At 60.5% G+C, this 57,298-nt stretch carries 51 protein-coding genes and 4 pseudogenes (2 of these 55 running past the window's edge); 33 read left to right on the plus strand and 22 right to left on the minus strand.

Annotation, left to right across the window (positions count from 1 at the left end):
• Together FJ428_RS22125 and FJ428_RS30355 are read right to left on the minus strand one after the other, a co-directional pair.
• Nucleotides 1-116, minus strand: the beginning of a protein-coding gene (locus FJ428_RS22125; protein ID WP_140880180.1) for a GNAT family N-acetyltransferase. It extends 724 nt beyond the left edge of the window; 116 of the gene's 840 nt are visible here — the first part of the coding sequence; the start codon lies at nt 114-116; the stop codon falls past the left edge of the window.
• Between the two features lie 180 nt (nt 117-296).
• Complete coding sequence (locus FJ428_RS30355) at nt 297-437, minus strand: hypothetical protein (RefSeq protein WP_181167374.1); 141 nt, start codon at nt 435-437, stop codon at nt 297-299.
• Here FJ428_RS30355 and FJ428_RS22130 point away from each other — a divergent pair.
• Together FJ428_RS22130 and FJ428_RS22135 are read left to right on the plus strand one after the other, a co-directional pair.
• The gene (locus FJ428_RS22130; RefSeq protein ID WP_140880181.1) at nt 436-1,104 is read left to right on the plus strand and encodes a haloacid dehalogenase type II; all 669 of its coding nucleotides are present in this window, start codon (nt 436-438) and stop codon (nt 1,102-1,104) included. The genes FJ428_RS30355 and FJ428_RS22130 overlap by 2 nt on opposite strands.
• A gap of 16 nt (nt 1,105-1,120) precedes the next feature.
• The gene (locus FJ428_RS22135) at nt 1,121-2,395 is read left to right on the plus strand and encodes an FAD-binding oxidoreductase (RefSeq protein WP_140880182.1); all 1,275 of its coding nucleotides are present in this window, start codon (nt 1,121-1,123) and stop codon (nt 2,393-2,395) included.
• Nucleotides 2,396-2,435: 40 nt separating this feature from the next.
• On the opposite strand, the gene FJ428_RS22140 is transcribed toward FJ428_RS22135, so the two are convergent.
• From FJ428_RS22140 to argE, 6 genes are all read right to left on the minus strand, one after another.
• Entirely contained in the window at nt 2,436-3,893 is a 1,458-nt protein-coding gene (locus FJ428_RS22140; RefSeq protein ID WP_140880183.1) for an NAD-dependent succinate-semialdehyde dehydrogenase, read from the minus strand.
• Between the two features lie 17 nt (nt 3,894-3,910).
• Complete coding sequence (locus FJ428_RS22145; protein WP_140880184.1) at nt 3,911-4,954, minus strand: tartrate dehydrogenase; 1,044 nt, start codon at nt 4,952-4,954, stop codon at nt 3,911-3,913.
• Nucleotides 4,955-4,964: 10 nt separating this feature from the next.
• Entirely contained in the window at nt 4,965-6,428 is a 1,464-nt protein-coding gene (locus FJ428_RS22150) for an aldehyde dehydrogenase family protein (protein WP_140880185.1), read from the minus strand.
• Nucleotides 6,429-6,575: 147 nt separating this feature from the next.
• Nucleotides 6,576-6,929: a cupin domain-containing protein gene (locus FJ428_RS22155; protein WP_140880300.1), complete on the minus strand. Its 354-nt coding sequence runs from the start codon at nt 6,927-6,929 to the stop codon at nt 6,576-6,578.
• 23 nt (nt 6,930-6,952) lie between these two features.
• Nucleotides 6,953-7,876 carry a glyoxylate/hydroxypyruvate reductase A gene (locus tag FJ428_RS22160; protein WP_140880186.1) on the minus strand — a complete coding sequence of 308 codons (924 nt, stop codon included), beginning with the start codon at nt 7,874-7,876 and terminating at the stop codon, nt 6,953-6,955.
• A 10-nt stretch (nt 7,877-7,886) separates the two neighbouring features.
• Complete coding sequence (gene argE, locus FJ428_RS22165; RefSeq protein WP_140880187.1) at nt 7,887-9,011, minus strand: acetylornithine deacetylase; 1,125 nt, start codon at nt 9,009-9,011, stop codon at nt 7,887-7,889.
• Nucleotides 9,012-9,287: 276 nt separating this feature from the next.
• Between argE and FJ428_RS22170 the strand changes: the two genes are divergently transcribed.
• A complete protein-coding gene (locus FJ428_RS22170) occupies nt 9,288-10,145 on the plus strand; it encodes a GNAT family N-acetyltransferase (RefSeq protein ID WP_181167372.1) in 858 nt (285 codons plus the stop codon).
• A gap of 94 nt (nt 10,146-10,239) precedes the next feature.
• Here FJ428_RS22170 and FJ428_RS30760 read toward each other — a convergent pair.
• Nucleotides 10,240-10,464 (minus strand): annotated as a pseudogene (locus tag FJ428_RS30760) (D-amino-acid oxidase); the annotation flags it as partial.
• Nucleotides 10,465-10,605: 141 nt separating this feature from the next.
• Between FJ428_RS30760 and FJ428_RS22180 the strand changes: the two are divergent.
• Nucleotides 10,606-10,825: pseudogene (locus tag FJ428_RS22180) on the plus strand (transposase); the annotation flags it as partial.
• 218 nt (nt 10,826-11,043) lie between these two features.
• Nucleotides 11,044-11,310: pseudogene (locus FJ428_RS22185) on the plus strand (FCD domain-containing protein); the annotation flags it as partial.
• An 84-nt stretch (nt 11,311-11,394) separates the two neighbouring features.
• Here FJ428_RS22185 and FJ428_RS22190 read toward each other — a convergent pair.
• Complete coding sequence (locus FJ428_RS22190; protein WP_140880190.1) at nt 11,395-11,622, minus strand: hypothetical protein; 228 nt, start codon at nt 11,620-11,622, stop codon at nt 11,395-11,397.
• A 134-nt stretch (nt 11,623-11,756) separates the two neighbouring features.
• Between FJ428_RS22190 and FJ428_RS22195 the strand changes: the two genes are divergently transcribed.
• On the plus strand, nt 11,757-12,884 hold the full coding sequence (locus FJ428_RS22195) for a GSU2403 family nucleotidyltransferase fold protein (RefSeq protein WP_140880191.1): 1,128 nt from the start codon (nt 11,757-11,759) through the stop codon (nt 12,882-12,884).
• 132 nt (nt 12,885-13,016) lie between these two features.
• Here the strand turns inward: FJ428_RS22195 and FJ428_RS22200 are convergent, their stop codons facing one another.
• Complete coding sequence (locus tag FJ428_RS22200) at nt 13,017-13,700, minus strand: GntR family transcriptional regulator (protein WP_140880192.1); 684 nt, start codon at nt 13,698-13,700, stop codon at nt 13,017-13,019.
• 175 nt (nt 13,701-13,875) lie between these two features.
• On the opposite strand from FJ428_RS22200, the gene FJ428_RS22205 reads away from it, so the two are divergent.
• The 6 genes from FJ428_RS22205 to FJ428_RS22230 all read left to right on the plus strand — a co-directional run bounded on the left by FJ428_RS22205 (nt 13,876) and on the right by FJ428_RS22230 (nt 20,830).
• On the plus strand, nt 13,876-14,913 hold the full coding sequence (locus FJ428_RS22205; RefSeq protein ID WP_140880301.1) for a 4-hydroxythreonine-4-phosphate dehydrogenase PdxA: 1,038 nt from the start codon (nt 13,876-13,878) through the stop codon (nt 14,911-14,913).
• 66 nt (nt 14,914-14,979) lie between these two features.
• Complete coding sequence (locus FJ428_RS22210; RefSeq protein ID WP_140880193.1) at nt 14,980-15,972, plus strand: tripartite tricarboxylate transporter substrate binding protein; 993 nt, start codon at nt 14,980-14,982, stop codon at nt 15,970-15,972.
• 61 nt (nt 15,973-16,033) lie between these two features.
• Nucleotides 16,034-16,534 (plus strand): tripartite tricarboxylate transporter TctB family protein, encoded by a 501-nt coding sequence (locus FJ428_RS22215; protein WP_140880194.1) that lies wholly within the window; start codon nt 16,034-16,036, stop codon nt 16,532-16,534.
• A 36-nt stretch (nt 16,535-16,570) separates the two neighbouring features.
• Nucleotides 16,571-18,109 (plus strand): tripartite tricarboxylate transporter permease, encoded by a 1,539-nt coding sequence (locus FJ428_RS22220; protein ID WP_140880195.1) that lies wholly within the window; start codon nt 16,571-16,573, stop codon nt 18,107-18,109.
• A gap of 52 nt (nt 18,110-18,161) precedes the next feature.
• A complete protein-coding gene (locus FJ428_RS22225; RefSeq protein WP_140880302.1) occupies nt 18,162-19,121 on the plus strand; it encodes a sugar phosphate isomerase/epimerase family protein in 960 nt (319 codons plus the stop codon).
• The gene (locus FJ428_RS22230) at nt 19,118-20,830 is read left to right on the plus strand and encodes a dihydroxyacetone kinase family protein (protein ID WP_140880196.1); all 1,713 of its coding nucleotides are present in this window, start codon (nt 19,118-19,120) and stop codon (nt 20,828-20,830) included. The genes FJ428_RS22225 and FJ428_RS22230 overlap by 4 nt, the downstream gene beginning before the upstream one ends.
• Before the next feature lie 659 nt (nt 20,831-21,489).
• Here the strand turns inward: FJ428_RS22230 and FJ428_RS22235 are convergent.
• Nucleotides 21,490-22,488 (minus strand): LacI family DNA-binding transcriptional regulator, encoded by a 999-nt coding sequence (locus FJ428_RS22235; protein ID WP_140880197.1) that lies wholly within the window; start codon nt 22,486-22,488, stop codon nt 21,490-21,492.
• Between the two features lie 198 nt (nt 22,489-22,686).
• Here FJ428_RS22235 and FJ428_RS22240 point away from each other — a divergent pair, with 198 nt between their 5' ends.
• From FJ428_RS22240 to FJ428_RS22265, 6 genes are all read left to right on the plus strand, one after another.
• Nucleotides 22,687-23,727 carry an ABC transporter substrate-binding protein gene (locus FJ428_RS22240; RefSeq protein ID WP_140880198.1) on the plus strand — a complete coding sequence of 347 codons (1,041 nt, stop codon included), beginning with the start codon at nt 22,687-22,689 and terminating at the stop codon, nt 23,725-23,727.
• 36 nt (nt 23,728-23,763) lie between these two features.
• Nucleotides 23,764-24,801, plus strand: coding sequence for an ABC transporter ATP-binding protein (locus tag FJ428_RS22245; RefSeq protein WP_140880199.1), 1,038 nt, complete (start codon nt 23,764-23,766; stop codon nt 24,799-24,801).
• Nucleotides 24,798-25,679: an ABC transporter permease gene (locus FJ428_RS22250; RefSeq protein WP_140880200.1), complete on the plus strand. Its 882-nt coding sequence runs from the start codon at nt 24,798-24,800 to the stop codon at nt 25,677-25,679. Before FJ428_RS22245 ends, FJ428_RS22250 begins: the two co-directional genes overlap by 4 nt.
• Complete coding sequence (locus FJ428_RS22255; protein WP_140880201.1) at nt 25,672-26,463, plus strand: ABC transporter permease; 792 nt, start codon at nt 25,672-25,674, stop codon at nt 26,461-26,463. The genes FJ428_RS22250 and FJ428_RS22255 overlap by 8 nt, the downstream gene beginning before the upstream one ends.
• 13 nt (nt 26,464-26,476) lie before the next feature.
• A complete protein-coding gene (locus FJ428_RS22260; RefSeq protein ID WP_140880202.1) occupies nt 26,477-27,394 on the plus strand; it encodes a 5'-methylthioadenosine phosphorylase in 918 nt (305 codons plus the stop codon).
• Nucleotides 27,395-27,955: 561 nt separating this feature from the next.
• Nucleotides 27,956-28,516 carry a sigma-70 family RNA polymerase sigma factor gene (locus FJ428_RS22265; protein ID WP_140880203.1) on the plus strand — a complete coding sequence of 187 codons (561 nt, stop codon included), beginning with the start codon at nt 27,956-27,958 and terminating at the stop codon, nt 28,514-28,516.
• Nucleotides 28,517-28,879: 363 nt separating this feature from the next.
• Here FJ428_RS22265 and FJ428_RS22270 read toward each other — a convergent pair whose 3' ends face one another.
• A complete protein-coding gene (locus tag FJ428_RS22270) occupies nt 28,880-31,438 on the minus strand; it encodes a membrane-bound PQQ-dependent dehydrogenase, glucose/quinate/shikimate family (RefSeq protein WP_140880204.1) in 2,559 nt (852 codons plus the stop codon).
• A gap of 319 nt (nt 31,439-31,757) precedes the next feature.
• Nucleotides 31,758-31,868 (minus strand): annotated as a pseudogene (locus FJ428_RS22275) (BA14K family protein); the annotation flags it as partial.
• 662 nt (nt 31,869-32,530) lie between these two features.
• Here FJ428_RS22275 and FJ428_RS22280 point away from each other — a divergent pair.
• The gene (locus FJ428_RS22280) at nt 32,531-33,718 is read left to right on the plus strand and encodes a cation:proton antiporter (RefSeq protein ID WP_140880205.1); all 1,188 of its coding nucleotides are present in this window, start codon (nt 32,531-32,533) and stop codon (nt 33,716-33,718) included.
• Nucleotides 33,719-34,012: 294 nt separating this feature from the next.
• Here FJ428_RS22280 and FJ428_RS22290 read toward each other — a convergent pair whose 3' ends face one another.
• The gene (locus FJ428_RS22290) at nt 34,013-34,600 is read right to left on the minus strand and encodes an EF-hand domain-containing protein (RefSeq protein WP_140825315.1); all 588 of its coding nucleotides are present in this window, start codon (nt 34,598-34,600) and stop codon (nt 34,013-34,015) included.
• Nucleotides 34,601-35,174: 574 nt separating this feature from the next.
• Between FJ428_RS22290 and FJ428_RS22295 the strand changes: the two genes are divergently transcribed.
• From FJ428_RS22295 to FJ428_RS22330, 8 genes are all read left to right on the plus strand, one after another.
• Nucleotides 35,175-35,786 carry a cupin domain-containing protein gene (locus FJ428_RS22295; protein WP_140880206.1) on the plus strand — a complete coding sequence of 204 codons (612 nt, stop codon included), beginning with the start codon at nt 35,175-35,177 and terminating at the stop codon, nt 35,784-35,786.
• Between the two features lie 123 nt (nt 35,787-35,909).
• Nucleotides 35,910-36,848, plus strand: coding sequence for a substrate-binding domain-containing protein (locus tag FJ428_RS22300; RefSeq protein ID WP_140880207.1), 939 nt, complete (start codon nt 35,910-35,912; stop codon nt 36,846-36,848).
• A gap of 77 nt (nt 36,849-36,925) precedes the next feature.
• Nucleotides 36,926-37,723, plus strand: a complete 798-nt coding sequence (locus FJ428_RS22305) for an ATP-binding cassette domain-containing protein (protein WP_140880208.1) — start codon at nt 36,926-36,928, stop codon at nt 37,721-37,723.
• Nucleotides 37,720-38,724: an ABC transporter permease gene (locus FJ428_RS22310; RefSeq protein ID WP_140880209.1), complete on the plus strand. Its 1,005-nt coding sequence runs from the start codon at nt 37,720-37,722 to the stop codon at nt 38,722-38,724. Before FJ428_RS22305 ends, FJ428_RS22310 begins: the two co-directional genes overlap by 4 nt.
• 4 nt (nt 38,725-38,728) lie before the next feature.
• Nucleotides 38,729-39,820 (plus strand): phosphotriesterase, encoded by a 1,092-nt coding sequence (locus FJ428_RS22315; protein ID WP_140880210.1) that lies wholly within the window; start codon nt 38,729-38,731, stop codon nt 39,818-39,820.
• A gap of 59 nt (nt 39,821-39,879) precedes the next feature.
• Complete coding sequence (locus tag FJ428_RS22320) at nt 39,880-40,650, plus strand: glutamine amidotransferase (RefSeq protein ID WP_140880211.1); 771 nt, start codon at nt 39,880-39,882, stop codon at nt 40,648-40,650.
• Nucleotides 40,651-40,653: 3 nt separating this feature from the next.
• Nucleotides 40,654-41,562 carry a PfkB family carbohydrate kinase gene (locus tag FJ428_RS22325; RefSeq protein ID WP_140880212.1) on the plus strand — a complete coding sequence of 303 codons (909 nt, stop codon included), beginning with the start codon at nt 40,654-40,656 and terminating at the stop codon, nt 41,560-41,562.
• Entirely contained in the window at nt 41,559-42,401 is an 843-nt protein-coding gene (locus tag FJ428_RS22330) for a BtpA/SgcQ family protein (RefSeq protein ID WP_140880213.1), read from the plus strand. The genes FJ428_RS22325 and FJ428_RS22330 overlap by 4 nt, the downstream gene beginning before the upstream one ends.
• Before the next feature lie 827 nt (nt 42,402-43,228).
• Here the strand turns inward: FJ428_RS22330 and FJ428_RS30515 are convergent.
• Genes FJ428_RS30515 through FJ428_RS22345 form a run of 4 tightly spaced genes read right to left on the minus strand, consistent with a single transcriptional unit; the run spans nt 43,229 to nt 44,862 of the window.
• Complete coding sequence (locus FJ428_RS30515) at nt 43,229-43,471, minus strand: hypothetical protein (protein WP_210242252.1); 243 nt, start codon at nt 43,469-43,471, stop codon at nt 43,229-43,231.
• Nucleotides 43,468-43,713 carry a patatin-like phospholipase family protein gene (locus FJ428_RS30520; RefSeq protein WP_210242253.1) on the minus strand — a complete coding sequence of 82 codons (246 nt, stop codon included), beginning with the start codon at nt 43,711-43,713 and terminating at the stop codon, nt 43,468-43,470. The genes FJ428_RS30515 and FJ428_RS30520 overlap by 4 nt, the downstream gene beginning before the upstream one ends.
• Before the next feature lie 22 nt (nt 43,714-43,735).
• The gene (locus tag FJ428_RS22340) at nt 43,736-43,999 is read right to left on the minus strand and encodes a hypothetical protein (protein WP_140880214.1); all 264 of its coding nucleotides are present in this window, start codon (nt 43,997-43,999) and stop codon (nt 43,736-43,738) included.
• Between the two features lie 47 nt (nt 44,000-44,046).
• A complete protein-coding gene (locus tag FJ428_RS22345) occupies nt 44,047-44,862 on the minus strand; it encodes a hypothetical protein (protein WP_140880215.1) in 816 nt (271 codons plus the stop codon).
• A gap of 497 nt (nt 44,863-45,359) precedes the next feature.
• Between FJ428_RS22345 and FJ428_RS22350 the strand changes: the two genes are divergently transcribed.
• Complete coding sequence (locus FJ428_RS22350) at nt 45,360-46,061, plus strand: hypothetical protein (protein ID WP_140825305.1); 702 nt, start codon at nt 45,360-45,362, stop codon at nt 46,059-46,061.
• 765 nt (nt 46,062-46,826) lie between these two features.
• Here the strand turns inward: FJ428_RS22350 and FJ428_RS22360 are convergent.
• On the minus strand, nt 46,827-47,753 hold the full coding sequence (locus tag FJ428_RS22360; RefSeq protein ID WP_140880303.1) for a nucleotidyltransferase and HEPN domain-containing protein: 927 nt from the start codon (nt 47,751-47,753) through the stop codon (nt 46,827-46,829).
• A 405-nt stretch (nt 47,754-48,158) separates the two neighbouring features.
• Between FJ428_RS22360 and FJ428_RS22365 the strand changes: the two genes are divergently transcribed.
• The 3 genes from FJ428_RS22365 (at nt 48,159) to FJ428_RS22380 (ending at nt 53,746) form a co-directional block, all read left to right on the plus strand.
• Entirely contained in the window at nt 48,159-49,418 is a 1,260-nt protein-coding gene (locus FJ428_RS22365) for a DNA repair exonuclease (protein ID WP_140880216.1), read from the plus strand.
• Nucleotides 49,415-49,804, plus strand: coding sequence for an AAA family ATPase (locus FJ428_RS22370; RefSeq protein WP_224519024.1), 390 nt, complete (start codon nt 49,415-49,417; stop codon nt 49,802-49,804). The genes FJ428_RS22365 and FJ428_RS22370 overlap by 4 nt, the downstream gene beginning before the upstream one ends.
• Before the next feature lie 612 nt (nt 49,805-50,416).
• Entirely contained in the window at nt 50,417-53,746 is a 3,330-nt protein-coding gene (locus FJ428_RS22380; RefSeq protein ID WP_140880217.1) for an adenylate/guanylate cyclase domain-containing protein, read from the plus strand.
• A gap of 294 nt (nt 53,747-54,040) precedes the next feature.
• Here FJ428_RS22380 and FJ428_RS22385 read toward each other — a convergent pair whose 3' ends face one another.
• Together FJ428_RS22385 and FJ428_RS22390 are read right to left on the minus strand one after the other, a co-directional pair.
• On the minus strand, nt 54,041-54,754 hold the full coding sequence (locus FJ428_RS22385) for a class I SAM-dependent methyltransferase (RefSeq protein WP_224519029.1): 714 nt from the start codon (nt 54,752-54,754) through the stop codon (nt 54,041-54,043).
• Nucleotides 54,755-54,759: 5 nt separating this feature from the next.
• Complete coding sequence (locus tag FJ428_RS22390) at nt 54,760-55,866, minus strand: hypothetical protein (protein WP_140880219.1); 1,107 nt, start codon at nt 55,864-55,866, stop codon at nt 54,760-54,762.
• 257 nt (nt 55,867-56,123) lie between these two features.
• On the opposite strand from FJ428_RS22390, the gene FJ428_RS22395 reads away from it, so the two are divergent.
• Both FJ428_RS22395 and FJ428_RS22400 read left to right on the plus strand, forming a co-directional pair.
• Entirely contained in the window at nt 56,124-56,561 is a 438-nt protein-coding gene (locus FJ428_RS22395) for a hypothetical protein (protein WP_140880220.1), read from the plus strand.
• Nucleotides 56,558-57,298: the 5' portion of a helix-turn-helix transcriptional regulator gene (locus tag FJ428_RS22400; RefSeq protein WP_224519023.1), read on the plus strand. It continues 708 nt past the right edge of the window; only the first 741 of its 1,449 coding nucleotides appear in the window; its start codon is at nt 56,558-56,560; the stop codon falls past the right edge of the window. Before FJ428_RS22395 ends, FJ428_RS22400 begins: the two co-directional genes overlap by 4 nt.

Genomic DNA, 57,298 nt, shown 5'->3' on the forward strand with positions numbered 1-57,298 from the left:
AGCGCCATCTGCCAGTCCTGCGGGCGATGCGGCCAATTCTCCTGGCGAGAAAGCGCCACGGCTCCCTCGATATGGTCCGGCCCGAAGTCCTGAATCTCGATCTCGCCCTGCTGCATGAGGCATCCTTCCGTCTGCCCTCAAGTCTCGACCATTGTCGCGTCGCAAATCGTCTGAAGGCTTCGGCCTCGGCGGTATCTTTCGCCGTAGCGCAAGCGGTGCGCCGCATCTTGTGCTGGCGCCCGCCACGGCGGAGGCGCTTCACGTCACGCGCGGCGCCGCGTTCGACACACCAGATGCTACACCGTGCCAAACCGGATGGTGGATACGGAACTTTCTGCTTTCGGGAGGGCGATTTCGGTCAGTTGGGTCGCCACCACCCGTCCTATGATGAAATGCTTCCCAACGCGAATGTGCTTCCACTGGAGATCGACGGTCATGGCTTCTTTCAGGCCCAAATATATCACCTTCGACTGCTACGGCACGTTGACCAATTTCCAGATGGCGGAAGCGGCGCGAGACCTTTACGGCAGCCGGCTCGACGAACCGCGTATGCAGGAGTTCATCAAGAACTTCGCCGCCTATCGGCTCGACGAGATCATGGGTGACTGGAAGCCTTATGCCGACGTTGTCCACAACGCGCTCGAGCGGGCCTGCAAGCGCAATGGTGTTGCCTTCAGCCCTGACGACGCCAGGATGGTCTATGAACGTGTCCCGACCTGGGGGCCCCATGCAGATGTCCCAGCCGGCCTGGCTAAGGTCGCCAAGGAAATTCCGCTGGTCATCCTGTCCAACGCCATGAACGTGCAGATCATGTCCAATGTCGAGAAGCTCGGCGCGCCGTTCCATGCCGTCTACACGGCCGAGCAGGCGCAGGCTTACAAGCCACGCTTCAAGGCCTTCGAATATATGTTCGACAGGTTGGGTTGCGGCCCGGAAGATATTCTTCACTGCTCGTCCTCGTTCCGCTACGACCTGATGTCGGCACATGATCTCGGCATTACGAACAAGGTCTGGGTCAATCGCGGCCACGAACCGGCAAACCCTTACTATGGCTATGTCGAGATATCAGACATTTCGGGTCTCCCGGGAGTGGTCGGGCTTTGAAACAGGCGGATCGTCGATGAAATTGATCTCCTACTGGCACGATACCGGCCCTGTTTTTTCCGGCGGAGCGCAAGGCCCGGTCGAGGGGCACTATGATGCCGTCATCGTCGGTGGCGGCTTCACCGGTCTCGCCGCGGCGCGCCAACTGGCGAAGGCCGGCGCGAAGGTGGCGGTGCTGGAGGCGCAGCGCGTGGGCTGGGGCGCATCCGGCCGCAATGGCGGGCACCTGAACAACGGCCTCGCTCACAGCTACCTCTCTGCCAAGGCGGAACTCGGCAAAGAACGCGCGATCGCGCTCTACCGCACGCTGGACGACTCCGTCGACACCATTGAGGCGCTGGTTGCCGAAGAGGGCATCGACTGCAATTTCCGCCGCGCCGGCAAGCTGAAGCTCGCCTCCAAGCCGCAGCATTTCGAAGCGATCGCCCGCAATTTCGAAGCCCTCCATGCGGAAGTGGATCCGGATACGGCGCTGCTGTCGGCGGCCGACCTCAAATCCGAGATCGGCTCGCCCTTCCACGGCGCGATGCTGTCGAAGAAGAGCGCCATGATGCATATGGGCCGCTATGTGGCAGGCCTTGCGACAGCCGCCGTCCGCCACGGCGCGATCATCCACGAGAATGCGGCGGTGACCGACCGCAAGCAGGTCGGTGGCAGGCATGAGCTGACGACCTCCCGCGGCCGCATCAGCGCCGACAATGTGCTGGTAGCGACAGGCGCCTACACCACGCCGAATTTCGGCTATTTTCGCCGCAGGATCATCTCCGTCGGCAGCTTCATCATCGCCACGCGGCCGTTGAGCGACGCCGAGATCACTGCCACGATGCCAGGCAATAGGACATGCGTGACCTCGATGAATATCGGCAACTACTTCCGGCTTTCACCGGACAGGCGCCTGATCTTCGGCGGTCGCGCGCGCTTCTCGGCGACTTCGGACCAGCGCTCCGACGCCAGGAGCGGACAGATATTACGGGCAGGCCTCGCGGCGATCTTCCCGCAACTCGCCAAGGTCGAGATCGATTATTGCTGGGGCGGGCTGGTCGACATGACCAAGGACCGTTTTCCGCGGGCCGGCTATCATGACGGGGTCTGGTACGCGATGGGCTATTCCGGCCACGGTGCCCAGCTTTCCACCCATCTCGGCATGATCCTGGCCGATGCCATCCTCGGCCGCGAGGACCGCAATCCGATGAAGGGGCTCAAGTGGCCTGCCATTCCCGGCTATTCCGGCAAGCCCTGGTTCCTGCCGATGGTCGGCCTCTATTACAAGGCGCTCGACCGGATCCAGTGAGCTTCGATACGGTCCGCTTTGGGCTCTCAGCCAAATTGCCTCAGCTGAGCCCGCCCATGTGGAAGCTCTTCATCTCGAGATATTCCTCGATGCCGACCTGCGCCCCCTCACGGCCGAGGCCGGACTGCTTGACCCCGCCGAACGGGGCGACTTCCATCGAGACCGAGCCGGTGTTGAGCCCCACCATGCCGAACTCCAGCGCCTCGCCGACGCGCCAGGCGCGTTTCAAATTCTCGGTGTAGAAGTAGGAAGCAAGCCCGTAGGGCGTGCTGTTGGCGAGCGTGATCGCCTCCTCTTCCGTCTCGAACCGGAAAAGCGGCGCGACCGGGCCGAACGTTTCCTCGGCGGCGAGCTGCATGTCCTTTGTTGCGCCAGTCAGCACCAGCGGCGCGACATACTGGGGACCGTCGGGCAATGCCGGCCTCGTTGTGATGATCGAAGCACCCTTGGCGAGCGCGTCCTGGACATGGCGGTTGATCTTCTCGACCGCCGCCATGTTGATCATCGGCCCTATGGCGACACCGGCTTGAGTGCCCGGTCCGACCGTCATGGCGTTGACGCGAGCGGAAAGCTTGGCGGCGAAGGCTTCGTAGACACCGGCCTGGACGAGGATGCGGTTGGCGCAGACGCAGGTCTGTCCGCCATTGCGGAATTTCGAGACAAGCGCGCCCTCGACGGCGAGATCGAGATCGGCGTCGTCGAAGACGATGAGGGGCGCGTTGCCGCCGAGTTCGAGGCTGAGCCGTTTGACAGTATCGGCCGCGCCGCGCATCAGCAGCGAACCGACCCGCGTCGAGCCGGTGAAGGAGATCTTGCGAACGGTCTCGTTGGCCATGATCTCGTTGCCGATCTCGGCCGGCATGCCGGTGACGATGTTGATGACGCCGGCGGGGATGCCCGCGCGTTCGGCAAGCACGCCGAGCGCCAGCGCCGAATAGGGCGTGAACTCGGATGGCTTGATCACAACCGTGCAGCCGGCGGCCAGCGCCGGCGCGACCTTGCGGGTGATCATCGCGTTGGGGAAGTTCCACGGCGTGATGATGCCGCACACACCGACCGGCTCCTTGAGCACGATGATACGCCGGTCCGGCGTCGGCGAGGGGATGGTGTGGCCGTTGATGCGGCGTGCCTCCTCGGCAAACCATTTGACGAAGGAAGCCCCGTAGCGGATCTCGCCTTTGGCCTCGTCCAGCGGCTTGCCCTGTTCCGTCGTCAGGATCATCGCGAGATCGTCCAGATGCGCCAGCATCAGGCCATGCCAGGCCTCCAGGAGGCCAGCGCGCTCGGCGTTGGTCTTCTTCTTCCAGCCAGCATAAGCGGATGCCGCGGCCTCGATGGCCGCCTGGGTCTCATGACCGGCCATGTCGGGCACCGTGCCGATCGCGCATTGAGCAGCCGGATCGACAACATCGACCGTCTTTCCGGATCCGGCAGCGACCCATTTGCCGTCGATCAGGCCGGCTTCGCGGAAGAGACTTTTGTCTTTGAGGTTTTTCATCGAAAACGACCTTGCAATCAGGAGAGCGCTGCGACGACGGCGGCCGTGATGGCCTGCGTTCTGTCTTTGCCCGGAATGGTTCCAATGCCGCGCGCGGTTGTCGCTTCGACCGCTTGCATGACCCGCCCGGCTGCGGCCGCTTCGCCGAGATGGTCGAGCATCATGGCGCCGGACCATATAGTGGCGATGGGATTAGCGATGCCCAGATGCGCGATGTCGGGCGCGGAACCGTGCACAGGCTCGAACATGGATGGTGCCGAGCGGTCGGGATTAATGTTGGCGGAGGCGGCGTAGCCGAGCCCACCCTGGACCGCTGCGCCGATGTCGGTCAGGATATCGCCGAACAGGTTGGAGGCGACGACTACGTCGAGGCTCTCCGGCGCCATGATCATGCGCGCGGCGAGCGCATCGACATGATAGCTGGTGACATCGACGTCAGAGTACTCCGCAGCCAGCTTTCGCGTGATCTCGTCCCAGAACACCATCGAATATTTCTGCGCGTTGGATTTGGTGACGGAGGCGAGCTTGCCGCGCCGTGTCCGCGCCTGCTCGAAGCCGAAGCGCAGGATGCGCTCGACGCCGGCGCGGGTGAAGATCGAGGTTTCCACCGCGACCTCGTCCAGAGTGCCTTGATGCACGCGCCCGCCGGCGCCCGAATATTCGCCCTCGGTGTTCTCGCGGATGCACAATATGTCGAAGCTCTCGGCACGCAGTGGGCCCTTGACGCCCGGCAGCAGGCGGTGCGGCCTGATGTTGGCGTATTGCACGAATGCCTTGCGGATCGGCAGCAGCAGGCCGTGCAACGAAACGGAATCCGATACCTCCGCCGGCCAGCCGACGGCGCCCAGAAGAATGGCGTCGAAGCCGCGCAAGCTCTCGACGCCGTCTTCGGGCATCATGCGGCCGGTATCCTTGTAGAATTTGCAGGACCAGGGGAACTCGGTTCCCGTCAAGGCAAAGCCCGCGTGTTTGGCTGCGGTCTCCAGCACCGTCCAGGCGGCGGCGGTCACATCGCGGCCGATGCCGTCACCGGGGATCAAAGCGATCGAGTAGGGCTTCATGGGCATCTCTCTAGAGGCTGATCAGGACGCTCTTGGTCCTGCGGTTGGCGAGATAGGCCTCGCGGCCGAGATCCTTGCCGATGCCGGAGCGCTTGTACCCGCCGGTCGGCAGGATATGGTCGCGCGAGCGGCTGTAGCGGTTGATCCAGACGGTGCCCGCTTCGAGCTTGCGCGCGAAGCGGATGGTGCGGGAGAGGTCGGCGGTGAACAGGCCGGAAGCCAGCCCGTAGGTTGGATGGCTGGACAGCGCCAGCGCCTCTTCCTCGGTCTCGAAGGTCTGGATGGTGAGGACCGGGCCGAAGATTTCCTCGACGATCGCCGGATTGGCCTGGTCGACATCAGAGATCAGCGTCGGCTGGTAGAAATAGCCGGGGCTGTCCATGACGCCGCCACCGGTCAGGCATTCGCCGCCGGCCTCGATCGCGGCCCGCACGATGCTGTCGACACGGGCCCGCTGCCGTTCCGAGATAACAGGCGAATACTGCGTCGCCTCGTTCCAGGTCGGGCCGGGCCGCACCGCCTTCATCCTCTCCAGGATGGCAGCCGTCAAACTGTCGGCCACGCTCCTCTCGACGATCAGGCGCGTGCCGGCGACGCAGGCCTGGCCGGCATTGAAGGTGACGCTGCCGGCGATGGCCGTCGCGGCCTTCTCCATATCGGCATCGGCAAAGACGATCTGCGGGCTCTTGCCGCCGAGTTCCAGCGTCATCGGCTTGACGCCGGTGCGTGCGACATTCTCCATGATGGCCGAGCCTGCGCGGGTCGAGCCGGTGAAGCTGACCTTGGCGATCTCGGGATGGCCGGTCAGTGCCGTGCCGGTCGTCGGGCCGTCTCCCAGCACGACGTTTATGAGCCCTGCCGGCAGGCCCGCCCTCACGGCGAGTTGCGCCATGTAGACTGCCGAGAAGGGTGTCATTTCCGACGGCTTCAGAACGACCGCATTGCCCGCGGCCAGTGCCGGACCAAGTTTCCAGCCGGCCATCGAGATCGGAAAATTCCAGGGCGTGATCGCGCCCACCACGCCATAGGGTTCGCTCATGATCATGCCAAGGGTGGCATCGTCCGTGGGCACCAGCTCGCTGCCTTCCTTGTCGGCGAACTCGGCAAAGAAGCGGATCTGCTCGGCGGTCACGGCGATGTCGCCGGCAACGAGCTGGCCGACAGGCCGCGTCGAGCACAGCGCCTCGATTTTTGCCAACGTTTCGGCTTCCGCCTCGATCAGGTCGGCCCAGGCCTGGAGTGCCCTTGTGCGCTCGCGTGGCCGGACGCCGCCCCAGTTGCTGGCCTTCAGCGCCGCCTTGGCGCTTTCCACGGCACGGCCGACCATCTCGACGCCGGCCACCTGGCAGGCGGCGTATACCTTGCCGTCCGACGGGCGGCGCATCTCGATCGCGCCCTCGGCCGCGATCAGCTCGCCCCCGATGAAATGGCCGACGGGAAGCGAGACGGTATCCGGATCGAAGCTCAAGCCCATGGCATCCACTCTGGAATATTCTGCAGAAGCCTAGCGCGGGCTCTGGCGCAGCATGCGCCGTTCGACGATCGGTCGCGGATGATTGTTGTGTGCCGGCGATGACAGACGGCAAAATCTGTTGCGGAGGCCGGCGCCTCCGCGCTCCCGTTACCCTACGGTCACGTAGATCTTGCGGACCGTCTCGATGGTCTTCCAAACCCCGGTGAAGCCAGGTTTCATCACAAAGCTGTCGCCCGCGCGGTAGATCACCGGCTCGCCGTCGTCAGGCGTGATTTCAATCACGCCGGTGAGGATGTGGCAGAACTCGAAAGTCTCGCCCTTGATCGAGCGCGTTTCGCCAGGCGTCGCCTCCCAGACGCCGGTATGGACGAGATCGTCCTTGGCGACATCCTGCGCCCAGGTCTTGAAGGCGGGGTTGCCGGAAATCAGCCGTTCGGGCAGCGCCCCGGATTCGCGCGGCTGGAAGGTAGGGCTGGTGTCGACGGTCTTGAGCAGGGACAAAGGATAGCCTTTCATGTTGAACTTCAATAGCCGCGCGAACGGTCGACGAGCCCGATGGGGTCGAGACCGGCGCGATGGCGTCGGATGTTTTCGATGACGGCGCGCGCAGCGGTCGCCGGCTGGGTGACGCTGGCGACATGCGGGGTCAGGATGATCTTTGGATGCGACCAGAAAGGATGGCCGGCCGGCAGCGGTTCGGGATCGGTGACGTCGATCATCGCCGCCGAAAGTTGGCCGCCGTCGAGCGCGGCGACAAGGGCCTGGTGATCGAGCTGCGGCCCCCGGCCGGTGTGGACGAGCGCCGCGCCCTTGGGCAGTTTTGCAAACAGGCCAGCATCGAGGAAACCGCGCGTCTCTTCGGTTAGCGGCAGCAGGCAGATCAAAATGTCGCTGGCCGCGAGCATCTCGTTCAGCCCGGATTGGCCATGGTGACAGGTCACGCCTTCGATCCGCCGCGGCGAGCGGCTCCACCCAGCAAGCGGGAAGCCGAAGGGCTTCAGCTGGTCAAGGGCGGCCTGGCCAAGCTGCCCGAGGCCGAGCACGCAAACCCGGCGCGACGCGGCCTGAAGCTGTGCGATATCTGCCCATTCACGGCCGCGCTGCTGCGCCAGATATCCAGGCAGGTTGCGGTGGAGCGCGAGCACGGCAAGCGTCACATATTCCTGCATCATGCGCACGATGCCTTCCTCGATCATGCGCACGACCTTCACCGTCGCGGGCACCGCATCGAAGCGGAACTGATCGACGCCTGCGCCGATGGAAAACAGGATTTCCAGATTGCGGTAGCGGGCGAGGTTTTCCGGCACGGTCCAGGTGATCAGATAGCGCACCGCGTCGGGATCAACCGTCGCGGCATCCGTGGCGAAGGGAAGGTCCGGCAATTCCTTCGCGAAGGCCTCGGCGAAGATCGCGCCGCGCCGCGCGTCGGAGTTGAACAGGAAAGCCATCACATTCCTCTCAAACCATGCAGCGGGCGCCCAGTGCCTCGATCAATCGTTGGCAGGCGGCGAGTTCGTCGGCGAGAATGTATTCGTCCGGCTTGTGGGCGCGGTCGATATCGCCGGGCCCGCAGATGATGGCATTCAGCGCCGCGGCCTGGTAAAGCCCTGCCTCCGTGCCGTAGCTGACGGCGGCGAGCGGCACTTGGCCGGTCAGCTCTTGCAACAACGCCGCCAGCGGCGCGTCCTGTGGCAACGACATCGCCGGATAGGCGCTGAGCGGCGTCCACTCGACGCGAAGGCCGTCGACTGCGCAGGCCTCCGCACCGGCCTTGACCGGCGCCAGCAGGCTGGCCGGGTCTGTGCCGGGGATGGCACGCGCTTCCAGGTCCAGCGTGCAGATGTCGGGGATGATGTTGACCGACTGTCCACCCTTGATCACTCCCGCCTGAAGCGAGGAATAGGGCGGCTCGAAAGTCGGATCGAACGGCCCGTGTGTCAGGCGCTCGGCTTCGCTCACGACGACGCGCAGCGTTTCGGCCATGGCGTGGATTGCGTTGCGCCCGAGGTCGGGGCGGGAAGAATGGCCGGACCGCCCATGGATGGTGACACGGGCGGCTGCTTTGCCCTTGTGGCCGCGCACGGCCCGCATGCCGCTCGGCTCGCCGACGATGACGCCGAGCGGTTTCGCGCAAAGTTCGGGAAGCCGGGCGATCAGATGCGGCACGCCGCGGCAGCCAATTTCCTCGTCGTAGGATAAAGCGACATGGATCGGCCTGGCGAGACGCCGTTTCGCCAGCACGGGAACGGCCGCCAGCACCGCCGCAAGAAACCCTTTCATGTCGGTGGCGCCGCGCCCGTAGAGCCGCTCGCCCTCCCGGCGCAATGTGAACGGGTCCGAGCTCCATTGCGGCTCGCCGGCGGGGACGACATCCATGTGGCCGGACAGGACATAGCCCGGGGCATCGGCGGGGCCGATCGTCGCGAAAAGATTGGAACGATCGCCTTCCGGCCCCGGAAGCACGGTGACCTGAACTCGGTGTTCAGCAAGATGGGTCTTGATCCATCCGACGATGTCGCCGTTCGGCCTGCCGGCGACCGATGGAAAGGCGACGAGACGGTCGAGGATGTCGAAGACGTCCATTCCAGCCCTCAGAGAATTTCGGTTCGCCGGGATCCATGCCGTCGGCCGACCGATTTCGGCAGAGGATGTGCGCGTTCTTTCGCGATTGCGTGCCGAAAGCGGAAGTGTTTCAGTTGAATCTAGCGTTGCCGCATGGCTTTCGAGCAAATCGTACCGGTCTGCTCGTTTAGCGTTGGCAGGCAGAGGGTAGCCACCAGCCGTGGCGCTCTGGAGCGGAAATCTTGCAGGGGCACGGAATTGAAGCCGTCCGGAAGTTTGAAAATCGATACTTTCTCGATGCGGATTGGCGACATCGAAGGCGTTGAACTGGACCGTTTGCACGCACTCTCGCTTTCCGTGGGATGGCCGCATCGCGCTGAAGACTGGCAATTCCTGCGCCAGTCGGGACATGGCTTCGTGGCGCTCGATGAGATCGGCCGGGTCCTCGGTTCGGCCATGTGGTTCGCGCATGGTACCGATTTCGCAACCGTAGGCATGGTCATCACCTCGCCGCGCCTGCAGACGCTCGGCGCCGGGCAATGGCTGATGAAGCGGGTCTTCGAGAAGGTCGCCGGGCGCGATCTGCGCCTCAATGCGACGCGGGCGGCAAGGCGACTCTATCTCTCGCTCGACTTCGAGCCGGAAAAGACCGTCTATCAATGCCAGGGAATCGTCCGTGCGCATACGATCGTTGGGCTGGCAAATATCCGAGGCGATGTCCGAAGTTTGGTGGCAGATGATATTCCCGCCGTGGTCGCGCTCGATGCGGCAGCGTTTGGCGTGAGGCGGGCGGCGCTCATCGAGAAGCTTTTTGCACACTCGGCCGGTTATGGTCTTTTCAGGGGTGACGCGCTGAATGCGTTCGCGCTCTGTCGGCCGTTCGGGCGAGGCCATGTCGTGGGCCCGGTCGTGGCGGACAGCGATGCCGATGCCGTGGCGATCGTTCGGCCACACGTCGCCGACCATTCGGGGTCTTTCCTGCGGATCGACACCCACATGGACAATGGCGAGTTCGCCGCGTTTCTGTCGCACGCTGGAATGCCGGTCTTTGACACGGTGCTGACCATGTCGCTGGGCAAGCGCATCGCCGATTTTGCCGTCGACGGCGCCGTTGCACCGGTGACCTATGCCCTCGCCAGTCAAACTCTCGGGTAATTCAGTCCACGCGCATTTCACCTCGAACAAGAGTGCGCTCATCCCGGCGCGGCGCAGGATGTCATAGCATTGGCTTCGACGTCGTACCTCGGCCTCAAAGTGACGAGATCTTTGTCTCAAAACCATCGCTCAGCGCGCAAGCCGGAAGGAGGTCAGATCGACGCTTGGCGTCTCATTAGTCATCAATTCCGCGGCGAGATGACCGACCCCTGCGCCAAGGCCGAAAGCCGTGACCGGAGCAGCCCGCTGCCAGAAAAAGCCCTCCCAATGCATCCATCCCGGATACCACCGGCACCGCGTCAGGCGTGCAATCGACGTAAGCGTCCGGTCGTGTCCCCACAGGTGGTGTAGCTCGCCAGTAGTGAAGCCGTTCGCGGGCGCCCTCGATCGCGCGGTGGTCATCGACAGGTCGCCGATAAGGTCGGGTTGCTGACACCAACCTCATTCGAAGGAACCATCGATGACCGACGATATGATGAACCTCGCGGGTTCGTGGAGAAGACTCCAGATTCCGATCTCTTGCGCGAGATGATTGGCTTTGCCGCCGAGCGACTGATGGGCTGGAGGTCGGCGCGGCCACCGGTGCCGCCTATGGCGAGGAGAACCCGTTGCGCACGACCCAGCGCAACGGCTATCGCGAGCGCGACTGGGAGACGCGCGCTGGTACTCTTGACACCCGCCCCGATCGCCGAACGCGCTGCGTTGCTTGCGAGCGGTTGGCGGAGGCACGCCATCGGCACGCGGCGCTAGGCCGTGGGCTGAGCTCGACTGCGATGAAACGCGCGATCCCGATCCACGCCTGCGCCGCAGGAGCACGACGACCGATGGCGTGTGGTCGTGCGTCGCACGCCGGAGGTGGACGAAATGAACCCAGCTCGTCGGCGCAGAAGTCTACGAGGCACGGCGCCTCGTGGAATTGCCGACAGTTCGTCTCGCCGTCGAGCGCATGGACGATGCCGGAATTCAACGCCTGAGACGACTGGTCGAGGCGCAGCGCCAAATGACGCATGATCCCATCCGGATCCAGATTTCCGACGCCGAATTCCACGACGCCATCTATCGGGCCGGCGGCAATCCGCTTCTGGCCGATTTTCGCACGAGATGTATTCGTTCGGCCTGGAATTCCGCCGCCGGGTGCTTTTGGCGGACGGCGCCGTGTCACTGAGCGTCCGCGATCACACCCGAATTACCGACGGCTTTGAAAAGCGCGATGCCGCCGCAGCCGTTGGAGTAATGGAGAAGCACCTTGTCAGAATCCGCCGCACGATGCGGGATGCGATGAACTCCTGATCGGATTACGGACATTTTCCTGGCGCGCTGGATCGGCACCAAATCCGAGGCCAGGATACTGCGCGTCGACGCGCTTCATATCGGTGGTGAATTCGGCATCCATCCAATCGCAGATCTCGGAGACTACAGGGGTCTCCTGCTTGCGGCCGATGACCAGTTCGCACGTCCGGCCGGTCATGTACGGCATGACGGGTCTGCGTGAACCCTGGGTGATCCGGCGTTGTTATAAGACCTCTGCAATTTTCTTATAACCACCGCTTGCGCCGCTTGAGTTCATCCCGTTATAAGAGAAACGCATTTTTCTTATAACGGAGCCGGCGCATGAAGACGGTCGATCTCGTTTATCGCACGATGTATGCGGAACTCGTTCAGCGCTGCCTTGATGCATCGTTCGAAACCGACTTCTCAACGGTGGGAAATTTCGTCCGGGTTCCGGTGAAGGGGCGGGATTATTGGTATTTTGAGGAAACCCAGCCCAAGAAAACGCGGAAGTATGTCGGCCCGTCCGACGATCCCGAGATCATGAAACGCGTTGCAGCCTTCCAAGAGATTAAGGAAGACCTCCGCAGCCGACGGAAACTCGTCTCCACACTGACTCGCGAAGCAGGGCTGACTGCACCGGACCGGTTCACTGGAGATGTCGTTGGAGCAATGGGAGCAGCAGGAATCTTCCGCCTGAGAGGCGTGCTCGTCGGTACGGTTGCCTTCCAGACGTATGCGGGACATCTCGGCGTGAGATTGCCCGGTGCCTCATTGCAAACCGGCGATGCCGATTTCGCGCAGCACTACTCGACCTCGTCGTCAGTCGAAGACAGCCTGCCGCCGATCCTGGAAATTTTGAGAGAGGTTGACCCAACCTTCAGGGAGATTCCTCACAGGTCGGATCCCGGACACGCGACGCAATTCGAGAATGCAACGAGGTACAAGGTTGAATTCCTTACGCCGAACCGGGGATCCGATGACTACACCGACCATGCCACTCCGATGCCAGCACTGGGCGGAGCTTCGGCGCAGCCCTTACGTTTCCTTGATTTCCTGATCCACGAGCCCATCCGGACAGTGATGCTGCATCGGTCAGGGGTGCCTGTAACCGTGCCGTCGCCGGAACGCTATGCAGTTCACAAGCTCATCGTCGCTTCTCGCAGGCAATCAGATGCAAACGGCGTCGCCAAGCGCGAAAAGGACGTCCATCAGGCCAGCATCCTTATCGAGGCGCTGGAGGCCACCCGTCGCAAGGACGACCTTGCAACAGCGTTCTCGGAAGCGTGGGGCAGGGGGCTGCACTGGCGCGAAGCGATGCTGAACGGGCTGGGCCTGATGCCGCCGAAGAAACGACAGGAAATCGAGGAGACAGTCAGAAAGGCCCTTGTCGAGATCGGCGAGGAGCTGGACGGTTTCAACTCAGCCGTGAAGTCTAGCCAGCAAAAAGGGCGGTCTGTGCCGGGGTAGCGTCATCCCAACGTCTGATCCTCTCTCCATTCTTTCCTTTTGCGGCCGCCCTACGGCAGGTATCAACCAGGAGGAAATCACCGCGAGGCTCTCGACGAAGCCGGGGATGTCGGCAGCGCCACCGACACGACTTCACAGTATCGACCGGACGCGCTCCCACGCCCTTTGGAGATGGCATCCCAGAACCTTCGACAATCTATCTTTGTCGCGCAGTTCAAGTGCGGCGATCATCTCATTGTGTTCGGATACGGCGGCAGCCCAATTCTCCGGACCCTCATGGCCAACGAAGCGAATGCGCTTCAGTCGCGTCTGCAGAGTGCCGTGGATGTCGATCAGCGTCGTATTGTCTGACAAGGCGACGATCATGGAGTGTATCTGCTGGTTTAACTTGTAATATTGCATCCGATCCTTGGCCTTATAGCATCGGATCATTTCGTCATGGGTTGCCCGAATTGCCGCGACCTGCGCGTCCGAGGCGAGATCGCAGGCCAATCTTCCTGCCAACTCCTCCATTGCCTGCAAGACGGTCAGCATGTCTTGAACTTCCTTGGCCCCGAAACGCTTTACGACAGCCCCTCGGCTAGGCACCAGTTCGACCAGGCCCTCACTGGCCAGATATTTGATGGCCTCCCGCAGCGGCGTTCGCGAAACCCCCAGTTGTTCGCCCAATTGGCCCTCGTGAAGACGCGTGCCGGGGGCAAGATCGCCCTCGATAATCATGTCGCGCAGATGGTTGACGATGGTTTCGTGAAGCACGGTGCGTTGAATCGGACCTCCGGCGCTACGCTGGCGTTCAACGGGAATGGTCTCGTCCATCAAACCTGCACCCCAATAGGAAGACTCCAACGGTCCACCTCGCGATTCTTTTTGCGGCCGCAGCATGGAATCTCCAGAAGTTGGCGTCAAGGAACTAAAAATGCTGCATACAGCATACAAAGGACTTGATGCAGGCTGCTGCGCTGTGTATGCAGAGTGAAACGGAGAGGAAATGATGGCTACTGCGGTTGAGGCTGGCTCGCGTCCGGTGCTAGCGCTCGCGATGGGCGATCCAGCCGGCGTAAGTGCCGAACTGACGGCGCGGCTCGTTGCGCTGCCTGAAGTGCTTGACGCAGCGAAGCTCGTCGTGGTCGGCGACCGTCGCGTTCTGGACGAAGGCGCTCGCGTTGCCGGCGTGGCACTCGATATTGAAATGGTCCCATTTAACGGGCTGGAAGGGGCGGATTCCGGCAGTCACGCCTTTATCGATCTGCGCCATCTTGATCCCGGTGACGTGAAGCGAGGCGAGGCCACTCTGATTGGAGGAACATTCGCGACCCGCAACTTTCGTACGGCCCTGGAGCTGGCGAATGCTGGAAAGGTCAATGGCGTCTGCTTCACGCCCTTCAACAAGAAAGCGATGCGGTTCGCCTATCCAGGCTACGATGACGAGATACGCTTCGTTGCCGATGTGATCGGCTTCACCGGCAAGGTCCGGGAGTTCAACGTCCTGGACAAGGTTTGGAACGCGCGCGTGACCTCGCACATCCCGCTTGCCGAAGTTTCGTCCAGCCTATCGGTCGATCTCATCCTGTCCGAACTGCAATTGACATACGGATGCCTCAGGGACGCTGGCTATGACAATCCGCGCATAGCGGTCGCAGGCCTCAACCCGCACGCTGGCGATGGCGGCAGCTTTGGCATGGAGGAGATCGAAATCATAGAACCGGCCGTGGCAAAGGCGAAAGCGCTGGGGTTGAACGTAGAAGGTCCATTCCCGGCCGATACCGTATTCCTGCGGGCCCTGAAAGAAGGCTTCCAGGCTGTGCTGACCATGTATCACGACCAGGGTCAGATCGCGATGAAGCTGATGGGCTTCGACAAGGGCGTTACCATGATGGGCGGGCTGCCTTTTCCGCTGTGCACGCCCGCTCACGGCACGGCCTATGACATCGCTGGCAAGGGTATCGCCGACGTCGGCGCCAGCCGTGAGGCGGTGCTGCTCGCGGCCCGGATGGCCCGGCGAAGTGCTGGCCTGTCCGCGGCAGCCTGATTCTAGATCACGCATGCCGGCGTTTCGGGAGGGCTCCGCGCCGGTTTTTTCAAAGGGAGGACTGTCATGAGAACTTCAATATCGAGAGCAACGATCCTGGTTGCGGCTCTCGCGACGGCCACGCCGGCTCTGGCTTTCGATCCAGACAGGCCAGTTGAGTTCGTCGTTACGGCCGGAGCCGGCGGTGGCACCGACATTTTCGCAAGAACGATCCAGTCGATCATTGGCAAGTACAATTTAATGAAGGCGCCAGTGATTGTTACCAACAAAGGCAGCGCCGGCGGCGCCGAGGGCTTTGTCTATACGGCGACGGCTAAGGGGGATAGTTTCAAGCTCGCCTTCGGTACCAACAATGCTTATCTGCTGCCGATCCGTGCGAAAGTGCCCTACACTTCGGCCGATCTGACGCCAGTGGCTGCACTTGCCGCCGACGAATTCATTCTCTGGGTAAATGGCAAGGCGGACTACAAGACGGCAGCCGATTTCGTCGCGAAGGCGAAGGAAGCAGGAGGCGAACTCAAGGTCGCCGGCAGCCAGTCCAAGGATACCGATCAGATCCTGACCAGCCTGATCAACGAGGCGACCGGCGCCAATCTCGGCTATGTTCCTTACAAGAGCGGCGGCGAAGCTGCGGTCCAACTCGCGGGCGGACATGTCGCGGCCAATGTCAACAATCCCAGCGAAAATCTCGGCCAGTGGCAGGCGGGCATGGTGAAGCCGCTCTGCGTCTTCAAATCGGAAAAGTTGAAGAATGACGCCAAGATCGCTGGTGACGCAAGTTGGGCCGATATCCCGACATGCAAGGACACGGGCATTCCAATCGCGGACTACAACATGCCGCGCACCGTGTGGCTTCCCGCTGGCGTAGACCAGGATGTGGTCGACTTCTACGCCAATGTCCTCAAGAAAGTTTCCGAGACGCCAGAATGGGCCAAGTACCTCGCCGACACCTCGCAGTCTTCGGGCTACATGAGTGGCGGGCAGTTCGCCGATTTCATAAAGTCGGATGAAGCTTCGGTGAGCGAGGTCCTCAAGCGCGAGGGTTGGCTCGCCAACTGACATCTTTCGACACAAGCGCGAGCGTCCTTCGGGCGCTTGCCCCCTACCAGAAGGTCGGCCAATGAGCAGCGACGGCACCAGAGGCATCTCTCGCTTTGCGACGGAGGTCGTGGTCGCAGCAGCAACAGCCGCATTAGGGGTGGCAGTGTGCTACGGCTCAACCGAGGCAGGTGCCGGCTGGACCGAAATGGGGCCGGATGCCGGCTATTTCCCCTTCTACGTCGGCCTTCTGATTGTCTTCGGCAGCGCCATGAACATTTTGCTGGCGGTGACAAGGCATCGAAAGCTCGGGGAGATCTTGCTGGATGCGCGACGCATCAAATCGGTCGCGTCCTTTCTGCTGCCGCTCCTCGCTTACGCAGCAGTCTCCAGTTTCCTTGGCCTCTACGTCGGAACCGCGCTGTACATAGCGTGCGCGATGCATTTCCAGGGCAAGTACAAATGGTGGATCGCGCTCCCGTCGGGACTGGCTGTGGCAGCATTTTTCTTCGTCGTCTTCGAGATGGGCTTCAAAGTTCCTCTTCTCAAAGGGCCGGTCGAGGCGTGGTTCGGCATCTATTGATCCGCAGTCCAGCAAGCGTCCTGGGGAGGAACAGCAATGGGCAACATCGGCCTGCTTTTTGAAGGCTTCGGCCATATCCTGAGCTTTCAGCACGTGCTGCTGATGATGGTCGGCGTCACGCTTGGTATCCTGGTGGGAGTGCTGCCAGGGCTCGGTGCCCCGAACGGCGTCTCGCTCCTGCTGCCGTTGACGTTCTCGATGGACCCGATCTCGGGAATCATCCTGCTGTCCTGCATGTATTGGGGCGCTCTATTCGGGGGGTCGACGACCTCAATCCTGTTCAACATACCGGGCGAACCCTCGTCGGTCGCCACGACTTTTGACGGTTACCCGATGGCGAAGGCCGGCCAGGCCAGCCGCGCGCTGACACTTGCATTTGTCTCCGCTGGCGTTGGCGCGCTCGCAGGCGTCGTGATGATCACGTTGCTTTCTGGATGGGTGGCGGATTTTGCTCTGCGGTTCTCGTCGCCTGAATATTTTGCCATCTATTTTCTCGCCTTCGCCAGTTTCATCTCGATGGGCTCCAGCGCGCCGTTCAAGACGCTGGTATCGATGATGCTGGGCTTTGCCCTCGCTTCGGTGGGCATGGACACCATATCAGGCAACCTTCGCCTGACCTTCGACATTCCCGAACTGATCAAGGGTATCAGCTTCCTGATCGCGGTGATGGGGCTATTCGGCATCGGCGAACTCCTCTTGACCACTGAAGAGGGGCTGCGCTTCGAAGGCATCAAGGCCCGTGTCCAGATTTCAGAGGTCGGCAAGACGCTGCTGGAACTGCCGCGGTACTGGTTCACGGTTCTGCGCTCGATTTTCATCGGCATCCTGATGGGCATCACGCCCGCAGGTCCGACCGCCGCCTCCTTTATGAGCTATGGCCTGGCCAGCCGTTCGGCGCGCGACAAGTCGATGTTCGGCAAGGGTGACCCGCGCGGCATCATCGCGCCGGAAACCGCGGATCATTCGGCTGGAACGTCGGCGCTACTGCCGATGCTGGCCCTGGGCGTGCCAGGCTCGGCCACGGCGGCGGTCATGATGGGTGGCCTGATGATCTGGGGCCTCACCCCGGGCCCCATGCTGTTCGTCGAACGTCCGGACTTCGTCTGGGGTCTGATTGCAAGTATGTATCTCGGCAATATCGTCGCGGTCATATTGGTGATCGCTACCGTGCCTCTTTACGCCTCGATCCTGCGGGTGCCGTTCACCGTCATCGGTCCGGTCATCGTGGCGGTCATCTTCAGTGGCGCTTACCAGGTAAGCAACTCTCTCACTGACGTCTGGTTGGTCGTTCTGTTTGGCCTGCTCGGCTACATTTTCAAGAAGCTCGACTATCCGCTCGCCCCGCTGGTTCTGGCTATGGTGCTGGGAGACAAGGCGGAAGACGCGTTTCGCCAATCGATGCTGCTATCTTCTGGAAAGCTTAGCATTTTCTGGTCGAACGGTCTCGTATCCACGCTGATGGCAATCGGCTGCCTTCTTCTCTTGTCCCCCTTGCTGATGTGGGTACTGGGGATATCGCGCAGACGATTGATCAGGCCGGACTTGCAGCAGGGCCCAAGCGAAAACCCGTCTTGAGCTCAACCTGACACTCGCAGCTTTTTACCCCCTAATGGAGGTTCCCGTGCCTATCCCACCGAGGAACTGGAACAGACACGATTGGCCGATAGCCGCAGCCATGATCCAGTATCCAAATGTCATGCGCGACGGCCGATCGGTCCAGGATCAAAGTGTCGAGGAGTGGCAAGCCACGCTTGCGGATGTCGTGGATGCCGGCTTCACTGAACTCGATCCGACCGACAGCTGGCTAAGGCTGGCCGATCTCTCAGCCGTGCGGCTGGATGATTTCGTGAAATTGGCAAGTTCGCTCAATCTCGCGATTCCCGCGATCTCCACGTCGCGGCGAAGCGTCATCGACCCCGAACATGGCGATGTGCACCTCGCCTATAGCCATCGCGTCATCGAGACGGCGGCACGGATCGGCGCCGGCTCCGTATCGTTAGGTCTGTTTGGGCCGTTGACGGATGCCCAGAAGGCCGCGCTGTGGTTCTGGACGGTGGATGGTGTCAGGAATCCCGACGATCCGCAGGTATGGAGGAAAGCCGTGGCGCGCATCCGCGAACTCGGCCGCCACGCAGAGGAGCTCGGCATCGAATTGTCGCTCGAAATGTATGAGGACACCTATCTTGGAACGGCCGAAAGCTCTGTTCGCTTCGTCACCGATGTCGGTTTGCCAAATGTCGGGATCAACGCCGATGTCGGCAACCTCATTCGCCTGCACAGGCCCGTCGAGCACTGGCTGGAGATGATCGACAAGGTTGCGCCATACGCCAAATACTGGCACGTGAAGAATTATACCCGCGTTGAAGATCCTGTTTCCGGCGCGATCATCACGCATCCAGCTCCCCTTGAGACGGGTATCGTCAATTATCGTGTCGCCATAAGCCTTGCGCTCGACCACGGTTTTGCAAGCCCCTTCCTTTGCGAACACTATGGCGGAGACGGCCTGTCTGTCAGTGCGGCCAACCGCGACTATCTGAGGCGCATTCTCCCCAAGACAGTGCCAAGCAATGGGGAGACTGCGCGATGACCACCATTTGCGACGCTCCAGAAGATTTCGCTTCGGCGGCGCTTGCCGGCTTTTGTGCCGTCCATGGCCGGCATGTTCGCTTAATCAAGGGCGGTGTGGTGCGCTCGACCGAGGTGCCGAAAGGCAAGGTCGCCGTCGTTGTCGGAGGCGGCTCGGGGCACTATCCCGCCTTCGCGGGTTATGTTGGCCCAGGCCTGGCCGATGCCGCGGTTGCCGGCGATGTCTTCGCCTCCCCGTCGACCGCCGCCGTAGCGCGCGTATGCCGGCATGCAGACCAAGGCGGTGGAATTCTGCTCGGCTTCGGCAACTACGCCGGCGACGTCCTGAATTTCGGCGTGGCGGCGGAACGATTGCGGGCTGAGGGCATCGACGTCCGGCTCTTGCCGGTGACTGACGATATTGCCAGTTCGCCCGCAGATGCGGTTGCCAAGCGGCGCGGCATCGCCGGCACCGCTATCGTGTTCAAGATTGCGGGCGCCGCAGCCGAGGCTGGCCTGCCGATGGACGAGGTGGAGCGTATTGCCCGCCATGCCAACAGCCGCACTGGTACTTTCGGTGTGGCCTTCAAAGGATGCACGCTGCCAGGCGCCGCTGCTCCGCTGTTTACCGTTCCCTGTGGAAAGATGGCGTTGGGTCTGGGCATTCACGGTGAACCCGGGATCCGCGAGGAAGACATAACATCAGCCTCTGATCTGGCAAAACTTCTTGTCGGCACCCTCGTCGCCGAGCGCCCGGCGGGAGCGAAAAAGGTAGCCGCCTTGCTCAATGGCCTGGGCTCGACCAAATACGAGGAACTCTTCGTGCTGTGGCACGCGATTGCATTGCATCTCAAGTCGGAGGGGCTCGAGGTGATCGAGCCCGAAGCCGGCGAATTCGTCACCAGTTTGGACATGCAGGGGTGTTCGCTGAGCTTTTTGTGGCTTGATGACGAATTGGAAGCCTATTGGCGCGCGCCAAGCGACGCGCCGGTTCTTCGCAGAGGCGCGGTGATCGCCGCTAATCCGACCACCGACGTCCTAAATGAACCGGAAGGACAGCCGGTCTACCTGGCGGCTTCCGCAGCCTCCAAAGCAAGCGGCGTTTGTATCTCTAACATGATGCAGAGCCTTGCGGCGATGCTCAAAGATGCCGAGAAGAATCTTGGCCGCATCGATGCCATAGCCGGCGACGGCGATCACGGGCAAGGCATGAGCCGTGGTTCGGCTGCCGCGTCTGCCGCCGCTTCGGTAACCGCGGCAGCCGGTGCCGGCGCCGCGAGCGTTCTAGCTGCGGCAGGCGACGCCTGGGCCGACAGGGCAGGAGGCACGTCCGGGGCCATTTGGGGCCTGCTGCTTCGGTCGTGGAGCAGCAGCTTCAAGGACGATGAGTCCGTGACGACGGAGGCGGTGGTCCTCGGAGCGCGCCTCGCGCTCGATAGCGTGACCCGGTTGGGAGGCGCTCGCATCGGTGACAAGACTCTGGTCGACGCGCTTGTGCCGTTCGTGGAAACGCTCGAAGACAGGGTCGCATCCGGAAAATCCTTGGCGCAAGCCTGGCGCGATGCTGCGCACGCGGCGACGCTGGCGGCTAATGCTACATCCTCGCTCGTCCCAAAGCTCGGTCGCGCCCGTCCGCTGGCGGAACGCAGCATCGGCCATCCCGATCCAGGTGCAGTGTCACTGGCCATGTGCGCACGAACCGCTGCGGTCCTTCTGCGGGAGAGTTCCTGACGCTTTAAGCCCGTGGTTCGAGTTCTCGCGATCAGTGCTCCTCTCGGTGGTTGGCGATCAGGATGGGGAAGCTGAGGGCGGAATTCCGACCAGATCAGCAACAGCCCGTTCTGTGCTCCCAAGTAGTCAATTGCGACGGTGCGGACCTGACGATAGAGCAAGTCGGCATCAACACCCGACTTATCTTGAGCGACGTCGCCGCGCTTGGTCGCCTTGAGCAATCGGGTTGGATCCGAGGGATCGAAGTCCGCGTCTGAAGACTTCCCGAACCCAAACACTAGATCCTACTGTTTGCGGCAGCGCCGGGCGGCATGATGGCTCACGCCTTACACAACCCTGATTTACTTTGCAGAAATGACGGGTGGGGCAGTGATGGAGCAAGCGCGTCCAACCAAACTACCCACAGAGGTCCTGTTTGGCCGGAATTTCTGGAGCTTCGAATTCTGGGTCGCGCCTCAGCCAGAATTGCGTTTGCTTATAGGACAAATGGGACATTGGATCCGGTTTAAGGAAAAATTTGAGGAGGAACCGACTTCTGGCGCGTGCCCTCCTGGGTCGTGAACGTCAGCACGAGTCCTGCGCTGGAAGTTACTACTTGACCGTGATGGCGAGCTTGCCCTTGACGTGTCCTATCTCAAGTCCGCCGTTTTCTGGTTCGACTATTCGCCCGGCTCGAACTCACCTTTGAACAAGATCGTCTCCACCGGCCCAAGCGGATTAGCGATCCGCCTCTCCAGTACTTCGACGAGTGTACGCCCGACCCCCGTCATGTCGACAGAATGAACTCCAATTTTGGCGGGTAGGAAGCGCGCCAGCCGCGTGCTGTCCCGAGTGACAATATGGACGTCGCTCCCCAGCGCAAGACCTCTTTTGCCAAGAACATGTAACGCCCCTAGAAGGCCCAGCTCGTTGGCGCACGCCAAGCCCGTCGGCGGATCTGGCGACCCCAGTAGACGATCGAACCAGGCGGCGCTGGATTCCATGGTGAACATGCCATGGCCGATCAGGGACTGGTCGATCGGAATACCGGCCTCGGCCAGCGCCCTTTGATGCCCGGAAAGGCGCATGGCACTCGCCTGATCCTCCGGTACGAGAAGTTGCAGGGCAATGCGTCGACAGCCGCTGTGCGCAAGCCGTCGGGTCGCCTCATAGGCAATCTGTTCGTTGTCGACATCGACATACGGATAAGGGGTACCCAAGTCGGTTCTTCCAAATGTGACGAATGGCATGCCTGCATCCAGCAGCAGCTTGACGCGCGGATCGCCCGACACCATGCGCGTGATGATTAGTCCGTCTGTGCTGCGCGCTTGAAGCTGCCGCTGCACACTCTCGACAGGATCGTCATCCGGAGTGGTGGAATAGATGGAGAGATTATAACCCGCTTGCCGCGCCGCCAGCGTCATGCCCTCGATCAAGGGAAGCTTTAACAGATCGGACAGGTGGTCTTGTGTCTCCATCGGGTATACTGCCGTTATCGTCAGCGTGCGGCCGGTTTTGAGCGCGAAGCCGTGGTGATTTGGCAGATAACCGACCCGTTTCGCCGCGTCTTTTACGCGTGCAATGGTCGAGGGATGGACTTCTGGTCCGTCCTTGAGTGCGCGGGAGACCGTCGTCACCGAAAGCGAAAGTTCCGCCGCGAGCTGTTTTAGATTGGCCATTGTCGCCCCCCCTTCACTGCTAAAATCGCCGGCTGAATTCCCGCTGGAGCGACGTGACGTTACTGGATTCGACACCGCCGTCAATCCAAGCTTCCGCTAATAGTAGCTTGACTCAGGTTTTGATTGAGTGCAATCGTAACGTTACGATTACGGGAAAATCGCTCTTTCGAGCACTATCAACCATGGGGAGGAGAACCTATGTCCTGGCTACGTGTGTCCTTTACAGCGTTTGCAATCTCGGCTGCCTTGCCTGTTCATGCTCAAACGGTCACCATCACGACTGCGGGTGGCGACTATGGCAACGCCATGAAGGAAGCCATGTGGGGCCCCGCTGCAAAAGAGCTTGGATACGATATCCACGAGGAGACCCTAAGCGACGGCCTCGCCGCCTTGAAGATGCAGGTCACCTCGGGTGCTGTCACGACCGACGTAATTCATCTGGGCTCACCGGAAGGCGCGCAGGCAGCCGCCCAATCGCTGTTGGAGCCGCTTGACTATAAGATCATCGATCCCAAGGCCGTGCCGGAGGGCGCAAAATCAGACTACTGCTATCCGTTCGACTCTTACGGCACCGTCATGTCCTGGAACACCAAGACCTATGGCGAGAACCCGCCCAAGAACTGGGCCGAGTTCTGGGACGTTACAAAGTTTCCTGGTCGTCGCGCGCTGCGCGCCAATGCTCAAGACTCGATCGAGATCGCGCTGCTCTCCGACGGCGTGGCCCCGGTGGATATCTATTCCGTGCTCAACACGCCGGAGGGTTTGGATCGCGCCATCAAGCGGCTCGAAGCAATCAAACCAAATGTAGCCGTGTGGTGGACTTCGGGCGCTCAGTCGGCGCAGTTGCTGAAAGACGGTGAGGCGGATCTGGTCATCACCTGGAACGGACGGGCAGAGACCGTGAAAAAAGACGGCGGCGCGGCCGACTACACGTTCAAGGGTTCCGTCATTGGCACCGACTGCCTCGGAGTGCCGAAGGGGGCGCCGAACAAGGAAGCTGCTATGAAGCTTATCGCGGCGATGACGCAGCCGGCGCGCGTGGCCAAGCTGACCGATTTTATTGCCTACGGCCCGGTCAATCCTGCCGGATACGAGGGTGCCCTTATTCCCAAAGATCGCCTTAAGACCCTGGCGACCGCGCCCGAAAATGCCGGCACTTCGGTGTTCTCGAACGCGGATTGGTGGGTCAAGAACGGCGAGGCTGCCCAAAAGGCCTTCGATGAGATGATGAGCCGCTGAGTCTCGAACATATCAGCGCTAAGGCCGGAGCACATGATGAAGTCGCTCGCGATCACCATCGACAGCGTTCGCAAAACCTATGGGTCCTACGTCGCGCTGGACGATGTTTCGCTCGACATCAAGGCTGGCGAATTCCTCACCCTGCTGGGGCCGTCCGGATCGGGCAAGACCACGTTGCTCATGGCCCTGGCTGGGTTTGTCCGGCCCGATGGCGGTAAACTCTTGTTGGGGGATCGGGACATCACCCGCCTGGCCCCCAACAAGCGGGAGATCGGTATCGTGTTTCAGAACTATGCTTTGTTTCCGCATATGAACGTCCTGTCGAACGTCGAATATCCGTTGGTGTTGCGCAAGACTCCGAGAGCGGAGGTCCGGAAGCGGGCGTTTGAGGCCTTGGCCCGCGTCAAGCTCGAAGGTCTGTCGGAGCGCAACATTGCCGCGCTCTCCGGCGGACAGCGCCAGCGGGTAGCACTGGCGCGGGCGATCGTCTTCGAGCCACGCGTGATGCTGATGGACGAGCCTCTGTCGGCGCTCGACAAGAACCTGCGCGAAACCATGCAGTATGAAATCAGACGTCTGCATGATGATTTGGGGATCACCACCATCTATGTGACGCATGACCAGCGCGAAGCGCTGATTATGTCTGACAGGATCGTCGTGATGAATTCCGGCCGCATCCAACAGATCGATACGCCACAGCGTATTTACAATCATCCATCGACCCGCTTCGTCGCGGAATTCATGGGCGAGGCAAACATTATAGCTCCAGGTTTGGTGCGCAGAATCGACCGCGCCCATGCATCGCCCGAAGCCCTGATGATCCGCGCGGAAAGCTTCCATCTTGATGCAAAGCTCGTCGGACGAGATGACGTCGCGCTCGAAGGAACACTGCGCGCCAAGGTGTTTCGCGGCGAGAACTGGCTTCTGACGCTTGTGCTGGACGGCGGGCAAGAGGTTCTTGTCTGCATTCCAGCAGTCATGGCCAGCGGCTGCGCCGAGCTTGCCACCGGCCAGTCGATGACCGCCTTTGCACCAGCCGCAAAAGTTCACGCGATACCGGGAGCAAGGACGTGACCGTCCTGGTGGATCCCGCGCTCGCGGCAGATGCAAGACGAGAGCGGCGGTTCTTTCTCTCACTTTCGCTGCCAGCGCTGTTTATCGTTGGGCTGGCGGCGATACTGCCTATCCTGTGGATCATCCGGCAATCGTTCCTGACCACGGGTGGCGAATACAGTCTCGGCAACTACGACAAGGTGCTTTCGAGCGGTCTGACATGGTCGGCACTCGTTACAACGATTGAGCTGTCCCTTGGCACGCTGGCGATCTGCATTCTTCTTGGCACCCCGCTGGCGCTCGCTCTGGCCAGCGCCAGACCAAAAGTGGCCAATTTGCTGATGGCCTTCGTCATGCTGCCATTGTGGACCTCCATTCTGGTGCGCACCTATGGCTGGCTCGTGCTCTTGCGGCGCGATGGCCTGATCAACGCTGCGTTGACAGGTTCAGGCCTGACAGCTGAGCCATTGCCGCTGGTCTACAACTTCACGGGAACGCTCATCGGCATGATTCACTACATGCTGCCGCTCTTTCTGCTGCCGGTTTATGCCGCGATGCGCGATATCGATGCCAACCTCATTCGTGCGGCGGCGAGCATGGGCGCCACTCTCGGGCAAACAATCCGCACGGTCATTCTGCCGCTTTCGGCCGGCGGCATCTTCTCGGGGTCGATTATCGTCTTCATCTACACGCTAGGCTTCTTCATTACCCCGGCGGTGCTTGGAGGCGGCAAGGTAAATCCCCTCTCCACCCGGATCGAGCGCACGCTATCGACCTTTCAGGATTGGGGTTCGGCGAGCGTCCTGGGCATTCTGCTCCTCGTTACCATGGCGCTGGTCGCTGTGATGTTGCTGGTGGCGCGGCGACTGCTGACGGGCAACGGTGCGGCCCATGCTTGAGGCTTATCCGGACAACAGGCTTTCGCGCATCTGTCTGTGGGGCTTTTCCGCACTCGTGATGGCGTTCTTGATGCTGCCAACGCTCGTGGTCGTGCCGCTGTCCTTTTCGGCGTCCGACCTTCTCGAGTTCCCGCCACGCGCATATTCTTTGCGCTGGTACGATCATTTTTTCGGTTCGGCGACATGGATGGCGGCGCTCAGGACGAGCCTGATCCTTGGAACATTGACAGCCATGCTCGCGGTGCCCCTGGGGCTGCTGGCCTGTATTTCGTTAAACCGGCTTGGCGGAAAGGCCGCTGTTGCCATTCAGGGCATTCTGCTCACCCCGTCCATCGTGCCAGGAATCCTGCTTGCGATCGGTCTCTTCTTTGTGCTGGCGGCGCAACATCTGGTCGGAACGCTGTTCGGTGTGCTGGTCGGGCATGTCGTGTTGGCCATTCCTGTCGTGTGCATTGTGCTGTTGCCCGCTCTGGCCCGCTTTGACTGGAACCAGGTTCAGGCGGCGCGCAGCCTCGGCGCGAACTGGGCGAGAGCCATCGGCGGCATAATTGTCCCGCAGCTTCAGATCAGTCTGCCGTCGGCCATATTGATGGCCTTCCTGACTTCGCTCGACGAGTCCGTCATTTCGATCTTCGTATCGAGTGGTCAAAACAGCACGCTGCCGAAGCTCATGTTTATATCTCTGCGCGATCAGATCGATCCGACCATCGCGGCGATCTCAACGGTGTGGACCGCCACCGTCGTGGTCGTCGTCTTGATCGTGACCTTACGCCAAAAATCATGACGGGATTGGAAATATGCTCACAAACCAAACAGTCAGTGCTCCGGCGGATCATTCAGCGGACATACCTCAAGTAGGACTGGCTATAATCACCGGGTCGGCAAACTGGGGACTGGCCTTTCCGGAAGATATCGAATTCGATGGTGTGCGCACCTTACGGCGTGACATTAGTTTTGAAACGCCTTTCGGCCGCAGCGACAACTGGAAGCTGATCGAGTTCGATGCCTCAATTACCGCGGAAGGCAGAACGAAAAGTGCGTTGTGCATGTATTCGCACGGCAATCCACGCGACCATATCGACCATTCCTGCCATCGCCGGGCGTTCTGGGTGCTGATGAATGCGGGTGTAAAACAAGTCCTGGCCTGCTCGACCGTTGGCGCCATCAACAAAGCGATCCCACCCGGCGACATGGTGGTGACTGCCGATATCATCGAACTGACGCAGACGCCTTTTTCACTGCTTCCAGACCGCCAGAGCTTCGACTGCTCAGGCAAGCAGATCGTATGTCCAAGATGTGCCGCGGTTCTGGTTGAGACGGCCCGCCGTCATTGGCCAGCCGAATGCCGGGTTCATGGCATCGAACAGCAGTTGGTGGCTGCCCATTGTTACGGGCCTCGACTGACAACCCCGGCCGAGGCCTTGGCGTATCGAAGCATGGGAGCCGATGTGCTCAACCATTCCATCGCCCCCGAGGCCACCCTGTCGCGCGAGATCGGCGCGTGTTTCGTGCCTTTCGCGTTCGTAACCGCGGGTTTCAACGACTATATGGACCGCAGTCGCCAGAAATTGCTGCAGGAGGATATGTTGCCGAGGCTCTCTATGACAGCCTCGCGGGTTGCGCTGGAGACCGCGGCACAACTTCCAGATGATCCGGAATGCTCTTGCCAGGGCTTGAAGTCGCCTCAACCGGCAGAGCGTTCTACCAGGTTCTGAAGCAGCGATCGAGTCTGGGTAGTCGCGCCGAGCTGGCAGTCCGGCTTTGAAGGTTCCATGCTCGTCCTGGCTGCCCCGACGGAAGCTCTTCCTTAAAAACCTACATGCGATCGCCAGGGATTAGGTCGCTGCGTGCGTGCCCACCGCGGGAGCACAAGTCCGGTCGATTAAGTGCCCGCGTCAACACGGACGGCATCGGCGTTCACCATTGTGCCTAAAAGTCGCACAAAGGGCAGTCAGGAACTGACACAGTTCCTGGACGGTTCGCTGATCAGCGCGATTGGTCAGCAGCCAAAGACAGTTGGCAGATTGGCTTTCAGATGGATGTGTCACGCAGGCGCGCCAGTCGTTCGCTCAGTTCGTCTTCGCCGCCCTGGTACCTCGAGATCGAAGAAGACCATCGAATGTTTCTGCTCCCTTCGCCGAGCGGCTCCGCCAAAACCTTTCGAGTGAGCGACAGAACACAGGAACGTTCCTTTTTCTCGGGCATTCTTTCCCTTAATCTGCTCGCGTTCACTCCTACTTGCTCGGGCCCGAACATTGTCACCCAGAGAGCATGACTTGTCGAACCCTGGTATCGATGAGACTTTCATCATCGATCTCATTCCTGCGTTGCGCGCATTTGCGCGAACATTTTGCCACGTGCCCGACGATGCCGATGATCTTGTCCAGGAGACATTGACCAAAGCGCTTGCCAATCTGGAAAAGTTCGAGCCGGGCACGCGCCTGAAGTCCTGGCTCTTCACCATCATGCGCAACACCCACTACACCCGCCTCAAAGCGGCGGCCAGGGAAGCGCCTGGATTGCTCGACTGTGCCTCAAGCCGGCCAATCTCGCAGCCCTCGCAAGACTGGTCCGTGCAAAGTAGGGAAGTACATCAGGCGATCCAGAATTTACCGTCACACCAACGTGAGGTCCTGATGCTGATTGGCGTGCTGGGCGTAAGCTACGAGGAGACGGCCGAAATATGCGGCTGCGCCGTCGGCACCATCAAAAGCCGCCTCAACCGTGCGCGTGCCGGCGTTCTGGAGCTTCTAGGGGAAAGCTCGTCGCAGGCGCTGATCGAGCGCCGCCCCCAACTTTCGGATAGTCACTGGGATGCTGAAAGCGCACGGCGCTAAGCCGGCCCAGAATGATGTAGGCGCTGAGCCTGCGTGACTTTTATTTTCCGCGGTAAAGAGGCCCAATTCAGACGAAGAAGAGAAACAAGTTCGCGCGCCTGGGCCCGAGTCGCCGCCTGCCAGAGATGTTGGGGCAACGGCTAACACCGTCGCGGGCTTTCCGTTCAGCTAGCCAGGCTTCCCGAAGGCCAAGTTTCCTCGCGCGTTTCGTGACCCAAGACCCGCATCTGGAACAGATGCTTCGTCGAGCGAGATTTCAGTAACGGTGCTGCCAATGAGGTCTGACAGCCCACTGAGCTGACATGCATACGGCTCGCCCGATGCGCTCTGAAAACGCACTGTTTAGCCTCATTGAGCCAAGCTCTAGCGAGGCAGCGCGTAGGCGATTACCGAATCTCCTGCTTTGGTGCCAGTAGACCCATGACCGCCGGCGACAACGACAAGATACTGCCGACCGTCAGCAGCCTGGTAGGTGGACGGTGTTGCTTGCCCGCCCGCCGGCAGCCGTTGGCGCCAAATCTCGCGCCCTGTGCGAAGATCGTAACCGCGAACATAGTTGTCCATCGTTCCACTTAGGAATGCCACTCCGCCCGCCGTCACGATCGGCCCACCAATTCCGGGCACCCCCATTTTGAAGGGAAGCGGAATCGGCGACAGGTCGCGAACCGTGCCGTTGACATGGCGGTATACGGTCTTGCCTGTCCGCAGATCCACCCCGGCGACATACCCCCAGGGTGGCTGCTGACAGGGCAGGTCTAGAAACGAGTAGAAGGGCCCCATCTTGGCCGCATAAGGGGCGCCGAAATTTTCATTGAACACTGGGGCGCCCTTCTGACTCACGACACGGGTCGTGTTGTCCGGCCTAGGCAGAAGCTGAGATGTGAAGGCCAGATAGACAGGCATGGCAAAGGCAATGTCTCGTTGCGGGTCCACCGCAATCGCGCCCCAATTGAAGACGCCGAAATTGCCCGGGTAGACAATGCTGCCCTCGGTGGAAGGCGGCGTAAACACCCCGTCATATCTCAGCTGACGGAAGCGGATGCGGCAATAGAGCTGATCTATGAGGGTGACGCCCCACATATCCGCTCCGGTAAGTGCCTTCGGCCGGAAAGACACTGCGGAGTGGGGCTGAGTCGGGGACGTATGATCGCCGTCCACAGCACCTTGCGGGGCGGGCTCTTCCTGGACGGGCAGAATGGGTTGTCCGGTGAGGCGGTTCAGAACAAATATTTCACCCTGCTTGGTCGGCGCAACCAAAGCCGGAACGTCCTGTCCGCCCACGGTGAGATCGACTAGGCTCGGCTGAGCCGGCACGTCATAGTCCCAGAGGTCATGGTGGACCGTCTGGAAGACCCAGGCGACCTTACCCGTGTCTGCGTGCAGCGCCAGGATCGAAGACGAAAACCGCTCGGCCTCGGGTCCGCGCTTGGCACCAAACTGGTCCGGCGACTCGTTGCCCATCGGAAAATAAACGAGTCCAAGCTTGGGGTCGTAGCTGGCGACGCTCCATGAATTCGGTGCATTGTTGGAATAGGTCTGACCATTGGGAATAGGACCGGTGGCATCTGGGTTCTTGCTGTCGAAATTCCACACAAGTGCGCCCGTATAGGCGTTGAAGGCTCTGATCACTCCAGATGGAGAGGTGGTTGCCACGTTGTCATTGACCGCTCCCGCAACGATGACAAGGTCGTGAGTGATGACGGGAGGCGACGTCGAATAGAAAGAACCTGGCGTCACGTTGGGCATGTTGGCCCACAGATTGACGGTGCCGTCAGCGCCGCCAAACCCCGGACAGATCTTGCCGGTCTCGGCGCTGATCGAGATAAGCCTGCCGTCCGATGTCGGGACGAAAAGCCGCTTCATGCATTCGCGGGTCAAGCTCACGCTGGCTGGCGGCTGATCGCGATTGATGACCGGGTTGGGAGCCCCAGGCTGTGCCTGTCCAGTCACCACATTTTGCGGCACCCCGGCGGCCTGCGTTGTAATTTCGTCGACGCTCTGCTGGAGATCGGCGCCAGCCTGCACGGGCGCCCCGGCGACATCCGGCGCGAGTGAAACGTTGGGGGGCAGGTCGGCCGGCGTGACCTCCTCATACGCGACCCCTCGGCAGGTCATGTGTTGAGTAGTCGCCTGGGGCGGCTCTTTGAGCTTAGGATCAAACCGCCATTTCTCTTTGCCTGTGTCTGGGTCGAGCGCTATCACTGTGCTGAACGGGGTGCAGATGTATACGGTGTCGTTGACCATCAGCGGCGTGACCTCATAGGTCGTCTCCTGGGGATCATTCTGCCCGCGTATCTGCCCTGTCTTGTATGTCCACGCCACCTGCAGGTTGCCGACGTTTTTCGGAGTGATCTGGGCTAAGGGCGAGTAGCGCTGGCCCATCGAGGTCCGTCCATAGGCGACCCATTGTCCTGGCGGGGTGCCGTCGCCTGAAGACGACACCGCCCCCATGCGGTCGTGATCGAAAGTGCCAGCAACATCCTCTGGATCCTGAAACATCGAGCAAATGCCTGCGGCAGCCGCCAACACGATCACCGCCGCCAAAGCGGCATTATTGACATCAAAGCTTGTGCCGCTCCGATTGGACGCTACCGCCGCCCGATCGGAGCGGTTGGGTATGTTTATGATGGCTGGCAGGAGCACGAGAACGCCGATTACCAGTATGAGCCCGCCCCGCGGCGCGAGGGCCCACCAGTTGAAGCCCACTTCCCATAGTGCCCAGCAGAGTGTGACCAGTGTCGCCAAAGCGTAAAGCCCCACGCCCTTTGGGTTATGGCGCGCCATCAGAATCCCGGATGTGGCGAGCATCGCACCCAGTACCAAATAGAACCAGCTGCCGCCCAAGACCGCCAACCAAAGGCCCCCGACGACGAGGAATGCTCCTACGACAAAAATGATTGCCGACAGCACGAGCCGATACATCGCGCACTCTCCTGATTAGGTGTGAGTTTGTCGTCTCCGCATCGAAGCGCGACCTGATGAAGGCCCTAGCGAGGGTTCGACGAATTCCACGCTACGGCCGACGATCGAGCGCGTGTGGCGTCTCTCCGCCCGAACTTCCACCCATGGATCCACCACCCCGCAGGACGAGAATTGCTGCGACAATGACGACAAGGACGACCAGGGCAATTGCTATTCCGCGATTCACGCTTGAACTCCACATGAAGTACTTCCTTGGTGTCATTCGGGCCGATGCGGCCACCGCGCCTGCGACGGTTGCGATACTTGCCGGTCGAGAACGTTATCCGTATGGGGACCGACATTGTCGGCGAGGGCCGTTATAGGGCTGGAAGGTGTTGTCTGATCGCCTATAGGATCGATAATGATCATAGCACCATCGAACGTGCCGACTGGATCCGGAGCCTTGTTGCATGAATTCCTCCCCAATGGCGTTGCATATGGTTGCGAACAACAACGAGGTGGCTTTGTTCCGAATGCGCGGTCAAGTTTATTTGAACTCTTTAAGCTCCTGAAGCTCCTGAAGCACAGCGAAGGAACGCTCGCAGCGCACACAAGATGCTCCTGACAACGCTCCGCTTCTGGCCGGAAGTGCTGTCGGGCCCCATGCCTCCGCTGCTCGGCGGCACCGCCTTCAAGATATTGATTACCGCAATGAGCAGCCTGCCAGCGGCAGCCAGCCGGCGTCGCCGCATAGCTCCAATTTTTGTGAGCTCAATGCCGCAGCAATTGTTTCCAGCAGGATTACCCACATGGTCGAAGGTCGCATCTGGTTTTAGTGGCGTCGTACATTACATTGGCAAGTCACTGGGCGAGCCGGGCCCCGCGTAGCGAGCACTCAGCCGTCCAGCGTCAATAGGACTGATCTCTTCGTGTCGGATGGTGCCCAGATTTTTAATGAGCTATAAGCAGTTGCGTGCCCTGACCATCCTGCCAGGTTGGTCCTGCGTGCGGTGGTCATCCCATCTTGTTCTTCGCCCCGCCCAAGGTCGACTGGCGTAACCTATAGGCGGTGAGCGGGTTCCAATGCACTTCCGCAGCTGACCCGGAGGCACAATGGATGATTTGTCTATCGCCACCTTAGGGATGATCCTGCTCACGGCTTCACTGGTTGCCATAATCTCGAGGCGTCTGCGGCTGCCCTACAGCGTCGGCTTGGTTGCGGCTGGCATTGCGCTGAGCTTCCTGCCGGGCGTGGCCGAACTGCCTCTCAGTCGTGATCTGATCTTTACCGTATTCCTGCCGCCGCTGATTTTTCAGGCGGCGCTGGAGATTGAATGGCGTCACTTCAGGGTAAATCTCCCGGTGACAGCACTGCTCGCCTTTCCAGGGGTCGCCATCGCCGCAGCGGCTGTGGCGGCCGGCATGCATTTACTGCTTGGATGGGGCTGGATCGGCGCGAGCCTGTTCGGGGTTCTAATCGCCGCCACGGACCCGGTATCGGTTCTGGCTGCCTTCAAAGAGATGAAAGTGCAACCTCGCCTCGGGCTCTTGGTGGAGTCCGAAAGCCTGCTTAACGACGGTGCGGCGGCCGTCGGCTTCGTGATCTTGCTGTCGATTGCTGCTGGCGCCAGCGCTACGCCTTTGGCAATAGCGTCGTCATTTGCCTGGACGGTGGCAGGCGGCGTGGCCATGGGCGCGCTCGTGGCAGCGGTGCTTCTTCTGATAGCGGGACGAACTGAAGATCATCTGGTGGAAATCACATTGACGACCATTGCTGCCTACGGCTCCTTTCTTATCGCTGAGAAGTTCGGCATGTCCGGTGTGCTCGCCACCCTCACGGCCGGTCTGCTGGTCGGCAATGTCGGCTGGAAGGGGGCAATTTCCGCCAATGCGCGGAGCCACGTCCTTGCCTTTTGGGCATATGCAGCGTTCCTGGCTAACTCAATCGTGTTCATTCTGATCGGCGGCCATGAAGCGCACCAGCCTTTGGGGATTTTTTCCGTAGGCTCGGCGATTGCCGTCCTACTCGTACTCCTTGGCCGGGTGCTGGCCATCTACCCGCTCTGTGGCCTGCTCGCCGGAACCGCACTCCAGGTTGATCTGAAGTATCAGCACATTTTGGTCTGGGGAGGACTGCGAGGCTCGCTCGCTCTGGCCTTGGCCCTCGCACTGCCCATAGGCATAGCCGAACGCGGCGAAATCATCGTTACGGCCTTTGCTGTCGTCGCCTTTTCGATCTTCGTCCAGGGCCTTACGATGCCTTGGCTCATTCGCCGAATGGGCCTGACGATTGATGATTGACAGCCTGACGGTTCCCGGCAATCTGCGGCTGCAACTTTGCCCATAGCCCTGGCGGTGGTGATGTGCAGGAAGACGACAAGGTTAGCGCCCATCTACGCGATGGCAAGCACGTCAGGGCCGAAATCACCGCCGGTTGGTAGATCAAGTCAATCTGCGCCGCGAGGAGATGGTGAGCAGGATGGCCAGTCCGAACCCGAGCAGGTAACCCGCAAGGCCTCCCGCCGGTTCATGTTCGTCAATGCGTTCTTCACCCGCGGGACCGCGACTGAAAACTTCCTGCTCGAAGGAAAATTGCTACATGTCTTCACCGCTAGAGCCATGTATGAAGGACTGGATTTCGTCTAGGTCGATCTTCCCGTCACCATTCTCGTCCACGGCAGAGAAGATCCTGCCTACCGCGTCCTGAACCTCGTTCTCCGATAGAGATCCGTCGCCATCCGTGTCCAGCAAGCCAAGCATCAGGCGCATCCCGGCGCCGCGCATCATGCGGTGACCGCGCTGTCCAGCCATTCGATGCCCTTGGCCCCAGTCACCGTGATTTTGCCAGCGGTCGCCGTGACGGTTGGCTACGTCGGGATGCTCAGCATCCTCGCCGCCGCCAGCTTCGTTGTCGCGGTCCTCATGACGGTAACCTTCGTTAGAACCGCGATCCTGTTGCAGCTTCTCCTGGACCGCTTGCTCGACCATTTGCCGGATCATTTCATGTGTCGGGCCACCCGCTTGTCCGTTCGCATCCGGCAACTGCCCGGCGCCGGGCTGTTCGGTCGCCGGAGCGGGCGCTGGTGTCGTCGGCGCCGGTGTTCCGCTTGTCTGGGCGAGCGCAGGAAAAGTCACAACTATAAAGGCGGCGGCCGCAGCCGTCGTGCTAGGCGGAAATTTCATGGCATGCTCCATCCATCCGTCGTTTGCCTGCAAACCCTGCGCCAAACTGGAGCTTGATCCGATTGTTCCGCCAACAGGCTCGGGTCACGACGAAGTTACAGGAAACGCCGCAACTGGCGCCGGTGCATTGCGCCGGTGCCGTCACGTCTTGGGCGGACCGCAACGTTTCAGCCCAGCGACTGTGGTTTGGTGGTCGCCGGCCCATCTTAGGCGCGAGTAGCGCGCTGCCGCGCCTGGTTCAACCCTGCACGAACGCGACCAGCCGCTATGGGGCGGGCTGGGTATCGGTGGTCACTGAGCTGGAACGAGGACCGCTGCACCGTCTTCGGCGAGGCCTTCGCCAAGTCGAGCCTGAAAGAGTTCGGCGACAGCCGATCCATCGGCGCCAAGCTCGGCATCAGCGTCAAGTGGCAGTCAGCAGGTTGACGGCTGACTCGAATCAAGCCGCTCGATCGGGCAACGCGCTCCCATTTCAAGTCGAAATTGGCAGATCACCGCTTGCAAATCGGCCGCCGCTGTCTTTTGCTCGCGCGACAGTCAGTCCTCCCTTGATGGTTGAATGCTTGGCGAACGGATGAACAAGATCGATCGGCGACGGCCAGAATACGAAATGGGCGGCACCGTAAATGCCGTGCGCCTTGGAACGCGGTTGCGCCTCGCTCGGCAAACGCGCGGCATGACGCTAAAGTCGCTGGCCACCGCTGCGAACTGCTCTGAAAGCCTTTTGTCCAAGATCGAGAACGGAAAGGCTTCGCCATCGCTGCCCATGCTTCACCGCCTGGTCGAGGTTCTGGACACTAATATCGGCTGGATGTTCGAGGAGGTCGACGATGACGAGGCGATCGTCTTCCGGGCAGGTGCGCGACCGTTGATCACACTGGACGCGTTGAGGCGCGGCGATGGCATCTCACTGGAACGCGTCATCCCGTATTCGTCCGGTCACCTGCTCCAGTGCAATATCCATCACATAGAGCCAGAAGGCGAGAGCGAAGGTCCGATCCAGCATGTCGGCGAGGAAGTCGGCTATGTGCTTACGGGTCGGATCGAGCTGATCGTCGATGGGAAGAACCATGACCTCACTGCTGGCGACGCCTTCGTGTTCAGGTCGGAATTGCCGCATCATTACCGCAACGTTGGGAAGGAGCGCGCGAGCATTTTTTGGGTCAACACGCCGGCGACCTTCTGATTGCGTTTCGATCGTTCAAACTCATTGACAAATATTCAAGTGTCTTGAATTGTTGCCTCGTGCCTGTAGCACCAATGGGACCAAGCAAATTGAGGTTTGGCCCGCAAGCAAGGGGAATCGCAAATGCGTCTGTTCAAACTTCTCGTCGGTTGCGCGGCCGTCATTGCCATTGGCTCGACAGCCATGGGATCAGCTCTCGCCGACACGTTCGCTCTCGTCAACATCAACCAGCAAGCCCTGTTCTTCAACCAGATCAATGAGGGCGCGCAGAAGGCGGCCGATGCCGCCGGCGCCAAGCTCGTCATCTTCAATGCCAACAACGTCCCGAGCGCGCAAAATGACGCGATCGAGACCTACATCACACAGAAAGTCGATGGCATCATCCTGGTCGCCATCGACGTGAACGGCGTCAAGCCTGCGATCACTGCTGCCAAGGCGGCCGGCATCCCCGTGGTTGCCATCGATGCGCAGATCCCGAACGGCGATAACGTCGCCTTCATCGGGGTCGACAACACCAAGGCTGGTGCGGATATCGGCAAATTCTACGCCGACTATGTGAAGACCGAGATGGGCGGCAAAGCCAAGATCGGCATCATCGGCGCGCTCAATTCTTTCATCCAGAACCAGCGGCTCGACGGCTTCAAGAAGGCCGTCACCGATAGCGGCGAGGCGATCACTTTTCTCGATACGGTCGACGGTCAGAACGTTCAGGAGACGGCGTTAAGCGCTTCGGAGAATTTGATGACCGCCAATCCGGACATGACGACGCTCTATGCGACCGGCGAGCCGGCGTTGCTGGGTGCTGTTTCCGCCGTAACCAGCCAGGGCCGCACCGGCGACGTCAAGGTGTTTGGCTGGGACCTCACCAAGCAGGCGGTTCAGGGCATCGACGATGGCTGGGTGGTGGCGGTGGTCCAGCAGGATCCGGCCGGCGAAGGCAAGGCAGCAGTCGAAGCGCTGACTAAGTTAAAGAAGGGCGAAAAGGTCGACCCGATCATCAACATTCCGGTGACGATCGTGACCAAGAAGAACGTCGACCAATACCGCGCGATGTTCAAGTAAGCTGCATCGACGGCCGATCCTGCGGCGCCGCCTGAAGCTACGCCGCAGATGCTTTTGCAAAATGGCGTGTATTCAAGATGAGCAGTAGCGAGACCTACCGGGTGCGCATGAGCGGGATCTCAAAGCGCTACAACGCCATCCAGACGCTCGATGACGTGTCCTTGACGCTGAAGCCGGGCGAGGTCCTGGGCCTGGTCGGCGACAATGGCGCAGGAAAATCGACGTTGAGTAAGGTGCTGTCGGGAGCGGTGATCCCCGACGCCGGCACGATCGAGATTGATGGAATGGCGGTGACCTTCAACTCGCCGGCGGACTCCCGTGCAGCGCGTGTAGAGATGGTCTATCAGGACCTGTCGCTATGCGACACGATCGATGTCGCCGGTAATCTGTTTCTCGGCCGCGAGCCGCGCCGGCACATCGCCGGCATCTCCTTTCTCGACAAGAAGCGCATGCATGAGCAAACGCGCCAGATGCTCGACCGCCTCGGCATCGTTATCGCCGACACGCGGCTCAAGGTCGAAAACCTGTCCGGCGGGCAGCGACAATCGATCGCGATCGGCCGGGCTGCCTCTTTTGAGCCTTCGGTGCTGATCATGGATGAGCCGACGGCAGCGCTTGCCGTCGCCGAGGTCGAGGCTGTGCTGGACCTGATCCGCACCGTGAGCGCCCGCGGCGTAAGCGTTATTCTGATTACCCACCGCCTTCAGGATCTGTTCCTCGTCTGCGACCGCATCCAAGTCATGTATGAAGGACGCAACGTCGCCGAGCGGCTGATCGGCGAAACCAATATTGAAGACGTGGTCAATCTGATCGTGGGCCGCAAATTCAATGCTCGTTCCGCTGCCAGTCGATACCGCGATGGAGCACCGATATGAGCGAAGCGACCAACTCCGCTCAGTCCCGAAGGGTGCGCGAAGCCACATGGCGAGAAGCGATGCTCGCCAATGGTAGTGTCGTGTCTATTGCGCTATTCTTTCTTGTCGTCTGCATCATTTTCTCGGTAGCGACCAACGCCTTCCTGACATCGCCCAATCTGTTGAACATCCTGCGCCAGTCGGCGCCGCTGCTGATCGTTGCCGCGGCCATGACCTTCGTCATCACCACGGGCGGCATCGATCTTTCAGTCGGCTCCGTGCTGGCGCTAGTGGCAACGCTGTCGGCGACACTGCTTCAGTTCGGCCTGCCATGGCCGGCTGTCATCCTCGCCATGCTTGCGCTGGGTGCCCTTCTCGGCGCGATGCAAGGCTATTTCGTGGCCTATGAGGGCATCCCGGCCTTCATCGTCACGCTTGCCGGGCTCTCGGTAATCCGTGGCGTGGCGCTGCTCATCACCGGCGGCTATTCCATCCCCGTCGAGCCGGGAAGCTCTTTCACGGTCATTGGCCGCGCCTGGTTTCTCGGCGTGCCGGTGCCGGCGCTTATCGCGGTCGCGATCCTCGCGATCGCCTATCTGGCATTCAACGAGACGCCGTTCGGCCGCTATGTGACCGGCATTGGGGCCAACACCGAAGCGGTGAGACGCGCCGGCGTGAACACGCGGCTGATGACCCTTTTCGTCTATGTGATTTCCGGCACCGCGGCGGCGCTTGCGGGGATCATCATTGCTGCCCGACTCGGATCCGGATCTTCGAATGCCGGGCAAGGCTTCGAGCTTGAGGTGATCGCCGCCGTTGTGCTTGGCGGCACCAGTCTGTTCGGCGGCCGCGGAACCATCATTGGCACGGTGCTCGGCGCACTTACTGTGGCCGTCATCGGCAACGGCCTGATCCTGGCGCACCTGTCGCCCTTCCTGACGCCGATCGTGACCGGCACGATCATTCTGATCGCCATCTGGCTGAACTTCCGCCTGTTCCGCGGCGCCGTTCGGAGCCGTTGAGCTCATGAATAGTCTCTTCGATAACGCGCCGCGCAAGCAACGGCTGGAGATCGGAGTTGAGACCGGCCATGTGATGACGGTGCTCGGCCCCATCCCTGTCGACGAGATGGGGATTACCCTGATGCACGAGCACATCTTGCTCGACGGCGGGCGCACCTGGAAATGTCCTTGTCATCCGGACGATATGGCGCTCGCCGAGCAGCCGGTGAACATCGAGATTATCGGCGAACTGCGCATGAACCCTTACGTGAACCGCGACAACGTTTCGCTTGACGACAGCGACCTGGCGCTGTCGGAGCTGCAACGCTATCGCGCGCTCGGCGGGCACACCGTCGTCGACGCGACCAATATTGGTATCGGCCGCGAGCCGGACAAGCTTGCCCGCATCAGCCGCATGTCCGGTCTGAAGATCGTCATGGGCACCGGCTTCTATCTCGAGCACACCCATCCCGAATGGCTGAAGGCGATGGACGTCGACGCGGTGACCGAGTTCATTGTCAACGATGTCGGTGGGGGCGAGACGCAGCCGCCAATCATGGCCGGCCTGATCGGCGAGGTCGGCGTCAGCAAGGACTTCACCGCCGAGGAAAGAAAGTCGCTGAGAGCTTCCGCCCGAGCCTCGCGCATCACGGGCGTGCCGCTGTCAATCCATCTGCCGGGCTGGGAGCGCCTCGCGCACGAGGTGCTCGATGTCGTGCAGGACGAGGGCGCCGATCTGCGTCACACCGTCCTCTGCCACATGAATCCCAGCCACGACGATCTGGGCTACCAGACAAGCCTCGCCCGGCGCGGCGCGTTCCTCGAATACGATATGATCGGCATGGACTACTATTATGCCGATCAGAATGCGCAATCGCCCTCCGATGAAGAGAATGCACGAGCGATAGCGGCGCTTGTCGAAGCGGGGTTCGGGGACCGGCTGCTTCTCTCCCAGGATGTGTTCCTCAAGATCATGCTAACCCGCTTCGGCGGCTTCGGCTACGGCTACATCCTGAAGCACTTCGTGCCTCGTCTGAAACGGCATGGCGTCGAGCAGGCAGCGATCGACCGCATGTTGATCGCCAATCCCAAGGCGGTGTTCGGGCAGCAGAATTAAACGGCCAAGAATTGCGGCGGCCCAGCTTTGCGGCAGCCCAGACCTACTGCGGAGTTAAAATGTCCAAGAAGAAGATCCTGCTAGCCGGCGAATCATGGGTCTCGACGGCGACCCATATCAAGGGCTTCGACCAGTTTCCGACGGTCACTTACCACACCGGCGCGGACGAACTGCTGACGGCACTGAGTGCGACCGATTTCGACGTCACCTTCATGCCGGCGCATGAGGCGCAGCGCAGCTTTCCGCAAACGATGGAAGCCCTCTCTGCGTATAACGCGGTGGTGCTTTCCGATATCGGCGCCAACACGCTGTTGCTGCATCCCGACACCTGGGTTCACTCGAAGCGAACGCCGAACCGCCTGCGTCTGCTGCGCGATTATGTGAGCGCCGGCGGCGGACTTCTGATGTTCGGCGGCTATTACAGCTTCCAAGGCATCAACGGCGGCGCGCGCTATCGCAAGACCCCGGTCGAGGACGTGCTGCCGGTGAACTGCCTCGCGGTCGACGACCGCGTCGAGGTCCCGGAGGGCTTTTCGCCTGTGATGAAGGGTTCGCCCGGCCATCCCATCCTGAACGGTCTCGGTGCGGACTGGCCAATGCTGCTCGGCTTCAACGAGGTGACGCTGAAGGACGGGGCGGAAGTTCTGGCCACCGTGTCGTCGGAATATGGATCACTGCCGCTGCTCGTCACCGGCAACTACGGCAAGGGCCGCACCGTGGCCTGGACGTCCGATGTCGGACCGCATTGGCTGCCGCCGGAGTTCATCGCCTGGGAAGGCTACAAGACCCTGTTCGAGCAGATGCTTGGCTGGGCAACCGGCGGGAACTGACCGATGCACGTCCACGTCGTGGGCAACGCCTGTATCGACACGACGTTTCGCCTCGGCCGCTTCCCTGCCGCCGGCGAGACTTTGAACGCCGTTGCCTATTCTGACGGTCTCGGCGGCAAGGGCGCAAACCAGGCGGTCGCAGCCGCGCGGACAGGCGCGGCGGTGATGCTGTGGACGGCGCTCGGCGAGGACCCGGTGGGCGCATGGATCAGGAGCCGGCTCGACATGGAGTTGTCGGACGTGCGGGTGAGCGAATTCGAGCTGCCGAGCGACCGCTCGAGTATCGTCATCGATGCTGGCGGCGAGAACTTCATCGTCAGTGGCGTTGCCTGCAGCGAAGCATTCGATCCGATCGCGCAAACGACGCTTGCGCACCGGATTACGCCTGGCGACATCCTTGTCTGCCAGGGGAACCTGCGACGCGCCGCGACAAATACCTGCCTGAGGGCGGCACGGGAAAATGGTGCGCGCACCATTCTGAACGCCAGCCCTATCGATGAGGCCGCTATGCCTGACTTCGGCCTGGCAGACATGTTGGTGGTGAATCAATCCGAGGCGAAAGCGCTGACCGGTCAGACAGACATGGCGCTAGCGGCCGGCGCTCTCACGGCGAAAGGCGCCGGGAAAGTCGTGATCACGCTCGGCGCCAAGGGTTGTCTTGTGCTTGGCCCGGACCAGGCAGGAACACTTCATTTGCCGGCCCCCCACGTCGAGGCGATCGACACCAGTGGTGCTGGCGACGTGTTCTGCGGCTGTCTGGCCGGCGGGCTCGCAAAGGGGATGCCGGTTACCTCAGCGCTGAAGTTCGCGCTCGCCGCCGCAGCAATCTCGGTGACACGGCCGGGCACATTGTTATCCTGCCCTTCCGCGTCTGAAATGGCAGCGCTCGTCGATCAAACGGAGTTCTCATGACACAGCCCTCACGTCCGATCGGGCAATCAGGCGGTGACGCGCTCGTCCAGCTTTTCGGCCGCAGCAAAGTGGTGATCGGCGTCGTTCACCTTGCGCCACTTCCCGGCGCGCCACGCTATAACGGCGAGGCGATAGAGGCGATCTACCAGCGAGGGCTCGACGATGCGCGCGCCTATCTCGATGGCGGATGCGACGGCGTGATCGTTGAGAACCATGGCGATATCCCCTTCGCAAAACCTGACGATATCGGACCGGAGACAGCAGCCTATATGGCGGTCGTATCCGATCGAATTCGCCGCGAACTCGGCAAGCCGATCGGCATCAATGTGCTAGCCAATGCCGCGATCCCGGCGCTTGCGATAGCCAGTGCTGCTGGCGCGGGGTTCGTCCGTGTCAATCAATGGGCCAATGCCTACGTCGCCAACGAGGGCTTCGTAGAGGGCGAGTCTGGCCGCGCAGCACGCTACCGCGCCCGGCTGCGCGCCAACGGCATCCGAATTTTCGCCGATGCTCATGTCAAGCATGGCGCGCACGCCATCGTTGGCGACCGCCCGGTGGAGGAATTGGTCAAGGATCTGGCCTTCTTCGACGCCGACGCCATCATCGCAACAGGTCAGCGCACCGGGCACGCCGCAGATCTAACTTACATCCGCATCATCAAGGACGCCGCCGGCCTCCCTACACTAGTCGGTAGCGGTGTGACGCCCGACAACGCCAACGACATCCTTGGCATCGTCGACGGTGTCATCATCGCAAGCGCGCTGAAGCACGACGGCGTCTGGTGGAACCAGGTCGACGCCGCCCGGGTGAAGGCTTTTACGGCCGGGCTCAGGCGATGACCGAACGGAAATCCAAACGCCTGCTGGTCGCCGTGTGGCGATAGCGACGGTTGTCTAAGGCTATGACGCCAGGCACCTGGGGATCCCTGAATGTCCGCACTCTTGCGGGCTCGCGGGATAGCGCACCGCCTAGCAATTGAGGGAACTCGGGAGGGCGCTAAGTGCGTCTCGCCAGTCGTGTCGACGGCTGAAAGTCCGCGTGGCCCAGGAGGCGCATGTCTGCCTTTCCTCATCTGCTCTTCGTGCCCTTAGGCAGCCTGTGAGAAACTCCCATTCCGGCCGGCCCATCAGCGCCCCGTGCGCGAACGGGGTCCGTGCGGCCTATCGGTGATGAGATTGTGCCCTTGAGGCTTTCGTTTTCGAGACGATCCCAGTGCGGGTGCGTCAGGCACTTCAGAATGGATTTTGGAAATCGCTTTGGCATCATTAGTCCCGACTCTTGACCACATTTCCCGAATGCACCTCTTAAAAAGGGCGCGCCCGAGGATGAGAAGTAGGTGGGATGGCCTTCGGCGATCGCACCGAGGCAGTCTGGAGGGAACCATGACACCAGCATCTGTGAGAAAGGCGGTTATCGCCTGGATCCAAAAGGCCTATTCGACGATCTTCAGCGCTCTTACGAGTTGGCTCTCCTCCGGCGTACTTGTTGACGGTCGCATATAGCTCGGCCGCTAAGGTCAGGGGCGATGTCTCATTGTCCTCGATCATCGTCTCAAGCTCAGGCGTCATTCTGAGCAGCCGGTGCCATCCAACTGCCTGGTCGAGAACCTCCAATGCGTTTTGGCCCGTCGTTGGCGGCCTGCAGGGCCGTGACGACGTCGACGTCTCTAGGCCGAACAGGATGCTTGAACGGCATCCCTGAGCTTACAGCCGAACAGAGGAACAAACGAAGCTTGGCGCCCGTGGGCTTGTCCCACATCGGCCTTGAAGATCATCGGGCGTTCGGTCTGCCAGTTCGTCGTTACAATGCCGACGCCAGTTTTCAGAGCTTCGGGACCACTGTCTTGGAAGACCTCCTGCGCCAGCTTCGCCAGTGCCGCGGTTTTGGCGTCGCGCGATCGCTGCTTCATGACGGTTGGCACGTACTCTTTGTAAAGGACATGAATGTCTTCGACGCTTTGCCAGTCGCCAGCAGAGTCCCGATGATCGAGCCTGTGCTAGTGCCGTAGATGAGGGCGAAAACTTTGTGCAAGCGCTTGCCCGCAGCCGCCTTAACCTCGGCGAGAACGCCAAGCGTGTAGAACGCCTTGGCGCCACCACCATCGAGGCTGAGTATTCGGAAAGTCTTGCTTGCGGCTGTCGTCTTGACCATTGAGCCCAATATCCCGTCTGTCTCAACATATAGGCGAATTATCCTGGCAGGCGTCGAGGACAGTTGGTGCGGTCGAGCGCCAGCATTCGGGCCGCGACGGGTTCAGCATCTGCACCACGAGCTGCGCGACAACCGCCTGATCCAGCCGGATCGACTGGAAAAAACGCTGCAGGCGGCGACAGTTCGACCCGTGCTGCCCTCCCGGGAAATGGCTCGCAACATGGCTCAGTCTTTCGCTGCAGGCGCGCACCGGCGCGTCACCGTCGCATTTCAAACTTGCTGTCAATGTCGCGTCTCTTTGACACAAATAGAGACTGGAAACGAGACTTCGAATTACCAAAATTCTCGTTCGGAATTGTTCTCGAAATCGTAGATCTCGCTCGCCACCCTGTTCTGCAATCGCTCCATCTCTTTGACTGTCTGTCCGCGGGATAGGCCGTTGCGCTCTATGCCATCGCAGGCTTTGGCCAAATGCTCGGCGGCATCCTGAATTGAGTCGGTATCATAAGAGCACAAGAATTCCGCTGTGCATTCTTCATCTGCAACGGTCTTGGCTCGCTTGAGCGCCGCTTTGGCCATTTCACACCCGAACCGATTTAGAACCATGATCTGCGAGGGCTTGGTGCTGACCCAGTACGCGGGGTCTCTGAAGAAGCCCGTCAGGTTCTCGAACGTCAGATCCCCTGCAATCTTGTATATCCCCAGAGCGTCTTTCGTTATTGCAAGATCGTGTTTTCTGGCGAGGCTCTGGACAACGGACAATTTGTCCTCCGAGATGGTCGGTACGTTCAGAACCCAGTGCCCCTTTGTGAACTGGAGATAGCCGAATATGGTATCCCCATCCTTGGGCATAAGAGCCACAGCGTTTATTTCCTCTCCCTTCACACCACATTGCAAACAGCCGAATATGCCAAGGGCTCCGAAATGCACGTCTGCAGGGTCTTTGTCGGGAGCGGGAAACGCAATCTGGTAGAGTCCTTGCCTATCATGACGGACGGTGAAGACCTGCACCTTCTCGTTCTCTCCTGTATAGTAGATGTCATCCAGCGGCTTTTCGGGTTTAAAGTTGGCGGGCATCTGATTGAGTGGCTCGCTCTCCACGCAACCGATCAAGAGCAGTGCAGCCGCTAGACTGCTGGTGGTTCTCAACGAAGACAGGATTTGCACTGTACCCCCCAGCACATGTTGCGCGGGAAGAGTAGCACAGCCGGAACTAGCTTAGAACACCTACTTAGGAAGGTAGCAGCGCACCGCTGAGAGGCAGCGGCCGCCGGTCTGCACCTTTGGTGGAGTCCAATTTCGCACGCTGATTTACAGAATGCATATGGAATGGCGCCTTCTTGCTCTGATGCATTTCGGTTGTGTCTGCGCCGAGTGCTTTCGCTGCCATCTTGAAGTCGTCGACGCCGTGAAAGATCAGCCGTACATAGTATATGCGCTGCACCTTCGTCGTTGGGAGGTCATGCTTGATAGTTCCAATCGTCAGAGATTCCCCTGAACCGAACGCACTACTCCCTTCGGCTAAAATGACTTCCTGAGATTGGAGCTGTATTCTGGCTCTTTTCGAAGGAGACGACGTTCCGACGCGGTACGGATCGCCAATTCCAGGTCCAGCCCCGCGCCGTCGCGAAAGCAGGGGAGTCCAAATGACTGACCACACATTGGTCCATGGAACGGCTTCGATAGGCCGTAACATCCTGTGGTGTGCAGGGATCGTGTTGGCGAGTTTCCTCAACCTCGCGCCTGCGACAGCGGCGGATGCTGAAGCATCCGCCCGGACAGCGGGACAGACTGCCGCCACAACGCAGCTCGAAGGGACCTATTCAGTCCAGGGGACCAATCCCGACGGCTCGCGATATGCGGGTGCCTGCAAGGTCACGAAAGTCGGCGAGAACCGCTTTCGGTTCGAATGGTCAGTTGGCAATAGCTACAAGGGCGAAGGCTTGCTGAAGGGTGATATCCTTACCGTCGACTGGGGAAGCGATGCGCCCGTTATCTACCAGGTGAGACCGAATGGAAAACTTGAGGGGACTTGGGCAAGGGGCCGGGCAACAGAGATCCTCGCCGAGCGGAAAACCGTCCTGACCCGTACTCCCGATGCCGCGGATGGTTCCGGTTCAGTATCTGATCCGACCGTCGAGGTGATGAAAGGCATTCTTACACTACTGGGAGCGGCTGCATTGAGAAAGGCGCAGCAGTCGCCTGGCCCCGGCGCCGACGATTCCAATGCGGCAATCGAGGAAAACCGCAAGACAGAGGAAGAGATGCGTGAAAATCAAAGACACTGGAACTGCCTGACCGCGCAGGGCTTAGGCGACGAGTCGGGAATGGCACTCAACGGATGCTAGAAACCTCCGTGCCAACCGGAAGGCGAGGTGCTTGCGGTCGGCAAAGCCGGACTCGGAAAGACTGTAGCGCTCAACTGGATAGCCGCCCAAAGCGGAGCTGCCTATTGTGAAGTTGCGCAGCATACCAAGGCTATCAGGCCGATGTTCCTGATGCTGCATGACGTTACGGCGTCCAAAGGGACAGCAAGCACACATACGATCTTGCCAAGGATTGCATGAACTTTTTGGGCGCCCGATGCGGCCCGACGCGTCCGTTGCTCGTGGACGAATATCAGAACTTCACACCCACTGTTTTGCGAGAGCTGCTGCATCTTCAGGAGCGCTGCGGCTTCGCTTACTGCTCGCCGGCAACACTCATCGATTGGCGGGCACGAGGCGTGGTATCCACGCTGATCAGATCGAAAGCCGTATCGGCATGCATTTCGAGATCGGGCAGCCGACGCGGGGGGATTGCGTGAGGATCGGCGCCGAACACAACGTTGAGGGGAGCCGGCGCCTACGAGGCAATCGCCACCTACGGGCGAAACACCTCCCTTCGCGCGCTTTGCCACCTGTCCAGAACAGCGCCGCCGCTACCAGCGGCGACGGCAACATTCGTCTTCCCCGAATCGAGACCATGCTTCGCGGCATGTCGTGCGGCAGCGACGCGCTCAAGGTCTATACGAGTGCCGAAACGACTTCGCACACGACGTGGGCAGCCCCACTTAAATTCGGACGACGACAGATAATTCCGGACATCACACCGGAATTGGTGCAATCGCGAACTTAGCTCGCTCGCGGATCAGCCGCCGTATTTGCCTCGCTCCTCAGCTTTTCAAGCCGTGATCGGCAGATCATTTCGATACGACCGATCAGATCGCAGACCCGCTCTGCAAGCCACTGGAGCGCTTCGCGAGTGATCTCGAAGTGCCTCGAATAGCGCGCTTTCACATAAGCCTCGTTGATGACGTTGAACCAAGCTACGAAACGCTGCTGGTCGCGGGGCCAAATTTCGGCAAGTTCCTGTGCTTGATCCTCCGCGAGGCTGCGAAGAAATTTGACGTTATGAGAAGCAGGGCTGTAGTTCGTTAGAACAAGCAACACGACTGCATAAGCCTGTTCGATGGCTTGGTGGAGGAGAAAAGCTGCTTCTTTGACGTCGCCCTCTTGTAGATAGAACATCGCACCTTTCGCGAACTTCTTGGAATGGGGCAGCCTGTCTTCAAGGTGTTCGGCTGCTAATCGGAATGCATCGGCCGGCTTTGTAGGTGCCGGATGCGCCAGCGGTTCTTCGTCGAGCTCGTAGAGGACAATTCCCTCGCTGCGGATGTCCACGAAGAAGTACTGACCCTCCCTGAGGGCAGTGTTCACCTCCCGGCGGGAATGCACAATGAAGCTGACTGGCGTGTTGATTTCGCGCATCAGCCGGTCTGCTGCCGTCTGCCAATAGCCGGCGAAATCGGTCAGTTTGCGATTGTTTACCACCACAAGCAGGTCGAAATCCGAACGATAGCCCTTTCTGGTATGGGGCTCGTCGACCCAGCCACCACGAGCATAGGACCCGAAAAGTATAATCTTGAGAATGCGCCCGCGCTTTTTGAAGTCGGTCGTCCCTCCCTTGAGGGCATCCTCAAACTCCTCAAGGAGCAGCTCGACGGTCTTTCTCAGCTCGCGCTGCTTTGGTGGCGGGAGGTGGTCGATGCTGGATTTCATAAACAAGGATCTGTCGTCCATCGTGTGTGCATAGCCGAGACGAGGTCCCGAATCCACAGACTGCCTCGTTCGGCCGGATTGAGCAACGCACACAGTGCGGCATCAAACGGAAGAGTTGTTAAGTCAGCGTGCTAAACATTGCAGAGGCATTTAAGCTCATCACGCATCAGAGAAATATTGGGGGTTTCCGCAGTATGTGGCGCACTTTTCCCAGCGTTTTTATCTGCGGACGGTCTGTCCCGCAGCGTCGTTCTCCGTCTTCGAATAAGCGAACAGACTCTAGTCGGAAAGGTGTTCGGCGAACTCATGCGGAAAGGGGGCGGCCGTATCGGCCGCCGGGTTTGCTTGAGATTTTTCCTGTCGAGCCGCGGTCGAACACCGGTATGTTCAAACCGGAGATTTCCAATGCCATTTCGATTCGTCCACACCGCCGACATCCACCTCGACTCGCCGCTGCGTTCGCTGGCGATGCGAAACCCCGACCTTGCCGAACTCGTCGGAGACGCCAGCCGTCAGGCGTTTGTCTCGATCATTGACCTCTGCCTTACGGAACGTGTCGACGCCCTGGTCATTGCCGGCGATCTCTATGATGGCGATCAGACTTCGATGAAAACGGCCCGCTTCCTGGCCTCACAGATGACACGGCTTCATCAGGCCGGCATCAGGGTTTTCAAGATCCGTGGCAATCATGACGCGATGTCGCGGATATCGAAACAGCTGGTGTTCCCGGACACGGTCACGATCTTCGGCGGCCGTCCCCAGACCGTGCTGCAGACAGCCGGGGGGCTCGACGTTATGTTCCATGGCCTGAGCTTTGCCAGCCCCAAGGCGCCGGACAGTCTACTCCCGAAGTACTCAGCGCCGCGCGAGGGCGCGGTCAATGTCGGCATCATGCATACCAGCCTGGCTGGATCGCCCGGCCACGATGTCTACGCGCCTTGCAGCGTCGCTGACCTGCACGGCCACGGTTTCGACTACTGGGCGCTTGGGCACATCCATGTCCGCCAAGTCCATCCCGGGGCAAGCACCGTGGTGATGCCAGGAATTCCACAGGGCAGGGACATCAACGAGGCCGGAGAGAAATCCGTCACCCTGGTCACGATACGAGACGACCGCACCATCGAGATCGAGGAGAGGCTGACCAGTATCGCGCAATTCGAGCGGGTGAGCGTCGACGTGACCGAAACGGTGGAATGGTCCGAGGTCGTAGAGCGTATCCGATCCGCACTCGAAGATGTGCGTGCCTCCGTCAGTTCCCGTCATGCCGTGGTCCGGCTAGGCGTGACCGGCATGTCGCCTTTGTCATGGGCACTGATCCGCGACCGGGATCTGCTGCTCGCGGAAGCTGAGCAGGTCGCGGAACAGGTAGGCAAAACCTGGGTGGAAAAGCTCGAACTTAACGTCTCGCCACCCGCAGCAGAAACATCCGAGGGCGTCGCCGATCCGATTTTCGAGCTCGCAGAGTCCATGCGCGCCGATGGCGGCTCGGAAGCTTTCCGTGCCGAGGCGAGGGCGCTCGTCCAGAAGATGATCGCGGATCTGCCGCCTGACGGACGCGATTTCGCCGGCAAGGACGAGGCCGAGCTGGAGTTGTTCCTCGACAGGGTGCTTGCCAACGGCGCCGACCTGGTTACCGCGCGCCTCAAGGCCGGTGGGTCGCAATGAGGCTGCGGCGACTTGATCTCATCCGTTATGGCAAGTTCACAGACAGGACGATCGACTTCGGGCCGAAACCGGAATCGGGTCCCGATCTGCATATCGTATTCGGCTTGAACGAGGCCGGCAAGTCGACAGCACTTTCCGCCTATCTCGACCTGTTGTTCGGCATCGAGGAGCGCAGCCGCTACAATTTCCTGCACGAGTACAGCGCCATGCGCATCGGCGGTGTGCTCGAGCTCGGCGGCGCGGAGCAGATTTTCACGCGCACCAAACAGCGCACCAACTCGTTGCTGAACGCGACTGGCCAACCAGTCAGCGAAATGGCGATATCATCCCATCTCGCCGGCCTGTCTCGCGACGCATACGAGACCATGAGTATACTGCCAAGCTGACCGCAGAAGACAATGCAAGATTTTCTTGCCGCAGATTTTCATAAAGCAGGGAGGCGTTCATGAGCGCAAGTGGCCGATATCTCCGGAGCCTGGTGATATGTGTGCTTACCTGTGTCTTTTGGGTGGATACCGCTTCAGCGCAGTCGAATAACGCCGGCTGTACGTTCGAACTGGTAGCAGGTACGTCCCGACAAATTCTGAGATGCCGGGAAGGCCTTACCATCATTGCGAAAGATGGCGCTCGTTTTGCACTGGTGGACCGTGATCGAAATGGTAGTGCCGATGCGGTCAGATTACGGCGCAAGGCGCTGTTGCTCGATGCTCCAGCCGGCAGGGTGCCGCATTAAAATATTTAATGGCGCACACTCTCAACATGGAACGTCCACCAGCAATGCCGCCTTTTGATCCGGATCCGTCAATTTCGCGTGCGGGAGGAAGCGGCGGCTTTGCGGTCAAAAGCTGGTACCGCAGCGGCAACCATGTCGGACTCCAGGCCCTCGAGTCTTCCGGAGGGACCTCCAGCTTCGACAGAAATCCGGGTCTACAGCATTTCCTTGGCATCTGAGTTAATATTGCGGCTGAGGGACCCGAATTCAGCCTTGGGAGAGCTGTGTGGACGTTGCCGCTTGGTTGCGAGGCCTCGGTCTCCAGCAATACGAGCAGGCATTTCGCGACAACGCGATCGACGCGGAAGTCCTGCCGGAACTGACCGATGCCGACCTCGAGAAGCTCGGTATGCTCCTCGGTCATCGGAAGCGATTCCACAAGGCGGTAGTGGGGCTGGGGTCGTCAAGCCATCCCGACGCGAGCACCGATGACATCGCGGCTCAGAGCTGCACCCGGGAATTAAGCGCGGAGCGTCGGCAACTGACCGTCATGTTCGCGGATTTGGTTGGCTCGACGGCACTGGCGACAAGTCTGGATCCCGAGGACCTGCGTGAGATCATCGGGGCGTATCACCGCTGTGTCGCTGATACGGTCGCTCACTTCGGCGGCTTTGTCGCCAATCACATGGGCGACGGAGTTTTGGTGTATTTCGGGTACCCACAGGCGCACGAGAACGCCGCCGAGCAGGCGGTGCGCGCTGGTCTTGCTCTCGTAGATGTCGTTAGGCTAATCCCAGAGCCCAAGCCATTGCGGGTTCGTATCGGCATCGGCACCGGACAGGTCGTCGTCGGTGATCTGATCACCGCTGGCGAAGGGCAAGAGCGCGGCGTCGTGGGCGAGACGCCGAACCTCGCCGCCCGCTTGCAAGCTCTTGCCGAACCCGACGCGGTCGTGATCGGGCCGCAAACGCGGCAGCTGGTCGGCGATCTTTTCGAATATCGCGACCTTGGCGCCGTCGAGGTGAAAGGCTTTCCGGAGCCGATCCATCCTTATCAAGTGTGTCGTGAGAGCGCTGTCGAAAGCAGGTTCGAGGCGCTGCATGGGACGACGCCCACGCCGCTGGTCGGGCGTGAGGAGGACGTCGACCTGCTGCAGCGCCACTGGCATCGCGCCAAAATTGGTGAAGGCTGTGTGGTGCTGCTCTCAGGCGAGCCCGGCATCGGAAAGTCGCGCCTCACGGTTACCTTGCAGGAGCGGATCCAGAATGAGCCACACACCCGCTTGCGCTATTTCTGTTCGCCGCATCATCAAGACAGTGCGCTTCACCCAACCATTGCGCAGCTAGAACGTGCCGCCGGGTTGGAGCGCGACGACCCGGCTGAGAGGAAGCTGGATAAGCTTGCAGCCTTGTTTGCCCCGGCCTCTCCGGAGGACGGGGCGCTGATGGCCGAGCTGCTGTCGTTGCCGACCGAAGGCCGCTTCCCGCCGCTCCAACTGACGCCCCAGCGTAGGAAAGAGAAGACCTTCGATGCGCTGCTCCGGCGGCTCGAAGAGCTGGCGCGACAAGGTCCGGTGCTGATGCTCTTCGAGGATGTCCACTGGATCGACCCCAGCTCGCGCGAGCTGCTCGACCTGGTCATCGAGCGGGTGCCGCGCCTGCCAGTGCTGCTTCTCCTCACGTTCCGCCCCGAGTTTCAACCGCCGTGGACCGGGCAGTCGCACGTCATGGTTATGGTCCTCAATCGGCTCGACCGTCGCGAAGGCGCAGCGCTGGTCCAGCGGGTCGTCGGCACCGGAGAGCTGCCGAGCGACGTTGTCGCGGAGATCATCGAGCGCACGGATGGGGTGCCACTGTTCGTCGAGGAGCTGACCAAGGCGGTGTTGGAGGGCGGCAACGCTAGGAAGGTGCCCTCACGAGCTGCTGCGACGGCGTTGAACGTTCCCGCCACGCTGCATGCCTCGTTGATGGCGCGGCTCGATCGCCTAGGCCCAACCGTTAAGGAGATCGCACAGGTCGCCGCGGTTCTCGGTCGGGAGTTCTCCCACGAATTGCTGGTAACGGTCGCACAGCGAAATGCCATTGAGCTAAATGGCGCACTGGATCAACTCGTCGGCGCTGGTCTGGTGTTCTGCCGCGGGACACGGCCACTGGCCACTTACCTCTTCAAGCATGCGCTCGTTCAGGACACAGCGTATGGCACGCTTCTGCGCGCTAAGCGCCAGGCGATACATAAGCGTGTCGCGGATGTGTTGGAGGAAAAGTGGACCGAAATCACTGAAGCGCAACCCGAGCTCCTCGCACACCACTTTCAGGAAGCTGGGGATTGGGCGCGCGCCCTAAATCAGTGGCAAAGGGCGGGAGGGGCCGCCGTGGCCAGAGCTGCCACCCGGGAAGCCGTGTCGCACTTTGCCAGTGCGATCGACTGCAGCAGGAGACTTGGCGACGTCTCCGGTGACGCCGAACGGATGACACGTCTCCAGCTAGCGATGGCTAATGCTTTGATGCAAGCAGAAGGGTATCGTTCTGGGCGCCTTGGGAGAACGCTTGAAGACGCACGTCATGCCGCCGCCAACACTGCATCGGTCGAATTGCAGTGCGAAGTCGCGCTTTCTCTCGCTCCTCATTTTTATGCCACTGGGCGCAATCAAGATTACCTGGCCCTGGCCGAAGAGCAGCTCGCAAATGACGCCGATCTCGTTCCTGCGGCCTATCTGAGTGCACTTTGGGCGGCAAAGGGGATTGCTCACTACAACCGGGGAGAACAACCGCTGGCAGGGGAGGCCCTACGCAAGGCCTTAGCTCTGATTGAACGTGTTGAAGCAAGTCATCGTATCTTGTTCGCTGGTGCGGATCAATGTCTCTCTACCCAAGAGTATCTTAGCGATTCACTGATCATATCGGGCTTCTTTGATGATGCCGTCGAGCAAAAAGAAAAACTGATTCGAACTCTCGGCGAGCTCGATAAACCTTTCGACCTCGCCTGGTGTCTTCTCACTCAGTGTGAATTTTTCGCTATATTCGGTCAATACCAGCAATTACTTGAGACCGCTACGAAGATCGTGGAAATTTGCGAGCGGCATGGTTACGTGGCGCGTAGAAGCAGCGGCCTGAGGTGGCGTGGCTATGCCCGCTTCCATTTAGGTGAGCTCGACGCCGGCATCGATGACGTCCGGGAGAGCGTGGTTGTCTGGCGTGGGGAAGGCGTCGTATTTCATACCCCCGAGAAAACATGCGCACTTTGTGATCTTCTCGTGCGGGCCGGTCGGCTCCAAGAGGCATCGCAAATGCTTGATGATGTCGATACCCTCGTTTTCGACACGGACGAGGCAAGCTGCCTAGCAGAGTGTATTCGCCTTCGTGGCCAAATCGCCGCGGGCAGAGGTAACCTAGGGGGTGCCGCCAGCCTATTCGAAGCAGCAATTGCGACTGCCCGTCGACAGCAAGCGAGACTCTTCGAGCTTCGCGCCGCAACCCAACTAGCACCAGTTCTGGCACGCCAAGGTAGTGTCGAGGCCGCGACGCGTCTGCAAGCGGTGGTCCACACGTTTAACACTACGTATCAAATCGTCGACCTCATCGCGGCACAAAGGGCGCTGGACACGCTTGGTCAATGAGTTTCGCAGCCCTGCCTTGGGGCCTCGACGACCTAGTTAGCGTCGATTGGATGAAAACTGCTCGCGCCCAAGCATGTGGACTGGAATGAGACGCTCACGCTTGTCCCCCGCGTAGATCCGAACAGCGCTGCGCCGAAGGAACGGCTGCTTTGCGCCTAATATCAGCCGTTCAGGTGTAAATTCGTGATTCCTAAAAACCGACATCCGCTCTGTTCGCCTCCACTCAGATTGACTATGTCGATCGCGCGTCTAGCCAAGGTCCAATGTTAAGTGGCGCCTGTGATGCGAATTGGCCTAGGGCCGCTGCAAAGAATACCCGCGGACCGCCGGTGCATCGAAGGGCACGCACATCAGCTTTGGAGCGGGCTTCGAAGCCAGCGCTTGCCGGGTGAGCGCCTCTTCGTCTACCAACCTGAGTCCTGCTGTGGCAAACATTCTCCGCTGATCCAGTTCGTTCAACACTGGGGACGGCAAAAGCAGCTTGACCCCGTCGGCTCGCAAGAATTCGGCGGTCGACAGGTTTTCCTTGTCGCGAAAAGCCATCGCCCATTCAAATGCTGGCAAGGTGAAATGGCAGATTCCGCCCGGCTTGAGGATGCGCGAGACTTCCTGCCAGAAGAGCAGCGAATTGTAGGGGTCGCCGAGCGACGAAATAAGGACGTCCACGGAAGCGGCGGGTAGTCCGGTAGCTGTCGCATCCGCCAGCACCAGGCGAGTCCCGAGCCGCTCCCAGTCTGCCGAATAGGCGAGCATCGACGGAGAGTTGTCCAGAAGCGTAACGTGTCGAAGGTCTCCTCCTGCCGCCCTCCAAAATGGCGCTAGCAGCGATTGGCCGACACCAACTTCGACAAGCCGTTTTGCTGCTCCCGAAGCCAGCTCAATCCGCGGGGCGAGATAAGCGGCGCTCAGCTCTCGCAAGCTAGCGCAGGTGGGATGGCGCAGCGGATCGTAATATTCACTCGCTATCTCGTCGTAGCTCGCATGCCTCGGAGGGGAGGGCTTTGGCATCGCGTTCACTTGCTGGCATCCTTCAGATCGAGATTAGGTCCTGCGGCCCTGAGTGGTGTCATTGCCCGCTCGACGGCCTTTGCCAAGGCCACCACAGAGCGCTGTGTCTCTAGCGAGCGGGCGAACGTTTGAGCTGCTGCATCATTGCCGAAGGCGTCTTCCTTGGAGGAATCAAGATAGAGAATGCCGCTTTCGGTTCCACCGGCTCTGAGAACAACGCTCAGGCAGGAAAGCTTGTTCTGCAAGACACCGTGCGTTTCGCTGCGGGTCATACCCCAGAGTTCGACCAGCGCCTCTTCGGATTCAGTATTGCCGAATGCATTCCCGGTGCCATGTGACTTTCCTGAGCGCCAGCTTCGGCCGATGATCCCAAATCGCTGCGAGAATCTACGATGTGCGCCTCCGCCTTTGGGGTAGTAGTCGACTAGCTGGTACAGGAACTCCTTGAAGACAATGTCTCTCACGTGGAGTGTCGCCCGGACGTCGGATCGGCTTAAGCCCGACACCTTAGCGATGATTTCATCTTCAACGACGGAGGCGAGCAGGCGGTCGAGATTCTGCACGTCTGCCATCCGCTCATATTCCACGCGTGCATCTTCGATCAACTCGCCGAATGACCTTCGGAGTTCCTTGCGGACCGCATCCGCAGCCTCGACACTAATTTCCATCTCGACGCCGCCGGCCTTGATCGAACGCACCATCTTGAACCCCGCGCCAAAGAAGCGACGCAAGCGATCGATGGTGAGTGTGAGGATGAGGGCGAGCAGTAGGCCGACCGGCCAGGCGATTTCCCCGACGAAGGTCGCCCACCAAGGCTCCTTGCCGAACGACGCATCCTTATTCTCGTGACTCGGTACGGCCGGATTCAAGTTCTGGTCCGCAAGCACATCGACCGCCTTGGCGTCGGACGGGCCCTTTTCAGTCGAAGCAGATGCGGGTGAGGTGGTGGGCGATGGTGACTGGGTCAGTGAATCAGTCGGCGGGGTCGTCGGCACAGCGGGCGATGAGGCATGTTGCAGGAGCGCAACCTGTGTGAAGAGCAAGACCATCGCCGCGCTGATGGTGGACGAAACGCCGGCCGAGACCCCCACAACCTTGATCCACCGGTTCACCAGATGCTTGCTCCCTCAATCTGGCGCGGAATGGTTTGCGCTCTCTCATTCTATCTCAAGACCGGGGAGCCGATGCAATCCAATCATCTCATTGATAAGGCATCGATCAGTAGATTTTCCTTGAAGGACCGATTTACCTCGAAACGGAATATCCTAGCGCGAACTCGCCGCTCAAATTGCCCAAGCGTTGAGGACGCACCGATGCACTCTTCAACAGAACACTTGACGAACATCTAACACAACGATATTGTTGTGTCATGCTTCCTGATGCCGACTCAGCTACCGGCTATCTTCCTCTCGGGGTTCACGATGCCCCGTGGGGCGAGGTCGCGCCGCGGTTCAGCGCCAACGGCCACCGGGCCCGCCTCGTCGGAGGTCTATTGGCGGCCCTTCAGAACCTAGCGGGCGCCGGCTGCCGGTCGGTGCTTCTCGACGGAAGCTTTGTTTCGCAAAAAGCACTGCCGGAGGATTATGACGGAGCATGGAACACTCAAGGGGTCGACCCCTATCGCCTTGACCCCGTACTGCTCGACTTCACGAATGGCCGAGCAGCCATGAAATCCAAATATCTGGGCGAGCTCTTTCCGGCGAGCTTATTCGCCGCCCCTGGTGTGCTCTACCGCGACTTCTTCATGAAGGATCGCAACGGGGTGCCCAAGGGCGTCGTTAACATCGATCTCGGGAGTCTGCCATGATCAGCAACGAACGGCAGTACAAGATCACACGGAGCGAGGTCGATCGCTTTCGCAAGGCTATTGGCGAGCTCACGAATGGTCCTGTGCGGGACGATGTACATCCCCGCCTGCAGCAAGCGGAACGTGAAGCGATGGAGAGCCAGCTTGCCGACTTGCAGGCGGAAATCGCTGAGTATGATCGCCTCAAGTCCGCCGACCTCTCGATGATCTCGATCAACTCGTTCGACGAACTGGCCGACGGGCTTATCCAGGCGCGGATCGCGGGTAGGCTCAGCCAGAAGGATCTCGCCGAGCGCCTAGGTCTCAAGGAACAGCAGATCCAGCGCTACGAAGCCGAGCGCTACGCTTCTGCCAGCTATCAGCGCCTGCGCGAAATCGCCAACGCGCTCGGTGTGCGCATCAGGAACGATATCCTCCTCCCGGTAGCCGCCGATGGTTTCGCAGGGCTTGTGAACAAGCTACGTCAGGTCGGGCTTGACCGCGAGTTTCTATTGACGCGGTTGTTGCCGTCGGTGGATGCCGCGCGCGCCAATGGCGAGATTGGGAGCGAGGACGACGACTATGCTTTGACTGCTAAGACTGGCGCGGTCCTTGAGCGCGTGTTCGGCTGGACGCGAGACAATGTCTTCGGTGCGCAGGCGCTTGTCGCGCCGCGCTTCGCTGCGGCTGAAGCACGGTTCAAGATGCCCGCCAATCGCGCTCAGTCTGCGACCAGCCTCTATGCGGCCTATGCAAAC

Origin of the sequence: Mesorhizobium sp. B2-8-1 (assembly GCF_006440955.1) — a bacterium.
Classification (GTDB): Bacteria; Pseudomonadota; Alphaproteobacteria; order Rhizobiales; family Rhizobiaceae; genus Mesorhizobium.

Coding starts and splice junctions, on each gene's coding strand:
- FJ428_RS22130 (WP_140880181.1), top strand. CDS start 436: ATGGCTTCTTTCAGGCCCAAATATATCACCTTCGACTGCTACGGCACG.
- FJ428_RS30355 (WP_181167374.1), bottom strand. CDS start 437: ATGACCGTCGATCTCCAGTGGAAGCACATTCGCGTTGGGAAGCATTTC.
- FJ428_RS22135 (WP_140880182.1), top strand. CDS start 1,121: ATGAAATTGATCTCCTACTGGCACGATACCGGCCCTGTTTTTTCCGGC.
- FJ428_RS22140 (WP_140880183.1), bottom strand. CDS start 3,893: ATGAAAAACCTCAAAGACAAAAGTCTCTTCCGCGAAGCCGGCCTGATC.
- FJ428_RS22145 (WP_140880184.1), bottom strand. CDS start 4,954: ATGAAGCCCTACTCGATCGCTTTGATCCCCGGTGACGGCATCGGCCGC.
- FJ428_RS22150 (WP_140880185.1), bottom strand. CDS start 6,428: ATGGGCTTGAGCTTCGATCCGGATACCGTCTCGCTTCCCGTCGGCCAT.
- FJ428_RS22160 (WP_140880186.1), bottom strand. CDS start 7,876: ATGGCTTTCCTGTTCAACTCCGACGCGCGGCGCGGCGCGATCTTCGCC.
- argE (WP_140880187.1), bottom strand. CDS start 9,011: ATGGACGTCTTCGACATCCTCGACCGTCTCGTCGCCTTTCCATCGGTC.
- FJ428_RS22170 (WP_181167372.1), top strand. CDS start 9,288: ATGCGGATTGGCGACATCGAAGGCGTTGAACTGGACCGTTTGCACGCA.
- FJ428_RS22190 (WP_140880190.1), bottom strand. CDS start 11,622: ATGCCGTACATGACCGGCCGGACGTGCGAACTGGTCATCGGCCGCAAG.
- FJ428_RS22195 (WP_140880191.1), top strand. CDS start 11,757: ATGAAGACGGTCGATCTCGTTTATCGCACGATGTATGCGGAACTCGTT.
- FJ428_RS22200 (WP_140880192.1), bottom strand. CDS start 13,700: ATGGACGAGACCATTCCCGTTGAACGCCAGCGTAGCGCCGGAGGTCCG.
- FJ428_RS22205 (WP_140880301.1), top strand. CDS start 13,876: ATGGCTACTGCGGTTGAGGCTGGCTCGCGTCCGGTGCTAGCGCTCGCG.
- FJ428_RS22210 (WP_140880193.1), top strand. CDS start 14,980: ATGAGAACTTCAATATCGAGAGCAACGATCCTGGTTGCGGCTCTCGCG.
- FJ428_RS22215 (WP_140880194.1), top strand. CDS start 16,034: ATGAGCAGCGACGGCACCAGAGGCATCTCTCGCTTTGCGACGGAGGTC.
- FJ428_RS22220 (WP_140880195.1), top strand. CDS start 16,571: ATGGGCAACATCGGCCTGCTTTTTGAAGGCTTCGGCCATATCCTGAGC.
- FJ428_RS22230 (WP_140880196.1), top strand. CDS start 19,118: ATGACCACCATTTGCGACGCTCCAGAAGATTTCGCTTCGGCGGCGCTT.
- FJ428_RS22235 (WP_140880197.1), bottom strand. CDS start 22,488: ATGGCCAATCTAAAACAGCTCGCGGCGGAACTTTCGCTTTCGGTGACG.
- FJ428_RS22240 (WP_140880198.1), top strand. CDS start 22,687: ATGTCCTGGCTACGTGTGTCCTTTACAGCGTTTGCAATCTCGGCTGCC.
- FJ428_RS22245 (WP_140880199.1), top strand. CDS start 23,764: ATGAAGTCGCTCGCGATCACCATCGACAGCGTTCGCAAAACCTATGGG.
- FJ428_RS22255 (WP_140880201.1), top strand. CDS start 25,672: ATGCTTGAGGCTTATCCGGACAACAGGCTTTCGCGCATCTGTCTGTGG.
- FJ428_RS22260 (WP_140880202.1), top strand. CDS start 26,477: ATGCTCACAAACCAAACAGTCAGTGCTCCGGCGGATCATTCAGCGGAC.
- FJ428_RS22270 (WP_140880204.1), bottom strand. CDS start 31,438: ATGTATCGGCTCGTGCTGTCGGCAATCATTTTTGTCGTAGGAGCATTC.
- FJ428_RS22280 (WP_140880205.1), top strand. CDS start 32,531: ATGGATGATTTGTCTATCGCCACCTTAGGGATGATCCTGCTCACGGCT.
- FJ428_RS22290 (WP_140825315.1), bottom strand. CDS start 34,600: ATGAAATTTCCGCCTAGCACGACGGCTGCGGCCGCCGCCTTTATAGTT.
- FJ428_RS22295 (WP_140880206.1), top strand. CDS start 35,175: ATGAACAAGATCGATCGGCGACGGCCAGAATACGAAATGGGCGGCACC.
- FJ428_RS22300 (WP_140880207.1), top strand. CDS start 35,910: ATGCGTCTGTTCAAACTTCTCGTCGGTTGCGCGGCCGTCATTGCCATT.
- FJ428_RS22305 (WP_140880208.1), top strand. CDS start 36,926: ATGAGCAGTAGCGAGACCTACCGGGTGCGCATGAGCGGGATCTCAAAG.
- FJ428_RS22310 (WP_140880209.1), top strand. CDS start 37,720: ATGAGCGAAGCGACCAACTCCGCTCAGTCCCGAAGGGTGCGCGAAGCC.
- FJ428_RS22315 (WP_140880210.1), top strand. CDS start 38,729: ATGAATAGTCTCTTCGATAACGCGCCGCGCAAGCAACGGCTGGAGATC.
- FJ428_RS22320 (WP_140880211.1), top strand. CDS start 39,880: ATGTCCAAGAAGAAGATCCTGCTAGCCGGCGAATCATGGGTCTCGACG.
- FJ428_RS22325 (WP_140880212.1), top strand. CDS start 40,654: ATGCACGTCCACGTCGTGGGCAACGCCTGTATCGACACGACGTTTCGC.
- FJ428_RS22330 (WP_140880213.1), top strand. CDS start 41,559: ATGACACAGCCCTCACGTCCGATCGGGCAATCAGGCGGTGACGCGCTC.
- FJ428_RS30515 (WP_210242252.1), bottom strand. CDS start 43,471: ATGAAGCAGCGATCGCGCGACGCCAAAACCGCGGCACTGGCGAAGCTG.
- FJ428_RS30520 (WP_210242253.1), bottom strand. CDS start 43,713: ATGGTCAAGACGACAGCCGCAAGCAAGACTTTCCGAATACTCAGCCTC.
- FJ428_RS22350 (WP_140825305.1), top strand. CDS start 45,360: ATGACTGACCACACATTGGTCCATGGAACGGCTTCGATAGGCCGTAAC.
- FJ428_RS22360 (WP_140880303.1), bottom strand. CDS start 47,753: ATGAAATCCAGCATCGACCACCTCCCGCCACCAAAGCAGCGCGAGCTG.
- FJ428_RS22365 (WP_140880216.1), top strand. CDS start 48,159: ATGCCATTTCGATTCGTCCACACCGCCGACATCCACCTCGACTCGCCG.
- FJ428_RS22370 (WP_224519024.1), top strand. CDS start 49,415: ATGAGGCTGCGGCGACTTGATCTCATCCGTTATGGCAAGTTCACAGAC.
- FJ428_RS22385 (WP_224519029.1), bottom strand. CDS start 54,754: ATGCCAAAGCCCTCCCCTCCGAGGCATGCGAGCTACGACGAGATAGCG.
- FJ428_RS22395 (WP_140880220.1), top strand. CDS start 56,124: ATGCTTCCTGATGCCGACTCAGCTACCGGCTATCTTCCTCTCGGGGTT.